The following is a 57671-nucleotide window of genomic DNA, read 5'->3' as shown; positions in this document are numbered from 1 at the left end:
TACTCATTACTCATTACTCATTACTCATTACTCATTACTCATTACTCATTACTCATTACTCATTACTCATTACTCATTACTCATTACTCATTACTTTTTGTCCCTAATCCCCAATCCCTAATCCCTAATCCCCAATCCCTAATCTCCAATCCCCAATCTCCAATCCCTAATACGCTTATATGGTTAAAATAAATACTGTATTGACGGTGCATTCATATAAATTGAGGTGAAAATGAGACACGAAAAACTTTCTCCAGGGTTGCTGTTAGCATATCAGAACTACGAAAGTGAAGGCGAGGAAGCTTTAACTAGCCACAGGCGATCGCTTGGTTTAATTCCCCCGAAAAGCGTTGTCAAACCCACAAAGAGTGTTGTTTTTATCTACTGTGATTCTGATGCCGATTTAAGTCATTTAGAACAACAAGGTATTCAAGTCAATCAGAATTCAGGAACTGTGCGGACAGCTTTTTTACCCCTTGAGGGTTTAGATGCCTTATCTGAAGATAATATCATCCAACGCATCAAGCCCTCACGTAAATTGCAGTTGCGGATGGATATTGCCGCACAAAAGGTGCAATTGCCAGATTTTCAGAACAAAACCGGATTAACTGGTCAAGGAGTCGTCATCGGCATTGTAGACAGTGGAATTGATGCCAAACACCCCGCCTTTGAAGGACGTATTCGCCATATTTGGGATCAAACTCTCCCAGGTCCGGGAGTTAAAGAAGGTAACTATGGGGCAGAATTTACGGGGGCGCAACTGACAGTTTCCCAAGATACTCATGGTCATGGTACCCATGTTGCGGGAATTGCTGCTGGTGCAGATGCAACCTATGGCGGTGTCGCACCAGAGGCGGAATTAGTCATCGTTAAGTCTGATATGCAGGATGCTCATATTGCGGATGGCGTCCGCTACATTTTCCGCATCGCCAGTGAGTTGGGACGCCCAGCAGTCGTCAATCTCAGCTTGGGTGGACACGCTGACGCCCATGACGGTACTGACTCCCTCTCCAGAATCATTGACGCCCAATCAGGTCCAGGACGGATTGTTTGCTGTGCCGCAGGTAATGAGGGGAACGACAACATTCATGGTCAAGCGAACATAGTCGCCAACGGCACCGGTAGTATGCGTTTTAATGTGCCATTGAATCAAGTTGATATAGTCTGGTTAAATGGTTGGTATTCTAGTGACAGTGAGTTAGAAGTCTCGCTGCGAACTCCCAACAATTTCGTTACGCCCTACCAAAAAATTATTGCTGGCGGTAATCCCACCCTAAATTATCAATTGCCAGATGCACGGGTGCAAATAGTCACCCCAGGACATGATAAAGGTAATGGCGACCATAATTTCTTTGTGCAAATTCGTGGTAATGGTCTGTCGCCAGTTATGGGAGGTATTTGGCAACTGCGGGTACGTAATGTTTCCCGGACTGACACCCGTCTGGATGTTTGGGCTCTTGAAGATAGGTCATCCGTGCTTTTTACTGGTACTAGCATCCAAGACTCGGTAAAAATTGGCTCACCTGGAGCAGCCAGCAGTGCAGTTACAGTTGCAGCTTATACTACAAGAGCGAAGTACACAGATATTGATGGCCAGGAGAGAGATATGGGCATGGACTTGGATACTATTTCTGAGTTCAGCAGTGAAGGACCGCTGCGGAATGATGCCCAAAAGCCAGATATAGCCGCACCGGGAGCAATGATTATTTCTACACTGTCCGCCAATGCAGGTTTTGGTCGTTCAAGTATGATTAATTCTAAGTTTGTCGCTGACGCTGGTACGAGTATGGCAACACCATTTGTTACTGGTTTAGTAGCACTACTTTTACAGCGTGATCCCAAACTTGACCCAGCGGCGGTGAAAGATTTACTCCGCAAAAATAGTTCTATTCCCGGAAAACCCCCAGGAACGTTTGATAATAAATGGGGTTATGGCGTGATTAACACTGCTAATCTGTAGAAGCAATAGAGAATAGTCAACCAATGCCCGGATTTTAGATTTGCGTGCTTCGCAGCGTAAAGCCTACGGCATAGCGTAGCGTAAAGCGACGTAGTACTCTGTCAAGATAAAAATGATGGACTGTAGTGCGGGCATCTTGCCCGCGTGAGCGAGACGCTCACACTACCAAAAATCCCTCAAAACAAAATTGACAGACTAGTAGGAGCGTCTTTTAGATTTTTACAGACACATGGGGTCTGCAAGGTACCCCAAAAATCTAAAATCCAAAACTTGTACTGAGCGTACCACTACGTGGAAGCAAGCTACGCGCAGCGTCCCGCTCTTAAGTCGTTGGCGTAGCCTCTGTCTACGACACGCACTCGCGTTCGTAGAGAAGTATCCAAAATCTAAAATTCGGAGGGTCAACCTTCAAGACTGAGAAATTTGTTAAGTTGGTTATAGGGCTGGCTCAAAATTGCCTGCCCTTTTTACCCAACAATTACTTATGAATTATCAGAAGCTAGACGCCGCCCTTGCTATGGCGCTGAATGATGTTTCAGACCCTGAAGATTCTAGTTTGGTGGTATTCATCCATACGGAACCCCTTGCTGACCCTGGCGCAGCTGCTGTTTTGGCAAATTTAGGCGTCAGTGCTGTCAACAGTGGACAGGATGTGTTCACCGCTACACTTTCGCCAAATGCCATTTCCCAGTTGTCAGAGGAACCTTGGGTACAGTATTTGAACCTGTCGCAACAATTGCGTTTGACTAGAGTCAAAAGACCAGGATATAGGTAGTCGAGTGTACTGGAAAATTGGCAGATCCATCGTATTATTTAAGGCAATCTATATGAAATAACACAGTGAAAGAAGTATTTTTATTGACAGTAGATACAGCGGTAAGATGGTATACCCGTGGCTGGATTACTGCTAGTGGGCTAATTGCTGTCTATATCAACTGCGGAGGCGATCGCAAATGGTCAGAGGCGAAAAAATATCTGCCAGTTACGGAAGGCACTTACAAGCGGGTAATCGCAGATGTAGAGTCTGGCATCTCTCAGGATACCCCTTATCAAGCTAACAGCGAGGAACTTGTAAGAGCTTACGACAATTATTTACAAGCATTTTTTTCTAGGGATACTACTAAAGTCGAAGAAGCGATTAACATTTTGTCTGATGTCCTACAAGGCTTAAGACCTTTCCCTTAATTCCCCTCCCAATTAATACAAATGTTCTATAAATTAACTGACGAGATTCTGTGATCCCCCCTTACCAGCTGTGGCAGACAGTCATAAACTGAAGGTGAGAGTTGAAAGCCAGCTGGGAGACATCTTGTGAAAAAAGTTTTAGCAATCATTCTTGGCGGTGGCGCGGGTACTCGACTTTATCCGCTAACTAAACTACGTGCCAAACCCGCAGTACCAGTAGCAGGGAAATACCGCTTAATCGATATCCCTGTCAGTAACTGCATCAATTCTGAGATATTTAAAATCTACGTTCTGACACAATTTAACTCAGCTTCTCTGAATCGTCACATTGCCCGTGCCTATAACTTTAGTGGTTTCAGCGATGGTTTTGTGGAAGTGCTAGCTGCACAGCAAACCCCAGAAAACCCCAACTGGTTCCAAGGTACAGCTGATGCTGTGCGTCAGTATCTGTGGATGCTGGAAGAATGGGACGCCAACGAATTTTTGATCCTCTCAGGGGATCATCTCTATCGCATGGACTACCGCCAGTTTGTCCAGCGCCATAGGGACACTAACGCTGATATTACTCTCTCGGTCATCCCTATGGACGATCGCCGGGCATCGGATTTTGGTTTAATGAAAATTGATGACTCGGGTAGGGTAATTGACTTTAGCGAAAAACCCAAAGGTCAGGCTTTGGCTAACATGCGGGTTGATACTACCATCCTGGGATTGACCCAAGAACAAGCCCAACTCCAGCCTTACATCGCCTCGATGGGGATTTACGTCTTTAAAAAAGAAGTTTTGATCAAGTTGTTGCGGGAATCTCTAGAACGGACTGATTTTGGCAAAGAAATTATTCCTGATGCTGCAAAAGATTACAACGTTCAAGCGTTCCTATTTGACGACTACTGGGAAGATATTGGAACAATAGAATCCTTTTATGAAGCCAATTTAGCCCTAACTCAACAACCTCTGCCCCCCTTTAGTTTCTACGATGAAAAAGCACCAATTTATACCCGCGCTCGTTATTTACCCCCCAGCAAATTACTAGATTGCCAAATTAAACAATCCATGATAGGCGAAGGTTGCATGTTGAAAAACTGCCGGATTGAACATTCAGTTTTAGGAGTGCGATCGCGGGTTGAATCTGGTAGCATTATCGAAGATACTCTAATTATGGGTGCCGACTTTTACCAAGCTTCCGTGGAACGCCAATGTAGCTTAGAAAAAGGTGAAATCCCTGTAGGCATTGGTACAGATAGCATCATTCGCCGTGCCATCATCGATAAAAATGCCCGGATAGGTCACGATGTCAAAATCATCAATAAAGATAACGTGCAAGAAGCAGAACGGGAAAATCAAGGCTTCTTTATCCGCAGCGGCATTGTCGTTGTGCTAAAAAATGCAGTAATTCCTGATGGGACTGTGATTTAGTCATTAGTCATTGGTCATTGGTCATTGGTCATTGGTCATTGGTCATTGGACTTTCAACAAAGGACAAAGGACAAAGAACAAAGGACAAAGGACAAAGGACAAAGGACAAAGGACAAATGACTAAACTGTTGTTGCTAATTGGTCTTCCTGGTAGTGGTAAGTCTACTTTGGCAAAACAATTGGTGGCAGAATGCCCCCAAATGCAGCTGATTTCTACAGATGCCATTAGGGGGCAATTGTTTGGTAATGAGGCTATTCAAGGTCCGTGGCTACTGATTTGGCAGGAAATTCAGCGGCAATGGCAGCAAGCTCTGGCGGCGAGGCAGACAGCAATTTATGATGCTACTAACGCCCGGCGAGGCGATCGCCGTGAGGTTATTGCCATAGTGCGCGATTTAGGCTTTACTCACATTACGGGGATTTGGATCGATACCCCAGTTTGGCTGTGTTTGGCTCGCAATAAAAAACGCCTGCGTCAGGTTCCCGAAGAAATCATTTTGCGAATGCATCGCCAACTGCGGGAAGCGCCGCCAACCTTGTCGGAAGGACTAGACCGCCTCATCCGCTGGGACGAATGGCGAAAGTACGGAAATTTCCCTGGTGTGGTGAGCGAGAACCCTACTTGATTTTCTGTAATATTTGTTAATTTAAAACCAGACTCTTGTTGCTTGCTATTATACCTGGCTAAGAGCAAATCTCACATTTATAAAAGAACATAACAGGAATTTCTAGAGGAGGCTAGTTGATGGCTACAACCGACTTTAAAGACTATTATGCAATTTTGGGGGTAACTAAAACTGCCAGTCCGGAGGAGATTAAACAAGCTTTTCGGAAACTAGCCCGCAAATATCACCCTGATGTCAATCCTGGGAATAAACAGGCTGAGGCGAGTTTTAAAGAAGTTAATGAAGCTTATGAGGTTTTGTCAGACCCAGAAAAGCGCAAAAAATATGACCAATTCGGTCAATATTGGAAACAGGCTGGTCAAGGCTTCCCCTCTGGTGGTGGGGATATGGGCGGCTTTGACTTCAGTCAGTATGGTAGTTTCGATGATTTTGTTAATGAATTACTAGGGCGTTTTGGTGGTGGTAGCCCTCGCGGTGCGCGTCAATCTTACTCTTATAGCACTTCTACGGGTAGACCTAGTGGTTTTGGTGGTGTTAATGATTTTGGCGTTCAAGATATAGGTGCTGGTAGTGGACAGGATACTGAAGCAGCGATCGCCCTGAGTTTTGCGGAAGCTTTTGCTGGTGTCCAAAAGCGTTTTAGTTTGGGGAATGAAACAATTGATGTCCGCATCCCTGCTGGTGCTAAATCTGGTACTCGTTTGCGTATCCGGGGTAAAGGTCAATTGAACTCCACGACCCAACAGCGGGGGGATTTATACTTAAAGGTGGAACTTCAACCCCACTCTTTTTTCCAGCTTGAAGGCGATAATCTTGTCTGTGAACTGCCAATTACCCCTGATGAGGCTACTTTAGGCGCTTCTATTGATGTCCCTACTCCCGATGGTTTGGTTAATGTTAAGCTACCAGCCGGGGTGCGTTCTGGTCAATCCCTGCGGTTACGTGGCAAAGGTTGGCCTGTCGCCAAGGGTGGACGTGGTGATCAGTTGGTCAAGGTGGCGATCGTTCCACCTAAAGACCTCAGCCCACAAGAGCGGGAATATTATGAAAAAATCCGGGCTATACGTACTTATAATCCCCGCAGTCATTTGCAACAAGTTAAATTGTAAAATCATGTTTCGCGCATAGACAAATTGGCGTCTGATGCGCGAACTTATCTTAGAGCTTTTGGCTCTTCCGTACTTAGCGTGCTGAATTTGTGAAAAAATAAGTTTAAAACCCTTGACTGGCTCAGATAAAAGCAATTATTTTTTGTATTTGAGCTAGTGTTACTAAAAATTAAATTATAAACGCCCGTAAGCCTTATTGTTAAAGCAATTTAATCGACTTTAATTAATAATTAAGCACGCTACGCACGCAAGAGCCAATTTTACAAGATTAGGTTATACCAATTCAAAAAATCTTTGCAACACATCAATAATCTGTAGGGGCGCAAGGCCTTGCGCCCCTACGCTATCTGTCCCATTCTTTTTTAAAATTGGTATTAGATATTTCTGTCTGTATTCTAACTTTAATTGCCTTCGCTTGTCTTGTCCTAGCAACTGGCGTGCGATTTCTAATCGCCAGGGCTGGTATTAATTTAGACTTTTCAAACAGCCTCTAAGAGGATGTTAAATTGTTCTAACAATGTCTCGACGCTAGCATTATGATCCAAAAAAGAAAATAAATGCCGATAACGCAGTTTGCCATCTTTATCTAATACAAACTGTGCTGGTAAAGGCGCTCCTAATGCTTGTCCCACCCGATATCTACGAAAAACATAACAACCAGGATCACTCAACAGCGGCATTTGTAAGCCCAAATCTTTTACAACAATTTGACTTTGTTTTTGGTCGGTACTAGTAATCATTAAAACTTCTATGCCGCGACTTTTGAATTGCTCATAGTTTTCATGCAAGGCTTTGATATGAGGAAAGCAAAAGGGACAATATTGCTTTTCAGTAAATATCCGAGTGAAAGCAAGTAATACTGGCTGCTTACCTCGATAAGTTGATAATTTTACTAAAGTTCCGTTGGTAATATCTGGGAGTTGAAAATCTGGTGTGCCTATTTCTAAGCGAAAGTAACTTGTGGCTGGAATAGGTAAAAAATTACGGAAAAATCGCTGATTAAATAAGCCAGTGAAATCTGTTGAAGTTAGCATATTTTTATCCTTAATTATTTAATTAACTAAGTCGGCGCGAAAAAACCAAACTATTATTAATGTACCCCCAGAGTAGCTTCTAAATTACCACGATAATGAAAAAACCACAGATACACACTGAAGTTGACACTGATTCATATCTATCTGTGTTCATCTGTGTTGATCTGTGGTTATTATTTATTTTCCTTGAACGCACCCCAACAATAAAGGCAATATAGTTGGGGATTCTTTCGCTAAAAATAGCGTTACCAGAAAAACTGGCGTTCTCAGTGTGTCGTTGGAACTTTTGCCTACGTTGGCGAAGCCTGCGCTCCGCGCATACACTCTAGCAAAAATGTTAGTAATATTAGGAACAAAACTAATAATTACTAATATAAAAATGGTCGTGTCTCCAGGTTTTGCCTTTTACCGTACCAACTGTATTGTACCACGTACCCTGGGTTTCGCTAACCCTACCTAAACTTCGTTATAGGTAGGGACTGCGCTCAACATTTTCCTTCAAATCGAATAAACGGTATTGAAGTTTTCCAGCTAGCCAAATCTAGACAGCAGAGAAGTAAACTTTGGATTTCACTGGGTCAGGATTCATTGTCTTATCTCCGGGCTGCCAACCTGCGGGGCAAACTTCGTCGGGGTTGGACTGAACATGCTGAATTGCTTGCAATGTTCGCAGGGTTTCATCGACGCTGCGACCAAAAGCTAGGTTGTTGATGGTGGCGTGCTGGATGATACCATCTTTATCAATGATAAACAGACCGCGTAAGGCAATACCGGCGGCTGGGTCAAGGACGTTGTAAGCCGCGCTAATTTCTTTTTTGATGTCGGCAACTAGGGGATAATTTAGGTCGCCTACGCCACCAGCTTTGCGATCGCTTTGAATCCAAGCGAGGTGCGAGAACTCGCTATCAACGGAAGCACCGAGGATTTCCGTGTTAAGTTTTTTGAATTCTTCGTAGCGATCGCTAAATGCTGTGATTTCAGTGGGGCAAACAAAGGTAAAGTCTAGGGGATAGAAAAATAGGACAACATACTTACCCCGATAGTCGGAAAGTTTGATTGTCTTAAATTCTTGATCCGCAACGGCTGTTGCTGTAAAGTCTGGAGCCTGTTGACCAACGCGGAGGCATCCTTCTGTTCCGTAAGTGAGGGACATGAACCATTATCTCCTTGATATCCGTCTATATAGCGTTGGAATTTGGGTCAAGTAAAACTCACCCATCCACGCTGTCACAGTTTAATTACGATCTGTTACGACTATATCATACTCATAACGATTTTGAGTAGTAGGCAATGACTGATTTAGATAGAAGAGAATGGTTATTAACCAATGGCTTGGGGAGTTTTGCCAGTGGTACGGTTTCTGATGTACGCACGCGCACTTATCACGGTTGGCTATTTGCGGCTACCAACCCACCGGCTGAACGTACGCTGCTAGTTTCACACCTAGAAGCTAGTTTAGAAGTCCTAGGGACAGTTGTAGCACTGGGAACGAATATTTGGGGCAATGGTCAGATTGATCCGACCGGCTACAAACTGCTGCGCTCTTTTGATATTAACCCAGTTCCCCAATGGGTTTGGAGTGAAGATAACTGGCAGTTAAGTAGGCAACTGGTGATGCCTTATGGTTTAGTAGGGAGAGGGACAGAGGGAGAGGAAGGATTTTTTCCCTCATCACCCGATCCGAAATTCTGCCATCGGCTTTTGATCCAATATCGCTATGAAGGCAGGGATGTAGGTATTTTAAGACTGCGACTGCTAATTGGCGATCGCAATTTTCACCACCAACAAACAGCAACTCCAGAATTACATTTTTCACAATTATTGCTGCCGCAACAAGTTTGTCTACAAGCAATAATGTCTGGGCGGTTTGGCACCCCTTGGCATTTGCGCTGGACAAAAGGAAACTATCAACCAGATGCGGTGTGGTACTGGAATTATGGCTTACCAGAGGAGATGCGCCGGGGACTAGGCGATCGCGAGGACCTCTACAGCCCTGGTTACTTAACAGTTATGCTGCAACCAGGAGATACAGTGACTTTAGAAGCACGAGTGGGATTTCCCGACGCCTTGCAAGATACCCTTAGCCCTGACTGCTTTGCAGAAGCGGTGGAAGCAGAACAAGAAAGGCTCTCGCAGATTTTTGGCTGGGGTCAAGGAGGGACAGGGGACAGGGGACTATTTTCCTCATCGCCTATCCCCAAGACCGAAGCGCCAATTTGGCAAAAACTACTACGAGCCAGCGATCAGTTTATTGTTTACCGCGCCTCGATTGCTGGCCCGACTGTGATTGCTGGTTATCACTGGTTCAATGACTGGGGACGGGATACTTTAATTGCTTTACCGGGGTTGACACTAGTTCCCCAACGCTTCGACTTAGCAAAAGGGCTATTGCAAACCTTTGGGCGTTATTGTCGCTACGGTTTGATTCCGAATGCCTTTCCTGATGAGGGTGGCGAACCTTTTTATAACAGCATAGATGCAGCATTGTGGTGGATTGAAACTTTAGGATTGTATTTGGAAGCGACCAAAGATTGGCAGTTTTTGGCAGAGCAATTTCCCGTGGTGCAGCAAATCTATAAAGCATTTATCACTGGGACGCGGTATAATATCCAGGTTGATGCTACCGATGGGCTAGTTAGTTGGGATGCTCGTGGTGTTGCCCTGACTTGGATGGATGTTGTGGTTGAAGGCCAGCCTGTGACGCCCCGTTGCGGTAAGCCAGTGGAAATCAATGCTCTGTGGTATTCTGCCTTATGTTGGGTGAGTCAATGGGCAGACCGCTTGAGTCAGCTTGAGTTTGGTGATCCGGCGCGTCTAGCGAAACAGGCGCAGCGTTATGCCCAGCAAGCAGAACAGGTAAAAATCTCCCTACAAAAATTCTGGAATTTCCAGATTGGTTACTTGTACGACACCATCGAACCGGATGATCGCCGCAATTCCCAGATTCGCCCCAATGCAGTTTTGGCACTGTCGCTGCACCATTGTGGGTTTTCTGGTCAGCAGGGGCGACAAATACTTGAGGTAGCAACTTCTAACTTGCTGACTCCCTATGGTCTTCGCAGTCTTGATCCTGGCGATCCGCAATACATAGGCAAATATTTCGGCAACCCACAGGAGCGCGATCGCTCATACCATCAGGGAACAGTTTGGAGTTGGCTGATTGGCCCGTTTATCCGCGCTTGGCAGCGTTTTTACCCACAACAACCCTTGCCTTTTGATTGGCAACCCTTGTTAAATCATTTCCTCGCTGATGCTTGTCTAGGCTCGATTTCTGAGATATTTGACGGTGATGCACCCCATACACCCAGAGGAGCGATCGCCCAAGCTTGGTCAATTGCTGAAGTCATCCGCCATTTGCCCTAATTCTCTTTCAGGACTTACGCACTAGGCTATTCGTGGAGATCGGGCATAGGGCATGGGGCATAGGGCATAGGGCATAGGGCATAGGGCATAGGGCATAGGGCATAGGGCATAGGGCATAGGGCATAGGGCATAGGGCATAGGGCATTGGTGAATTTTTCGGTCTGGGCGTCTGTCGCCCGATGCCCAACCCCTTGATTTTTCGTTACTCATGCGTAAGTCCTATCTTTGTTTGAACAAAAATGTTTCGCGCAGTCCCCACCTAAAAATACTATAAAAATATCTACATTTTAGGTGGGGTAAGCGAAACCAGTATAAAACGCGCAGCAACAATTATTCTTTCATGCTATAATTATAATAATTAGTGTTTGCGGTACTGTAAAAGCTTTACAGCCGGAGACATAGACCAATTTCACTAATTGTTTATAACGAGTAAAAAGTCATTATATTAATAATACTTTTTACTAGGGTGTATGCGCGGAGCGCAGGCTTCGCCAACGTCAGCGAAAGTTCTAACGACACACTGAGAACGCCAGTAACCCTGGTAACGCTCAAGAAGTATTACAGCTTCTTAGCGCACGAATCCCCATCTATAATCTTTGATTTAGATGGGGTGCGTTCAAATTCCCCAGTCAAGCTAAAAGGACGAACTTCGGTAATTTTCACCTTAACCAACTGGCCTTTGAGTTCCTGAATATCACCAGTGAAGAAAGTCAGACGATTACCGCCTGTGCGTCCCATTACCTGGGTGGGATCTTTGGGGTTTTGGTCTTCTACCAGTACGAATTCCATGCGGCCAAAATAACGCTGCGATCGCTCGGCGACTTTGATGTTGCCTAAATGGTTTAATCTTTGTAGGCGATCGCTTTTGACTTCTTCACTTAACTGATTGTCCCACAAAGCAGCTGGTGTCCCTGGACGCGGGGAATATGCGGCTGTATTTAACATGTCAAAGCCAATATCTTCCACCAACTTCAGGGTATTTTCAAACTGTGCTTCTGTTTCTCCAGGAAAACCGACAATTGCATCGGCACTAATTGACGCATCTGGCATATATTGGCGAATTGTATCAATAATCCGGCGATATTTTTCGTGGGTATAACCCCGCGCCATCGCTTTCAAAAGTTCATTATCCCCAGATTGAAAAGGTATATGGAAGTGTTTGCACACCTTGGGCAATTCGGCACAAGCTTTAATTAAACGCTCCGTAAAATAACGGGGGTGACTTGTGGCAAACCTCAGCCTTTCAATCCCTGGGACATCATGCACGTAATATAGTAAATCTGTGAATGTGTGCAAATGGCGACCTTCGCTGGTCGTCCCCGGCAAATCTCTACCGTAAGCGTCAATATTTTGACCAAGTAGGGTGATTTCTTTGTAACCTTGTCGCCCCAATTCCTCCATTTCGGCGCGAATTGCTGCCGGTGTCCGGGATTGTTCCACCCCACGCACATTGGGAACGACGCAGTAAGTGCAGCGTTCGTTACAACCATAAATTACATTCACCCAAGCCGTCACTTTGCTATCCCGGCGCGGCTGGGTGATATCTTCCATAATGTGAACCGGCTCAGTGGCGACAATTTGATTACCAGCCAAAACCGATTCCAGCAAATTTTTTAGCTGGTTAGCGTATTGTGGCCCCATCACCAAATCCAATTCTGGCACGCGCCGCAACAGACTTTCCCCTTCTTGCTGGGCAACACAACCAGCGACAATCAATGTTAAATCAGGCTGCTCGTGTTTACGCTTTGCCTGTCTGCCCAGGTAGGAATATACCTTTTGCTCGGCATTATCCCTAATTGTACAAGTATTGTAGAGAATTAAATCAGCATGATTGGGATCTTCAGCAAATTCAAAACCCATGTCTTCTAAAATGCCAGCCATGCGCTCTGAGTCGGCTTTATTCATTTGGCATCCAAAAGTAGTGATGTGATAGCGGCGTTGAGAAGTGGTCATGGGAAATGAAGTTTAATGAGTGTAATGTATATTAGCTTTATCTCAATTCTATTGAAGTATAGAAAAAGCAGCCCAATTTACAAGGCGATCTGGCGCCCAAAGAGTCCAACAAGCTGAACAACGCGCCCAACAATTAGCAGCGCAATTATAGCAGTTTTCAGGTCAATAGACCACGCGGTACGGGTTTAGCAATGCTAAACCCCTACAAAGAATGTGGTTCAAATCGATGAAAATTGCTGTAAGGGACTTCCAAATAAAAAAATATACAATTGTAGGGTGCGTCAGCAGCGATAAACTCAAAACGTAGCTCGAAATTCTTGGTACTGACGCACCTACCCTGGATAATTTAATTTCTGGAAGTCCCTAAGATATTTGGGAATTGATCCAGAACAGTATTTGGGTATACTTAAAGTCGCCTGTGCGGGCTTTGTTTGGCTCTGCAATTTTTTCAAAGCAGTTGTTGAAGGCAATTGCCATTTCTCGTACCTTTAGAGGTTGTTTTCAAAGTGATTAGCTGTCATTTTAAGCACTGCTCGATCCCCCCAGCCCCCCTTAAAAAGGGGGGAAAACTTCTCAAAGTCCCCCTTTTTAAGGGGGATTTAGGGGGATCTAAAACGTTTTGCTACCAACGACAGGACTTTTAAAACAACCTCTAAAGAACGCCAAATCAGATAATCAAATTCATCCTGGATCTGTTTTGCCAGCTTGGTTGCTAAACTTGTCTTACCAACCCCACCCATGCCGAATATTGTCACTAAGCGACAGCTATATTCCAATATCCATGACTCTAACTGTGCCATTTCTTGGGTGCGATCGTAAAACACTGAGACATCAACCGCAGTTCCCCAGTCTTGGTATTTTTTGCTTAATGATTCCTGAGTATGTATAGTTTTTTGAAGAGAAGTAGACTCAAAATCTGGAGTGGAGATTTCTTTCCAATCCAGGTTTAATTTCCGACATATTTCTTCAAAGGTTCCATACAGAACAGGTTTAGCATTGAGGAATCTATTAATTGTGTCTAGGGATAATCCTATGTCATGAGCCAAGGATTTTTGGTTGGGATATCCATTCTCAGACAGTGTAATTCTGACATGGTTAATCCTGGGAATCCTGAAAAAGACAAAACATCTTTAATTCAAGTATGTCTTCAGCCTGGTAGTTCAGTTGGTCAACGAAGCTCAAATTGGTGGCAGAATGGTCTTATCCATGCACCTAATCTAAGTTTAGAGGAAGTTGTGGTTAGAATAACACGTGCTTTGGAATCGAGTTGGGGACGAAAAGGTTCTATTACTTTTGTTGGATGGAAAGCATGTGATAAAATTTCACAACAAGAACGCAATAACTCAATTAATTTTTGGATAAGTCCGGATGCTGATAATAAATCTTTTATTGGTATAAATGTCCGAGGAAGAGATAAAGGTACTCAGATAAAACCTTGGGGTAGTGGGGGTAGTCCAACACGATGATTTCAAACAGTAATTCGCGGAAAAATCCGAGATAAATCTAGAGATAAATCGGAAAAACAAGGCAGAATAACTGACTGATTAGGCAAGAAAATTCGCTTGAGACCATAAGCGAAATTAAGAGTTAATTCTTGATAAGGTTCGCTATAGCATTCTAAATGTTGAGCAACTAAATTAAATATCCAGTAATCGGAAATTCCGGCTTCTGCATAAAGGGGTATTTTCACCTCTTGGTCATAATTCAAAGAAGAATCAGCAATTTCAATTACTAGTAAAACATCCTTTGGGCTGGGATGAGCAGATAAATAATGATCATCTGTAGCACGAGCAATCACAAAATCCGGTTCTGGTTCGCTACCAGAAGGCAAAGTAATGGGATCTTGGCACGGAAGTACAATTAGATGTTTATTATGGTGATGGTGAACAATGTATCCTGACGGCTGATGACCAAAAACTCGATTTAACTGCGTCTTTCTGGCTGTTCCTACACTGAATATGGTACTTTAAAAGCTCAAGTGCGAGACATTTCGCCAGATACCATCTCTCCTGAAAATCAGAGTTCAAACACAGCTACTTACCAAATCACCATCCAGCCAGAAAAACAGGTGTTAATTTCTGGCGATCGCAAATGTGTGATTCAATCTGGTATGGAAGGTAGATCTGATATTATTTCTTCCCAAGAAACATTACTTGATTTTATTCGGCGAAAAGCACGACTATTAACAGATATATAGCGAACAATTGGTAGATATTTGTGAACAATGCCAAAATTTCTATTATCATTCCCACACTGAATGAAGCGGGAAATATTAAACAAGCGATCGCGTCTACTCAACCCAGTACAAATATAGAAGTAATTGTGGTAGATGGTGGCTCCCAAGATGACACTAGAGAAATAGCTCAGTCATTAGGTGCTAAAGTTATCTCATCATCTCCTGGGCGTGCTGTACAAATGAACACAGGTGCTTTGGCTGCTAGTGGCGATATTCTGCTGTTTCTCCATGCAGATACCCGTTTACCAACTGAGTTTGATATCATGATTCGCACAGCGCTACAACAGCCAGGGATTGTAGCAGGTGCCTTTACCTTGCAGATTGATACATCGGGGTGGGGTATCCGGTGGGTAGAATGGGGAGTGAATTGGCGATCGCGCCTTTGGCAAATGCCCTATGGTGATCAAGCAATTTTTATCACTAAAGAAATATTCCAGCAAATTGGCTACTTTCGTGAATTGCCAATTATGGAAGACTTTGAACTTATACGACGTTTAAAACCTATCGGCAGAATTGCTATCATAAAAGTACCAGTTATCACCTCAGCCCGTCGGTGGTTGCAAACGGGAATTTTGAAAACTACGCTGATTAATCAAATAGTAATTATTGCTTATTTACTCGGTGTGTCACCAGCGCGAATTCGTAGCTGGTATCGTCGGGAAAAATTAAGAAAATTTTAAGCTGCTTTTCATTGAATGAGCATATCTTAGATTGAGATAGTAGTTTGCAGGGTGCGTCACACAGGTTAATTTTAGGAGAAGATTACTAATTTTCCAGTTCTGACGCACCCTACTTCTTACCAATGACAAATGACGACCAACGCCAGTACGGTTTATTTGCGCCCACCTACTTATACATGCCGATAACTGAAAATGCACAAACGCAGATTATATACTATACTAAAATTTGCTCTCCTAAGTTGTCTGCTTGCTACCCTGATAATTGTGACCAAACACTTTAATGTTCAGGAATTTTTGCAGACTTCAATAATTTGGATCAACAGTCTTGGTGCATTAGGACCTATTGCTTTCATAGTCGTCTACAACTTGGCTACCTTGCTATTTATACCAGGCTCGATTCTGACTTTAAAAGGTGGTTGTCTCTTTGGTCTATTTTGGGGGTCTATATATGTATTAATTGCTGCAATTATCGGCGCCACTTTGGCTTTCTTGATTGGACGCTATCTTTCACGGGATTGGGTTTCTCAACAAATAGAAAAACATCCTAAATTTAAAGCCCTTGATTTAGCAGTAGCCACAGAGGGATGGAAAATTGTGCTATTAACTCGCCTTTCACCCCTATTTCCGTTCAATTTATTAAATTATGCTTTTGGAGTGACACAAGTTTCGCTGAGAGATTATATCTTAGGTTCAATAGGGATTGTTCCAGGTACGGTGATGTACGTTTACATTGGTTCTCTTGCAGGTAATCTCGCTATGATTAACATCCATCATCAGCCAAGTAATCCACAAAGTCAAATCGCGGAATGGGTGCTACAAATAGTTGGATTAATTGCTACCGTTGCTGTCACTGTTTATGTGACAAAAATTGCTCAAAAAGCTCTCAAACAAACTGTAGCAACAGCAGAAATTACCCATGATACAAATAATCATAACTAATATCATGTCCCAGAAAAACACTAAATATTCTACCTACATCACAATAGGATTTGTATTCATATTTTTGTCACTAATTTGTGCCATTTTTTGGAACACAAACCAGGATTTAGCTCAAGCCTCTACGTTGTTTATCAGCGTCCCAGTTCCCAGCCCCCAGTTCAACCCCCAAGCAATTTTACGAGACGCTTTACAATCGATTAATAGCCTTGGTGCTGTAGGAGCAATCGCTTTTATAGTACTTTATATTATTGCTACAGTCGCTTTTTTACCCGGCTCGATTCTCACCTTGGGATCTGGTGTGATATTTGGTGTAGTTTGGGGTTCTATTTACGTATTCATTGGTGCAACTTTAGGCGCTACCGCTGCTTTTATTGTCGGACGTTATTTAGCCAGAGGTTGGGTAGCAAGTAAAATCACAGGTAACAAAAAATTTGCCGCTATTGACCAAGCTGTTGCTAAAGAAGGATTAAAAATTGTCCTGTTAACGCGACTTTCTCCCATATTTCCTTTCAATTTATTAAACTACGCCTTTGGAATTACAGGAGTGTCTCTCAAAGATTACTTTATTGGTTCTGTGGGGATGATTCCGGGAACTATCATGTACGTTTATATTGGTTCCTTAGCTGGTAATCTTGCCAGAATTGGGACTGAGGCTCAACCTACTAACCCCACTCTACAATGGTTAATTCGCATCCTTGGTTTGATCGCTACCATCGCTGTGACAGTTTTTGTCACCCGTGTAGCCCGCAAAGCCTTAGATCAGGCTGTGAGTAACTAGGGACGTGGGGAGATGGGGGGATCGGGAATTACAGCAATTGTTTAAAATCCGGTAACAGATTAATACCTTTGTAGGGGCGCAAGGCCTTGCGCCCTTACCCCATCTATTATCGCATCACCCTCAAAGCCTCAACTGTCAGCCTCAAAGCTTCAACCTTCAGCCTTCAAAGGAGTGTCAACAATGTCGAATGCGGAATTTGAGAAAATCACAGTTCGCCCAATGGACGAGTATAACCAAAAATTGGTATCTTATGTCCATCCACCAAATTGGATTAATCCCGAACCTGCTGATATTTACGACTTAGTAGTAATTGGTGCCGGTACTGCGGGATTAGTGGTAGCTGCAGGTGCTGCGGGTTTGGATTTAGGATTAAAAGTGGCGTTGATTGAAAAGCATCTCATGGGTGGAGATTGCTTAAACGTCGGTTGTGTTCCCTCGAAAACCATTATCCGCTCATCTCGTGTGGTAGGCGAACTTTGGAAAGCCAAGGATCTAGGAATTAATATCCCCCAACATTTCGATGTGGATTTTCCCACAGTTATGAAACGGATGCGCCAAATTAGAGCAGGTATCAGCCATCATGACTCAGCGGAACGCTTTTCAACCCTGGGGGTTGATGTCTTTTTAGGTAGCGGTCGCTTTGCGAGTTACAATACAGTCGAAGTTGAAGGCAAAATCCTCAAATTTAAAAAAGCAGTCATCGCTACTGGCGCAAGAGCAGTCCGTCCAGCGATTGAGGGAATTGAGAAAGCAGGATATCTCACCAATGAATCTGTATTTTCCCTCATCCAACGACCCCAAAAGTTAGCGGTGATTGGTGGTGGACCGATTGGTTGCGAATTGGCGCAAGCTTTTAGGCGTTTGGGTTCTGAAGTGGTACTGTTCCATCGCGGTTCCCATATCCTCAATAAAGAAGAGAAAGACGCAGCCCAAATTTTGCAAAAAGTCTTGATCAAAGAAGGAATTCGCTTAGTCCTCAATGCCAAATTAGAAGAAGTGGTAACTGTCACCGAGGGTAAACGACTTTACTTTTCTGTCAATGGTCATCGCGATTCTGTGACTGTTGATGAAATTTTAGCAGGTGCCGGACGCGCTCCGAATGTTGAAGGTTTGAATTTAGAACTTGTCGGGGTGGAATATGACCAACAAAAAGGCGTCAAGGTAAATGATTATCTACAGACAACAAATCCCCAGATTTATGCAGCTGGTGACATCTGCATGGATTGGAAATTTACCCACGCCGCCGATGCAGCTGCTAGAATAGTCATTAAGAATACTTTGTTTTCTCCCTTTGGCTGGGGACGTTCAAAACTGAGTAATTTAATTATGCCTTGGGTGACATATACTGATCCAGAAATTGCCCATGTAGGGTTATATGAACATGAGGCACAGGAACAGGGTATTGATATAGCGACAATTACCATACCTTTTAGTAGTGTAGACCGAGCGATCGCCGATGCTGAAGAGTCAGGATTTCTCAAAATTCACCACAAAAAGGGTTCTGATGAAATTGTCGGTGCAACCATTGTCGCTACTCATGCAGGAGATATGATTTCTGAAATTACCACAGCCATTGTTAATAAGATAGGTTTGAGCAAGTTAAGTAGTGTAATTCATCCTTATCCCACACAGGCCGAAGCTATTAAAAAAGCAGCCGATGCTTATCGTCGAACCCTACTCACAGCCAACACTAAAAAACTCTTAAAATTGCTGACCAAATTTTCTTGAATCATTAAATAATAAGTAGGCTGGGCATTGCCCACGCTACAAATACCGTCAATTTTGAGGACAAATGTAACGATTACCCATTATGGCTTAACCGTTCTGAAGACAGAAATATTCAACAACACAGTCTGTCTATAGTTCAAATTCATTTTTTAGTTTAGTTGTAGTTAGGTATTATACAAAATAATTATGCTATATTCAGCGAATTAATTATTAATCAGTTTGGCACGAGAAAACTAAGTCAGTACAAACAATCATAATTAGTTGGTAGTCGCGCTTTAGCGCGACTACCAACTAATTATGATTGTTTAAATAGAGAGAATTCAAAAATATTACAATTCTGATGCTGTCTCTGGGGCAATGATTTCGCCTGTACGCAATTCCAATATCATATCCTGGTCAGTAATCAGTTCGCTGAGTTCTTTAACTTGTAAATTCATTTGCTCACAAGCTTGTCTGAGTTCTCCCGCAAATGTCTTGATATCATCACTATAGCCACATTGATAAGCCGCAGTTTCAATTCCCTGCTTGGCATTTGCTCTAGCACAATCTACTAACTCTGTGCCATACAATGGTGTTGGAGATGCCATAGTTATAGTTATTATTTGTGAGGTGTGTAGGCTGTTTTACCCCGGATATAAGCTCTGCCTTTAAGTTAACTGTTATGTTGATGAAGTTTATCGTTCTCTAGATGTAAACAAATTTCCAGCTGGCTCAATCTTAAGACATAAAATAAATTAATAAGTGTTTCCTCTTTGTCCCTCAGTTGGAGCAAGTAGAGGTGAGTTCAGCGATATCCTAATTAATACATTTAACAATATCGCGTAATTCCCCGTCCCTCTACAGGATACCAATGGCGAATAGGGGGTAACACCTATTTTATCAGCTATGTGAGGACGATTGTTGTTCGGGGCGCAAGGCCTTGCGCCCCTACAAAGTTAAACAGGACGCCAGCGACCGATTGAATTAGTACCTAAATTGACGTAATATAGATTCCCATCAGGTCCAGTTTCCATATAGACAATACCGGGAATACCAGAGGCAAACCGACGGACTGCGGTAACACGATTCTCGCTATTGAGCGTTAGTGCATCTACTGTACCTTCATTCACATCGGCAACAAAGACAGTATCATTGTAAGCACTGGGAAATGTATTGCCGTCGTAGAAGTCGCCCAGAACAATCGCCTTTGCCCCTGCTGAGTGATTCCGCGCATAGATGGGTGCAGTGACAACCTGATCAGGGTTGTACAAAGCTTCGATTGCTGGGATATTAGCCGCATCATATAACGGCTGGCGCAAATTGACAAGATTGACTGCATTGGTGCCACCTTCGTAAGCAGGCCAGCCAAAGTTAGCGCCACTGGTGCCGACATTCACTTCTTCCCATGTGCTCCAACCGACATCGCCAATAAAGGGGGTGCTGGTTCCCGGTTTGATGGTAAATCGGAAGGGATTGCGTAGCCCCAGGTTCCATACTTTAGAGCGGTTGCTATTTGGATCGCCATTGAAGAACGGATTGTCTGCTAGCCCTTGTCCCGTTAGGGGATCTACGCGCAGGATTTTACCAGATAGGCTGTCTAAGTTTAACACAGAAGCAGAGCGGGCATCCCTACCATTATAGGAGGTGCCATCACCGACACTCACGTATAGGGCACCGTCTGCCCCAAAGGCGAGTTGTCCGATAGTATGGGATTCACTATCGGTTTTGATGTAGTCTTGCACGTATCCCCCATCTGTAGTTCTACCTGATTCGGGGATGGAAAAATCAGTGGTGCTGTTGCCATCAGGACGGCTGGTATTCGCCCAGGTACTGTTCTTGCCGACAATCACCACTTGACTGTTAGCTACTGCGGTGCGATATCCATTGGTAGCATCTGCTGTGATTCGCACAACCCGAGCCGGACGGTTGCCAGCCCTATCTGGGTCATCCAGGGTGGTGGTGGGATTGGTATTGAGATAGGCTTCTGGTGGATCGTAGGTGTAGGAAACGTAGATGTAAGGACTGCCATTGAAGAAGTCAGGGTGAATGGCCAGCCCTAGTGCCCCGCGATCGCGCACATTGTTGACATCCTGTCTGAGGTCAATAAAGCGCGTTGCGAGGACGGTGTTACCCTGTGCAACTTTGATGATGCCGGATTTTTCCAGAATATACATCAGGGAGTTATCTGGTGTGCGAACAAACGCCGTTGGTTGGTTTAGCCCGGAGATGAAAGTTTCTCGAATAAAACTTCCCGGATCGTCATCGATGATGGTCACGGTGTTCAGGCTAGTGTCTTGTAAAGTCACTCCTACCAGATTAGTAAACTGAATCGTGAAGGTTTCGTCCGGCTCCCCAATCGTATCGTTAATCAGACCAATTGTAATTGTTTTGGAGGTTTCGCCGTCGGCAAAGGTGAGTTGACCAGAGGTAGCCTGATAATCACTGCCGGCGATCGCAGTTCCATCAACGGTGGTAAAGTCTACAGTCCCGGTGCCGACGCCATTACCCCGTGTTACGGTAATGATTGCGTTGCCTGCATTCTCATTAACCTCCGGTTCGCTGATCGTCAGTACTGTACTTTCATCATCAATGAGGGTGACGCTTGCTGTCCGAATCGTGCCTAAATCTGCCCCTGTGGGAGATTCGATCACGAGGGTGAAGGTTTCGTTCCCTTCTATCAGGGTGTCATTGATGATAGGAATAGTAAAGGTTTTAGACGTTTCTCCAACACCAAATGTCAATGTACCACTGGTTGCCGTAAAGTCTGAATCTGCCACGGCTGTGCCACTATCTACCCGATACTGAACCGTTGCCTTATCAGTGCTATCGTTACTGCGAACAACTCCAATGACTAAACTCCCTGCAGTTTCATTGATAGAATAAGTGTTTTTCTCCAGGGCGAGCGAAGCTGGTGCAACCTCAATAAGGCCGCGACGGACAACTGTTGAGGGCAGATCATTCCACTTCCCAGTACTCCCCCAATTCATCACAGCATAGTTTTCGTTACCACCCCGGTTATTTGGTTCACCTGGTGCCCAGTTGGTGTAGGTGGTGGCTTCTCCATTCACCCACTTAAATTGCCCTTCTACATCTTTATCTGTGAAGCCTATCCAGAACTGCTGATTACTACCAAAGGTCGATTTCAGCCAAGTTTCCTCTGCTGCATCATTAATCGTGACTAAGTTACCGCCTAAACTCTGGGCTTCGGCTTGAGCGTTTTCCCAGGTTTTTGACCCGTTGGTTAATATGTAGTTCTTGCCGTTGTAAATTGGCAAAATACTTTGATACTGTGCGATCGCCTGACTATCCAAAACACTACTTGATTCAATTGTTCCAGTGTTAACTTCTAACTCCCAGTCACCACCAAGGGCAGCATTTCCTGTTAAGTCATTAGAAGCTGCAATATCTGCACCTGTGATTTGGCTCAGTTGCTGGATGAAACTTTGTCCGTCCCCTCCTGCTCCCACGTTACAGCCATATAACAGTACATCTGCATCAGTAGTCAAGGCATGACTCCAACTTTGCAAATCACTGCTATAACTACTGATATTTGCCAAATTTAAATGGCTGTTGCCTAACAACACATCCCCTGCGTTACCGTGAGAGACAATATGTACACTCGCAACATTTTGGTACTGGGCGAGAACATTCGTGATTTGTGCTATACCATCAATGTTTGGATTTAGCAAAAACACTTCTGCATTCTCAAAGCTGCTACTCAAAATGGAGGTTTCGGCAAGGTTACTATCAATAAAAACCAGATTCTGATTACTAGATCCTCCTAGCTGTGTCACTGGTAATGTCAGGTCTCTCTGTATAGATGTGTTGCCAAAAATATCTGATGAGGTATTTGTTCCCAAGGGGAGAGAATTTGTTTCTGCACTCATTGCTCTAGCTGTCTTGTTCTTTAACTTCCGTCTCTTCTAAAAATACTATGTCTTGTTGTTTATAGTTCCAAATCACATAGTCAAACATAGTCAGACTTATGCAATTGGTTCTTGCGTACTTAGCGTGCTAAATATGTTGAAAAATAAGCTTGAACTCCTTGCTGGGATAAGATGACAGCCATTATTTACTGCCTTTTAGGTCTGATGATTAAAATTTTGGCTATAAGCGCCTGTAAGCCTTGATTTTAAAACAAAGTTATCGACTGTAATTAAAAATTTAGCACGTTAAGTACGCAAGAACCAGTCCTCACGACAAACTAGCGGAACCTAAATCGTTTTGCTACTACTAGTATATACTTAATGTATATGAAAAAGTATACATTTTTTTTCTGGCAGTGGGAAATAATATTGGACAATCTTTACACAAACTATATAGTGTTTATTTTAATTGCATCAACCTCAAACCCAGTAACTGCAAGATAACCGTAGTACTAACCCACAATTTTTGCAGCAACAGAACTTTATGGATTTTTCATAAAAAGCCTATTTGATTACCCTGGTAACTCGGACAGTAAGGTGTTGCGCCTACAAGTTGCACTTTGATTTATGGGTCGGACACTGTATGAGTCAAAGAAGTGTTGCACACCACCAACATCTGACTCATTCTTACGATATACCTAAGACATAAGGTTGTCTGGGAATCAAGACAGGGCGGGGATTATGGTAACATTGAATATTTCTGAATTGGAGAAAATTGATCAGTTTCGCCATCTTCAATTAACTTTGCGCGATCGCTGGAAAACTATCGAAATTTTCGATAACAGTGAGGCAGATATTTTAATTATTCCTTCGTTGAGTATCGACCAGCACGAACTCCAAAAGATAGAAGGCTGCGAACATTATGAAGAAAGATTACTTTTTTCCTTGATGCGCTTGCGAAATCCCCGCACTCGGCTGATTTATGTGACATCAATGCCACTGCATCCCAGTATTATCGATTACTATTTACAATTGTTACCAGGTATTCCTTTTTCCCATGCGCGTAATCGCTTACTGTTACTTTCTACCTACGATTCTTCCCTCAAGCCCCTCAGTCAAAAAATTGTAGAACGCCCGCGTTTGCTACAGCGAATTCGCCAATCCTTGAATTTGGACAGAGCCTTCATGGTGTGCTATAATTCTACGGTTTGGGAAGCAGAATTGTCAGTAAAATTGGGTGTACCACTGTACGCCGCAGCGCCAGATTTACAAATTTGGGGGACAAAAAGTGGGAGTCGGCAAATCTTTGCCCAAAGCAGTGTACCGCATCCAGATGGCAGCGCGAGTGTTGGGAATGGCACAGATTTAGCAAAGGCTGCTGCTGATTTATGGGAACGCCAACCGACATTACAAAGGATGGTGGTGAAACTTAATGAGGGCTTTTCGGGAGAAGGCAATGCACTGCTGGATCTTAGACCAATTCTGAGTATAGCACCAGGGCAAGCTTCTCATCACCAACGGGTAGAGGCAATTAGCGATCGCCTCCCAAATATGCACTTTCAATCAACCCTGGAAACCTGGGCAAATTTTTCGGGACGCATCCAGGAATTAGGGGCGATTGTTGAGGCTTTTGTGGAAGGAGAAATTAAGCGATCGCCCAGTGTCCAAGGACGGATTACACCCTCAGGTGAAGTCGAAATCCTCTCCACCCACGACCAAATTTTGGGAGGGAGAGACGGTCAAATTTATCTTGGTTGTCGATTTCCTGCTGAGGAACACTATCGGTTAGAGTTGCAGCAATTGGGATTACAGGTTGGCAAAAAACTAGCCGAAAAAGGCGTATTAGAACGATTTGGCGTAGATTTTATCACCGTTGACCAAGGAAATAAACAGTGGGATATTCAAGCGATTGAAATTAATCTCCGCAAAGGTGGGACTACACATCCATTTATGACCCTGAAATTATTAACCAACGGTCGCTATGACCTTTCCACAGGGTTATTTTACAGTCAACAAGGGCGTCCCAAATACTATATAGCCACTGACAACTTGCAAAAAGACTGCTATCGGGGATTGTTACCCAACGATTTAATGGATATCATCGCCCACCACAGGCTGCATTTTGACAGCTGTACGGAGACAGGTACAGTGTTTCATTTGATGGGTTGTCTTTCCCAATTTGGCAAATTAGGCTTAACCTGCATCGGTGATTCCCCTCAACAAGCAGACGATATTTATAACAAAGTTGTCAAGGTTTTAGATCAAGAAACCCGCAGCGACAATCAAGAGTTTTCCTCGTTCTCAGATTATGCTTTCCACTGCGCGTAATTCGTCATGGGCTACGCCCTGTACTAACTTGAAAAACTCCTGAGTATTGCTAAAATCAAGGCAGCCTTTGTATTAAAGAGGTTGTGTCCCCAATCACACAGACAGCGATTCACTGCATAAATCCTGATTGTCAACGTCCCTACCCCCAACCTTGGGGAAACAAATTTTGCAACAGCTGTGGCGCACCGCTACATCTGTTAAATCGCTATGTCCCACTCCAGCCCCTGGGTTCGGGAGGATTTGCCCAAATTTACACGGTTTGGGATGAAAAAATTCAGACAGAAAAGGTGCTAAAAGTGCTAGTGGAAAATTCACCCAAGGCGCTGGAATTGTTTACACAAGAAGCAGGGGTTTTAAGTAGTCTCATAAATCCGGGTGTTCCCCGCGTCGATGTTGATGGGTATTTTCAACTAAATTTGTCTAATCCCAAATCGCGCCAACTACCTTGTTTGGTGATGGAAAAAATCAACGGGGAGACTTTAGAGGAGATACTCAATAAGTATCCTCAAGGCTGTCCAGAGGATTTGGTGTTGAATTGGTGTAACCAAGTGGTGCAAATTTTAAAGGAATTGCACAAACGCCAGATTATTCACCGTGACATCAAGCCTTCTAATTTGATGCTGCGTACCACCCCATCTGTGGGAGTAACTGGGGGAAATCGGCTGGTGCTGATTGATTTTGGCGGCGCAAAACAATTTGACGCCAAACTGGCTCCGCAATCAAGTTCAACTAGGTTATTTTCTTCTGGTTACAGTCCACCAGAACAAATTATTGGCCGTAATGTCGGACCGGGTGCGGATTTTTATGCCCTTGGTCGAACGATGATAGAATTACTTACGGGTAAGTATCCGCCACAGTTGGAAGATCCCCAAACTGGAACATTGCGCTGGCGTCAACGAGTGAGTGTCAACCCTAAATTTGCGGATTTACTCGATGAGATGGTACAGGAAGATGTGCGATCGCGTCCAGCAAATGCAAGTATTATTCACAAACGGTTGGCGAAAATTTCTCCAGGATCATCACAACAGGGGTTATTAGTCCCAATTCAGGACGCTGTGCGTCAAGGTTTAGCCAATATTCAGCAAGCCTTAGTCCCAGTTACACCGCTAATCCAAGCTGTGAAACAAGCTAATGGTGAATTTAACAAAGCTGTTGGCAAAATTGCGCTTTCGATAGTCAAGGCGATCGCCAAATTCTTACTGGCTTGTTTGACAACAATTTGGACGATGATACTGACGGGAATCGGCGCTTGTTTAGGTACTAGTACTGGTTGGATTTTCGGCTATGAGACAGGCTTGGGCGATCGCATTACCAAATTCATCTTACCTTATCTACCAGACTTAAGTGTAAATACTCAATCTAGCTTGGGCGCAGAAGTTTTGGTATTTGTCGGCGCAGGTCTAGGAACTGCATGGGGACTCACAGCAGCAGGGAGTTTCGGTCAACGACGGCGCTTTTTGCTAGCCTCAATGATGGGCATAATCAGCTATGGATTAGCCTGGTTAGTTTGGCAATTAACCACACCCACAAATAGCAATGACGGCTTGGCGGTCTCAATTGTCTTTGCAGTTTTTCTGTTCACCGTGAGTTTAGATCTTCGTAGCCATCATATAGTTTACGCTGTGATTGCTTCCTTTGCCACCGCGCTCGTCTTTGCGGGTTTAATTCATCTAGGGTTTCTAGATCCAGTTTTACAATTTTCTATTCAACCCGACTCGCAACATTTATCGTCGATGATTGCTTTTTTTGCTTTTGTCGCCATCTTCCAGAGTTTCTGCATGGGGGTGTGTTATTACCTAATCGTCCCTGGGTTGCGCTTTTTAGGATGGCGTTAAGGTTGGGGACACTTCGGCAAGCTCAGTGCATCGCTGGGGACACTTCGGCAAGCTCAGTGCATCGCTGGGGACACTTCGGCAAGCTCAGTGCATCGCTGGGGACACTTCGACAAGCTCAGTGCATCGCTGGGGACACTTCGACAAGCTCAGTGCATCGCTGGGGACACTTCGGCAAGCTCAGTGCATCGCTGGGGACTGGGAAAGATTGACAAATGACAAATGACAAATGACAAATGACAAATGACCAATGACAAATGACCAATGACAAATGACGTTGATACTCCCCACGGCTATAAGCCGGGGGATTCTTGAAGAGTCCACAAACGGATCTTCAAAGGCGATATCAAAGCGCCGCTACTGATTCCACTGAGATTAAATCCCAGCTTTACCGCTACTTTTCTTAAAATATTTGCAGCCCCATTAGCATCGGCATTAATTTTTAAGCCGCTAGAAGCCTGATACAAACCACGACAAACTCTTTTACCGGACTCTTTCCACCCTTCTGGTTTGTCACCAAATACAGGCAGAAAATCGCCATCAATAAAAGAAGCCGAGTAAGTATTTTAAATGCAATCCGTCCACAATAAAGCTAGTATTTGCGTTGCTTACACAAGTTAGCCAATTGTTTAGTCCTGGGTCTATGCCTAGCACTTTTTGAAAGTCTAATTCTACTTTTATTTCTGCAACTGAATAAACAAACTCAGCAGAAAAACATCCGTTGCGAGGTAGAATGTGAATCTCCCTTAATAGTGAATATCTTAAATTTGAGGGCATCGGTAAATAGAATGCATCTATGCCAAACCACGCCTTAACTTTACTGCCTAGAGGCAAGCGCAATTGCCCGTTTTTTAACTTGACATCTGCACGAGAGAAAGTAACTAACTTGAGAGCATTTTTCTTGTAAGTATAGCGTTTCTCGCCCTAGTGAGGTACATCGGTAAGGGCACGGCAGTGCCGTGCCCCTACATCGCGTGATACAATTTTGTACCTCATCTGAATAGGAAGTGCTATAGGTAGCTTTGGGCGTTGTTCGACAGTTCCATTTTTAAAGCCTTTAAGCAATGCAATAAACGACCGAAACGACTCAAACACAGTTGTTAAAGTTTGTTGTGCAACATGGGAATAAAGAGCTTGAAAATGCACGTTAGACTTCAATAGACGATGTAACTCAGATTGGCTCGGTATCTTGCCAGTTTTAAAGAATAACTGGCGAGAATAATATAGTCCGCAATTAGCAAGTTTGTTTGATTGTTCGCAGATAAACTCTAAGATGGCTCTCAATTCTTTGTCTGGACTAATTAAAACTTGTTGGCAACCATAATTAGACATTCTTTGTTATTTGATTTATATTTTTGGTTCATTGTGTAATTATACCGATTCGGGCCAAATAACAAAGTAAAGATTATATAAAGTCATCCTACTATATATCTTTTCAATGCGGCTAAAGCCGCACCCGACTTATCCCCATGTCTAAAGCCAGGGGCTTGCGTCTCGCTTTTTGGTCAAAAATTATGATCCCCCTAGATGGGTTGTGGATCTAGGGGGATCAAATATATGGTAGTCTATAAGTGGTTCTGTATAGTTCGTAACGATTCAATTCTATACCTTAGATTTTTATTTGGGTAGTAGAATTACTACAATTAACAAAATTTTTATATCTTCTTCATCACCTCTTCATTCCTGTTATTTACGGAAAAATTCGTATATGTTTAAGTATGGGACTAAGCATTGAGTTAGTGCATCTGGGTCGAATTACTCATAATCAAACTCACCTACCGCTCCTTTCTCCGCTTGTGCGGATTGATTGGGCATGGGATGATGCAGTGATTATGGGTCTTTAAGGCCACATGATATTATTGTCAACTTTGTAATTATCTCTAAAAAATATGAAACTCAAGATTGTTGCTACCGCCGTTGTGTTAGGTTGTTTTGGTTTTGCAGCCCAAGCGAATGCATTGAATCAGCAAGACTTAGATCAGTTGAAGAAGACAGGTAGCTGTCCGCGATGCGATTTGAGTGGTGCTGACCTAACTCTACTGAACCTGGCTAACGCAAATTTGCGAGAAACTAACTTGAAAGGAGCTACTTTAACTCAAGTCAATCTTACACAGGCAGATCTGACTGGTGCAAATCTGGAAGCTGCGGTTTTAAATTCTGCCAATCTCCGTTACGCTAGCTTAACCGGTGCAAATTTAAAATCAGCATCCCTAGAAAATGCCGATCTGTCTTTTGCGGGTTTCATCAGTGCCTATTTGGAAGGTGCTAACTTCAAAGATGCCAAATTGAAGTTCACTAATTTTCGGGGGGCACATTACCGACTGACAACTTTGCCAATTGGTACAGTAACTTCTGATAAACCTTATGGCTGGTCGTTAGAACGTTCAACCGCTAGAGAGTGTAATAAGTTTAAACCGGAAAATACCCCAGGCTCAACCTGCTATTCACAATAATGGGGTATGGGGTATGGGAACTGGGGGAAATTTTGAATTTTGAATTGTCCATCCCGCCATCTTCCCCTCTGCCCATCCTTTCTTTATGATGAGAACAAAGGCTGTAAACTTGATTTATCGATGCTTACCCAGATTAAAGATTTAGCCACAAAACTAGCGCCCCGCTTAATTGAAATTCGTCGCCACATCCACGCGCACCCAGAACTCAGCGGCCAGGAGTATCAGACAGCTGCTTTCATTGCTGGTGTTTTGTCTTCTAGTGGTCTTCATGTCCAGGAAGGAATTGGCAAAACCGGCGTCATCGGAGAACTACAAGGTGCTGGTCAAGATGACCGATTATTGGCAATTCGCACTGATATGGATGCATTACCAATTCAAGAATGCACGGGGTTGGAATACGCCTCCCACGCTGAAGGGGTAATGCACGCTTGCGGTCACGATGTCCACACTACAGTGGGCTTAGGAACAGCAATGGTGCTGTCTCAATTGACAGAAGAGTTAGGCGGTAAGGTGCGGTTTTTATTTCAGCCAGCAGAGGAAATTGCCCAAGGCGCAAGCTGGATGGTGAAAGATGGGGCGATGGTAAACGTCTGTGGAGTATTAGGGGTGCATGTTTTTCCTTCTATTCCCGCTGGTTGCATTGGTGTGCGTTACGGCGCATTGACTGCAGCAGCTGATGATTTAGAGATTATTATTATCGGAGAATCTGGACATGGGGCACGTCCTCATGAAGCAATTGATGCAATTTGGATTGCAGCCCAAGTAATTACTGCACTACAACAAGCGATTAGCCGCACACAAAATCCCTTGCGTCCTGTAGTGTTAAGCATCGGTAAGATTAATGGTGGCAGAGCTAAGAATATCATTGCTGATAAAGTAGAATTGTTAGGAACGGTGCGATCGCTTCATCCCGAAACCCGCGCCCATCTCCCCAAGTGGATTGAAAAAATCGTCGCCCATGTTTGTCATTCTTTTGGTGCAAGTTATCAAGTCAATTATCGCCAGGGTGTACCCAGTGTGCAAAATGATTATGCCCTGACACAATTATTGCAATCAGCAGCGGAAGAAGCTTGGAGTAGCGATCGCGTCCAAGTCTTAAGTGAACCATCCCTAGGTGCGGAAGATTTTTCGGTTTTTTTAGAACACGCTCCCGGTTCCATGTTTCGCTTGGGTGTAGGCTACACAAATCGCATCACTAATCATCCATTACACCATCCTGAATTTGAAGTCGATGAATCTGCTATTATCACTGGGGTTGTGACAATGGCTTACGCTGCTTATAAATATTGGCGGTAGTTCCGAAGGGCTTTCTTCGGCACTCCCCCCTGATTACAGAAGCCGACACTGTACTTGGTACTCCAAGTCAGTGTGGGTATTTTATCAGGTTTTCCCAGAAGGCGTGCTAAATTGCGTATACAGGAAAACTTTTTGCTTTACTGTTAAAGCCGCAAGAACCTTTTGTGCTATATTCATACTTAAGTAGTACTGTATATCTAACTGAATATTCTTATGTTAGGTTTTTTTGTCTCGAATATCCCCCCAATCACCTGATGATAGCCTTGGTTTGACAATCTCCGGGCTGAAGCCTTCCTCGATCCTACCACCTAGAAACACCACTGATTCTTACAATCAGTGGGAGACTGTACTAGGAATTACTTAGAGGACGTTTTAAAAGTCTGTTCTGATGTGCCCAGTCTCAGAGAATTCTATTCGCCGAGAACTTTTAAAACATCATCTTAATTGAAAATTAATTTTCTTACTAATTTTGAATTTTGAATTTAAAAAAAGGTCAACAACCCACTACTAATTTGACTACCAATACATAGTGGGGGTCTCGTGGGAGGTTTAGATGAAGCTGACAAAGCACAAGCGTAAACGTGGTGTTATTCTTACTCCAGAAGGATTACAAAAACTTCAATCTGCTAAACTTACTGCCGAATTCAACGAAAATTATGGAAACAGGTATACCCTTGAAGATTTAAGTGACCGGATTGGAATCAACACTGCTACGATTTCCAAGGTGCTGTCTTGTGAAGACGGAGTTGATAAACGAACAATTGAGCTTTTCTTCCAAGCTTTTAATCTGAAATTGGATAAAGATTGTTACACCAGTTCTGATCAATCTCAGCACCAAGATTGGGGAGAAGCGACTAGTGTTTCAATTTTTTATGGTAGAACAGAAGAAATAGCTACATTAGAAAAGTTTATCGTTGCAGATCGTTGCAGGTTAGTGGCAATTTTGGGAATGGGAGGAATTGGTAAATCGACTTTAGCTATCAAGGCGATAGAGTGTATTAAAGATAATTTTGAGTACATCATATGGCGATCGCTGCGGGAAGCTCCACCCATCAAAAATATTTTAGCTAGTCTGATTCAGTTTTTATCCGATGAGCAAGAAACAGAAGCTTCTTTACCAGAAGATGTAGGCGAAAGAATATCCCGACTGATTGATTATCTGCGCCACTATCGAAGTCTGCTGATATTAGATAATATAGAGTCAATTCTGCAAAGTGGTAGTCGAGCCGGACTTTACCGCGAAGGATATGAGCAATATGGGGATTTGCTCAGACGAGTAGGAGAAGTAACTCACCAAAGCTGCTTGCTTTTAACAGGTAGAGAAAAACCTAAAGAAGTAGCAGCATCAGAAGGAGAAACATTATCTGTACGTTCATTTCTTCTTGGTGGTTTGCAGGCGGCGGATGGGCAAGAAATTTTGAAAATCAAGGGAGTCTGTGCTGCTGAGTCTGAAGCTAGCAATTTGGTAGGGCGTTATGCAGGTAATCCCCTAGCTTTGAAGGTGGTTGCTACCACTATTCAAGATGTATTTTGTGGTGACATATCTAAATTTTTACAACAAGAAACAACTGTTTTTGGTGATATTCATGAGCTTTTAGAAGAGCAGTTTTTGCGGTTGTCAAATTTAGAAAAGAATGCAATGTACTGGCTAGCCATCAATCGTGAACCAGTTTCGCTATCAGAACTAAGGGAGGATATTGTCTCACGAATTCCGTCACAAAGATTGTTGGAGTCTTTAGAATCTCTAGTGAGGCGATCGCTCATCGAGAAAAGCGAAGGACTATTCACTCTACAACCTGTAGTCATGGAGTATGTGACTCAGCGATTGATAGATCAAGTTTGTCAAGAAATTGCCAGTCAGAATATTGAGTTATTCAGGTGTCATGCTTTGATGAAAGCAACGGCGAAAGACTACGTGAGGGATATTCAAATTCGCCTAATTGTACAATCAGTTATAGATGGGTTGCTGGGTATTTTTAGAAGCAAAAAAAACCTAGAAAATCAGCTAACCCAAATTCTGGCAAATCTCCGAGAAACATCACCTCTAGAACAAAGTTATACAGCTGGCAATGCCCTGAATTTGCTCTGTCATTTGGGGACTGACCTCACTGGCCATGATTTCTCTTCTCTGAGTATTTGGCAAGTAGACCTGCGTTGCATGAAATTGCACGATGTAAATTTTCAAAATGCGAATTTTGATAGGTCTGTTTTTGCTGAAACCTTTGGCGGTGTTCTGTCGGTGGCTTTTAGCGCTGATGGCAAGCTTTTGGCTTTGGGTGATACTAATGGTGACATTCGCTTTTATCAAGTTTCCGATTGGCAACAAATTTTTACTTGTAAAGGTCATACCAACTGGGTTGTGTCCCTTGCTTTTAGCCCTGATGACAGAATCCTTGCAAGCGGAAGTGCTGACTCTACTGTGAAAGTGTGGGATATCAGTACAGGTCAATGCATCCAAACTTTTCGGGAATATAACAATACTGAGGTTTGGTCGGTTGCCTTTAGTCCTGATGGTAAGGTATTAGCAAGTGGCAGTGATGACCACACAATCAAGTTATGGAATATCTGCACTGGTGAATGCTTTAAAACCTTTTACGGACACACAAGTTGGGTATGCTCTGTTGCCTTCAGTAAAAATGGGCAAACCTTACTAAGTGGCAGTGATGACCATACAATTAGGGTGTGGAATATCAACACCAGTGAATGCCTCAAAACTTTCCACGCACATGATGATGGAATACGGTCAATTGCCCTCAGTCCTGATGAGCAAATGGTGGCGAGTGGTAGTGAAGACCACACGGTGAGGTTATGGAGTATTAGTACTGGTGAATGCTTGAAAACTTTCCACGGACATTCTAGTGAAGTCTATTCAGTCGCTTTTAGTTCACAGGGCGATCTCCTAGCTAGTGGTAACCATGACCAGACGGTGAAGCTATGGAATGTTGATACTGGTGAGTGCCTGAAAACTTTCCACGGACATTCCGGTTTAGTATTTTCGGTTGCCTTTAGTTCACAGGGTGATTTTCTAGTAAGTGGTAGTGAAGATCAGACGTTGAGGCTATGGAATGTTGACACTGGTGAATGCCTGAAAATGTTCCAAGGATATACTAATCAGGTACTCTCAGTCGCTTTCAGTCCAGATGGGCAAATGCTAGCAAGTGGCAGTCGTGACTCTTTGGTAAGGTTGTGGGATGTCACTGGAGATCAAGTCTTGCAAACGTTCCCAGGACATTGTGCTGCAGTCCAGTCAGTCGCTTTCAGTCCAGATGGGCAAATGCTAGCAAGTGGCAGTCAAGATTCTTCGGTAAGGTTATGGGATGTTACTGGGGGTCAAGCCTTACAAATATTCCAGAGACATCGTGCTGTGGTCTGGTCGGTTGTCTTTAGTCCCGATGGGAAAACTCTGGCAAGTAGCAGTAACGATCAAACAGTAAAGTTATGGGATATAAGTAGTGGTCAAGTCTTGCAAACATTCCAAGGACATTGTGCTGCAGTCTGGTCAGTTGTCTTTAGTCCTGACGGCAAAACTCTGGCAAGTGCGGCTTTAGAGGAGATAATTAAATTGTGGAATGTCAGCACGGGTGAATGTGAAAGAAGCCTAGAGGGGCATACGAATTGGGTTTTGTCCGTTGCCTTTAGTCCCGATGGTAAACTGCTCGCAAGTAGCAGTTATGATGGAACAATCAAGTTATGGCTTGTCGGCACTGATGAATGCAAAAGAATTTTGCAGGCAGGTACAGGTTGGTTAAAGTCAGTTGCCTTTAGTCCAAATAGCCACATACTAGCTAGTTGCAGTCAAGATAACACAGTAAAGTTGTGGGATCTTAGTAAAGGTGAATGTCTCAGGACTTTGGAAGGACATACAGGCAGAGTTTGGTCTGTTGTATTTAGTCCCGATCATCAGATTCTAGCTAGTAGTGGTGATGATGAAACAATTCGGCTGTGGAATATAGCAACAGGTGAGTGCTTAAAAATTCTCAAAGCTGAGAAACCTTATGAACGCATGAACATCATGGGAGTTACAGGTTTAACTACAGCGACTATTGCTACATTGACATTACTGGGGGCAGATGAATCTACCAACCACTAAATTCGGTATCGCTTGGCAATCCTTGCGCGAATTCATTAGTCATGATACTTTCCAAATCATCAAGTTTGATGTTATTAAACTTCAAGAGATCGAAATCCGCTTCAAAACAGCTACTGGTGAGATCCTCCTCAATAGTTGTAGTATTAATTCGATAGGAAAATTTCCGTGAAAAAATAGTTTCATTGGCAAGATATGATACTACGTTCTCAAGTTCCTCGTCTGAGATGTAGCCCTCTTTGGGTGGGGTAAAGCGTAACAAGGCGGTTTCATAACAAGCTTTGACTACGCGGATATACTCTTGGGGAGCAAGCTGTGCAACAACCTCAACTATCTCCTCTACATGCTTTGCTTCTGCACCAACGCCAGTATGTATACGTAGCCAGCGTGTGGCATGAATACCAGGTGGTAGCAAAGCTTCTACACTCTCAATGTACTCTTCCCCTTTAAATGTTCCTAAGCGTTCACTTGCATAGGAAAGACCAACGCAACTAATTGGATCGATCGCCATTCTACTTTGAGTGAAGTAATCTACCACAGTCATTGCAGCAGATGGAACCAGCACTTTTACGACAGCCTCAGCGTCATATCCCATTGATTGAATATCGAGCAGGGCCAGTTGGTCGTGACTAGCTTCTTCTTTGGCTTTTTGTGCAGCCCACTCTGCTAAATTCTGACGACCAGATGCAGCAAAGCCTCTAGCCGCTTCTTCCATGAGTACTGTAGTATGACGGCTGGAATAGTAAGCACCTGCCATTCGCCATACCCAACGTATAGGGGTCAGCTTTGGTGGTCTGCGATCAGTCTTGACTGTATGCCAAGCATATGCGATCGCCCGATCTAAAAGCTTCTGGGTTTGAGCTATCCTATCTGCATGACTCATCTTTGATGCGGTGCGATGGCGAAGCCCGCCGCAGGCATCGCCACTTACCACAGAAACAGGTTGAGACATTCTATTGCCGTTGCTACGTTTTACCGCTAGATCGAATGGCACAATAGAGCCAAATTCAGTATTAATTACAAAGTCATTACGCATGATTAGTTTCCTCTGTTGTGGTTCATACAGATAGGATGAAACAAAGCCATTACAGTTGCTTAGGCTTGTTATTTTAGGGTTAAAATAACCCGTATAAATTACTCAGGTAAACTTAATAGTTTTACGCAATTGCTTCTAAAAACTTTACAAAAATACATAATAATAAAAATTGTGATACTCAAAAAAATTCTTCTTGAAGAAAATTTGTGATCAGCAGAAAAAAGGGAAAAAAGCTGCTAGCGGCTTTTTTCCCTCACCGGATTTTTTTAATTATCATTTTTATTGACTTACAGCCATTTTCAGGTAAATAGACCACGCTTTTGGGGCGCAAGGCCTTGCGCCCCTACGAAGATCTTTTGACTCTTGACCTCGAAGACAGAAGATATATGTGCCCAGAGAATAGGTATTGAATAATACTTCGACCAATCCAATATCGATGTAGAACACAGATGCCCCATGCCCATTTTCATGCGTCCTAGTGTACACCGCGAATGACAAATGACAGTCTTGCAGCCTTACAAGATTTTGTGAAATGAAGATCGATAACTTAAGGACTAACTTAACAGGATTATGGGTCAATACGGTTCAGGAGATCCAAAACTTTTGAAAAGTTACGAAATCATCAGGGTTTCAGGCGAAATTATGTGAGCTTTCCATGATGACCACCAAGTGTAAGCTGCTTGAAAGAAAATTTTTCGGACTACTGAATCTGTTTTGTCAGCTGGATGTTGCCTAGCAGAGTCCATATGCAAAAGAAATTTGCTAGGGACTTGTGAAATTCCCTACTAAGTTTTTCCCTAAAATCAATATCTTATATGGTAAAAAATGTCTGAAAAGTGAAAACTATATTCAAACGTGATGTGAATTAAAAACATTTCTTATTCTGTAACAGGGCAACCGCATCTAAAAAAGTTAAACGTACTCTGAAAATAAGACAAAGCCAAATTAATAGAAAAGCTAAAGGTAGCAACAATCGTAAAAAATCTGCCAAGAAAGTTGGGGTAACGCACAAAAAGATTGCTGATAAGCGTCAAGCCTATCAGATGTAACTCATATATCAAAAGTACCGATGTTAACCAGAAGACAGTTTATCTTTGCAAGTGCAGGCACTGGAACAGCATTCCTTGCTACTGCCCTACTTAAGGCAAATAGAACTTATGCGAACCTCGCTGGGGAGATAACGAAGTTTACCGAACCTCTACCCATCCCATTTGCAGCTTCGCCACCCAGCACTTTGACGATCGCAAAGAGTTCACACTCATTCCACACCAACTTAGGGGCAGGCCCCACATTGGCTTATGGTGGTTTCTCTATACTTGGACCAAGTATCGAAGTTACAAGAGGCACAGCCGTCAGCATTAACGTGTTTAACAATATTGTGGGAAATCATCCCCTTTTAGAAGCAGTTGACACGGGGTTGCATGGTACCCTAGAGTCTGACAAAACTAGCCCGCGAGTATCCTTGCACCTGCATGGTAGCAACAGCGAAGCAAAAAGTGACGGATACCCAGAGGATACCTTTACGCCAGGACAGACTTACCTGTACAACTTCAACAACAATCAGGAAGCGGCGACCCTGTGGTATCACGACCATGCATTGGGAATGACAGGTCTGAATGTCTTAGCAGGTCTTGCAGGGTTATACCTAATCAGAGACATTGACGATCCTGTGGGTGGCAATGGGCCACTGGGTCTGCCATCTGGAGCGCCCTATGAAATACCCCTGGTAATACAAGACCGTTCTTTTAACGCTGATGGCTCCACCTCTCACCCCAAGCAGCCACCCTGGTTAGTGGAGTATGTTGTTGATGTTGCTACTGTAAATGGTAAGGCTTGGCCGAATCTCAATGTAGACCGTACCCTATACCGATTCCGAATTGTTAATGGCTCAAGCGCAAGGACTTACAATCTCAAGCTGTCCTCAAAGCAGTCCATCATTCAAATCGGCACTGACCAGGGTATGCTCAACGCTCCCGTCTATTTATCCCGTCTGCTGCTCTCTCCTGGCGAACGGGCTGATGTGTTGATTGACTTCTCTAAAAGTCTGCCGGGAGACAAAATTGTCTTAGAAAATGATGCCATTTCACCATATCCATTTGGTAGGGCTAACTCATTCATATTTAATCCCGAATTGCCCGAAATTATGCAATTCACAGTCAATGCGGGTGCTGCTGCCCCCAAGGCAGTTCCTAATATACTGCGACTGTATAAACCACCCATAAAACCAATTGCTGTTAAGCCGATACGGCAAAGGTTCCTGACACTGGTAGAGATTGCTGGACCAGCTGGGCCGATTGTGTTGTTGCTGAACTATCTCTACTGGGATGAGCCACTCAAAAACCCAGAACTGATGGAGCGGCCGAAAGTGGACACCGTGGAGCAGTGGAACATCATCAATCTTCAGCCTGTTGCCCACCCAATGCACTTGCATCTAGTCCCATTCCAGATATTGAATCGACAAAAGATTAATCCAACCAAGTATCTGAAAGCATACTATGCTACAGGTCTACGTACAGTCATATCACATCATGCAACAGGTGGCTCTACTGTGCCAGGTGGGTATCCACCACCTGATCCTACCCCGTTTGCGATCGGCCCGGCAAGACCGCCAGCGGCAAATGAGGCTGGATGGAAAGATACAGTACTAGTCAACCCGTATGAGGTCACTCGTCTGATTGTTCCGTTTGGATCTCAAGCAGCAGAAAACCTACCCTTCGGCAATTCCTTTGTTGGAACCTATGTCTGGCACTGTCATATGCTTGGACATGAAGACAATGAAATGATGTTGCCTTATGAGGTAATAGCCTAGTTAAGAATTTGCTGGATTTCCACGGACATTTATTGACAAACCGCACCAAAAACCTTGCTCGCGTATGGTGCAGACCCTACGCGCTCACAGGGCTTCTGTCACCACATGTTTCAAGAAAATTTACATAAACCTTCTAGACCCACCTGCACTATTTATGTGATGATTTGAAAAGCTTGCCTTACAATTAAATTTGTGTTACTGACTTCTATCAAAACCAAGTTAAAATTGACTGCTGACCAGAAAATTCTGATGTCAAAACATGCCGGCATATCGCGATTTACATACAATTGGGGACTCGCCACATGGCAAGCATTATATCAATCTGGATATCAACCCAATCACTTGATTTTGAAAAAGTTATTTAATAATCAAGTCAAGCCAGTTTTGACATGGATTAAAGAACCAGGCATTTGTCAAAAAATCACAGAATTTGCTTTTGATAATTTAGGAAAAGCTTTTAAGAACTTCTTTTCTAAACGTGCAGAATATCCCAAGTTTAAAAGAAAAGGGAGAAATGAGAGTTTTACAATTAATGCCGGTGGTAAACCAATAAATATCGGTGGTAAACGCATTAAATTACCAACGATTGGCTGGGTTTCAACTTATGAATCTTTGCCTCATACCACAACCACAAAGGTTACTATATCTCAATCAGCGGCAGATTGGTACATTTCTTGTTCTTATGAAATAGAACCAGACATCACTCCTAAAGAACATGATTATGTTGGGGTTGATTTAGGAATAAAAACCTTAGCTACCTTATCAACAGGAGTGATTTTTGTTAATCCGAAAGCTTTAAAAAGTGCCAGGAGGAAGTTAACAAGATTACAACGTCAACTTACAAGGAAAATAAAGGGGAGTAATCGTTATAAAAAACAAAAATTGAGAATATCTAAACTGCATCGACGTATTACTAATATACGTATTGATGCGACTCATAAAGCAACTACATTTATCTGCAAAAACCACGCAGTTGTTGCTTTGGAGGATTTGAATACTTCGGGGATGTTGAAAAATCATAAGTTAGCCGGTGCTGTCAGCGATGCCAATTTTTATGAATTCCGCAGACAAATAGAATATAAAGTAATTAGATATGGTGGAACTGTCGTATTTGTAGATAGATTTTACCCATCTAGTAAAACTTGTGCAAATTGTGGAGAAATTCAAGAAATTAGTCTATCAGAGCGGGTTTACGAATGTAAAAAATGTCAGCATACTGAAGATCGAGATTTAAATGCGTCTAAAAATCTCGAAAAATATGCACGGTTGGCTCAACCGTGTCTGGACGTTAAGGGATAGCCGCTCCCATGCTCCCGTTGAAACGTCAAGTAATGTCTGGATTTGTCCAGCTTTTATGTAGCAGGTAATAGCCTAATACCGCAAGGCGAAAGTCAAAAGTCAGCTTATAGGGCAGACTTTTTGGCTATTTGGAATGGGTGGTTTATTTACGCCATACTGTACTAGCTTCTAGAATACTGATTCAGTAATACTAAAAACCAGACTTTTGAATACTGAATAAGTGTTCTAGCAAAAACAGTTTTCACTGTGTACATTTCATATATAGCAGGATCTAGTTTGCAGGTAAGTTTGATGAAATTACTCCCTACGCTAGCTATTAGTAGCTATTCAATTTCTCTCTATTTTATTACTATTAGTTCACCTGTTTATGCAGGAGCAATAGGCAAAAATAATCAGGATAATAATGATTATCCCACCAAAAACATTCTGTCATCTGCTATCAGTAGTGTAGCGGGACAACTAGAGAATCAAAAAGTTGATTTTTACAAATTTTCAAATTTGGATACTGGAAATTTATTTACTGCAGAGGTAAATTCACAGTCATTCGATCCACTTCTAGGACAGTTGGATGATTTTGGTAAGATCATCGCAATTAACGATGACCAATCTGATAACAATGTTCTACCCATATTAACCGGAGAAATTCCCACTAGTGGTAGCCTGAACTTTGCGGTTTCTGGCTTAAGAGACATTGACCTTAGAGGAGATCACTTTGAATCTGGTTCATATAAATTATCATTAAAAACATTTCCTTTTCCCAGTAGTTCAACTAATGCAACACTGGTCAACGGTGGTTTTGAAAGTGGCAATTTTACTGGATGGACAACACTAGGATCTACTACTATTGAAACCAAAAAATTTGGCAGTAATCCAACACAGGGAAATTCGCAAGCTTTATTGTCAACTGGTGGTGCTACATTTGATGCTCCAATTATAGAAAAATTACTAGTATTAAAAGATACATCTCTGAATAATTTTGGCAAAGGAGGAGTTACTAAAGGCTCCGCTATTCAACAAAAATTCACAGCAAAAGCTGGAGATAGTTTGAGTTTTGATTGGAATTTTTTGACCAATGAGGTATTACCGCCAGTTATTTTTTCAGATTTCTCCTTTGTTTCAATCACTTCCTCAGACAACTCCGTCAATTCATTATTAGAACTAGCAGATGTAACTAAAGCTACATTAGAATTCCCTCAGACAGAATTTTTTAAAGAGACTGGCTTTCGCACTTTTTCCTTCAAGTTACCAACTACAGGAACATACACCTTAGGAGTTGGAGTTATAGATGTGGGAGATAGCAATATTGATTCTGGACTGTTAGTGGACAATTTTAAATCTACCTCTGTTCCCGAACCCACTAATCAGTTAAGTTTATTGGGATTTAGTACTTTATTACTATTAAAATTCTGGAGAAAAATCTATCCCCGGATTTCTCACAAGTAAAAAACTCCATCTCCTTGTGGGTGGAGTTTTAGGGTATGGGGCATAGCTGACATCTTGCACCTTCTCATTAAGGGTAGGGTGGGCAGTGCCCACCCTACGAAAAAATAAGGGTTTCCGGCTACATTTTTCGCAATAAGACGGTGGTGCAAGATATGAGATAGGGCATAGGGCAATACAGTTCAGTTAAGGAAAATTGTCGTAGGGGCACGGCACGAATAAAATTGTCATTAGAAGAAAAAATTTTGGATGTTCCCGTAAGTGTATATCATTCGAGCCTAACATCCCTGTATTGGGGCATAGGGGATGGAGAAAAGCCTTTAGGCTGGGGAGTATGTCAAATGGTTTAAGCTGATACGCAGATAGATTTAATATTCTGGCGAACGGGCGGTATTGAGTAAAAAGTCCAAAGTCCAAGCTAGTCTTTGACTCTGGACTCTGGACTATTGACAACCTTGGCGCGAAATATACAATTTACAGCCATTTTCAGGTAAATAGACCACAGGGTAGGGGCGCAAGGCCTTGCGCCCCTACGAAGATCTGTGGTTCAAATGAGTGAAAATTGCTGTAAATGCGTAACAGCTTAGTAAAGCTTCAGCAATATGTTTGCTAAATTTTTACCTAGCTTCTCAACAGATTCCTGCTGTTGGGGAGCTTTTAAGCTGCCATCGGCGTTGAAGGCTTCGTAAGCTTTGGGTACGGCTACCTGATTGGGAAGTACCAAAACTCCTATGTTGCCCAGGATAGACCGCAGGGGAGACAACCCCCGCAAACCACCAAGAGGGCCAGGTGAAGCACTCATAATTGCGGCAACCTTATCTGTAAAAGCAGCCAATGGAGCTTCATTTGCAGATGGACGGGATGCCCAGTCAATGGCATTCTTCAAAACTGCTGTGAGTGAACTGTTATATTCAGGCGAAGCAATCAGCAATCCTTGATGAGAAATCAGCAAGTCCTTGAAAGTGCGGGCGTTGGCAGGTAAACCTTCTTGAGCTTCCAAATCTTCATCAAAAAGAGGTAGGGGTAAATCGCGTAGGTCTAAATAAGTCACTTCTACTTCTGCTGCTTGAGCGCCAGCTGCCGCAATTTTGACCAATTTTTTATTGTACGAATCAATGCGGGTGCTACCAGCAAAGGCCAGGATTTTAGGTTTAGATGCCATAGGTATTGGTTTTAACAAATTTTCGTGGACTATGGGGGTGTTGATATGGTATTAGGCAGTCGTAATCAACTTCAATAGTTGACTGGGAGCAAAAACATCGCGGTAGAAGGTCAATTGTTCTGTTTTGAGATAGCATCCGCCTCTATGTCCACGTCGAATCCAAGTAACATTTCCCTTAGCGAGTGTTTCGTTGGTTTCATCATCCACACACTTCCATTCAAAGAAGGTAACTTCACCATGAAACATGACAATTGGCCAGCACATCGTCACACCTGGTTGAGCAATTAATGCCCACCAATGCTGTTCGCGCTCTTTTTGTTGTTCCAAGCCTTGATAGGGACCATCCTGACAAAAATAGACCAAATCATCTCGATATTCACCAGTTAATATATCGCCTCGTCCCTGCCTCAATGCCTCACAATGGGTAGGCCACCATTCTTTGTTTTCTTGTTCAATTTGTTCTAGAGTGTAATTAGTGCCAATTTGTGGCAAAGTCCTTTCTTTCATTGCCACAATCTTCTGGGCGTCCTCTATCAGTTTTTGGGCTACATAAGCACTCACGAGTCCTGGGCGAGAATAATCTGCAGCTAAATCTTTGTAGTAGTTAGTGCGTTTATTAATCAATGTGTTGGTTGTATTATTGGTTTGAGAACCATTCGAGTGACCATTTGAGTAAGAAATGAGTTTCTGTTCTAACATAAGACTAACTACGTCCTCCTTGAGTTGATTAGTTGCGCCAATGTTTACAATCAGTTCTGCCACTGTAGAACTCCGCTGACCTGCCAGAGTCATTTTGTTGTCATAAACAAAGGTGTAAGCAGTTCGTTCGGGAAATGGTAAAAGCCGCTGGACATATCTAGCTTGGTCTTTAACAGCGATCGCATATTCTTTGGAAGCAAAAAATGTTTCCATTTCCAAAGGATTAGCAAAGGCAATTTCCAACGCAGCTTGATACTGTTTTTCTGGGGATTCGTAATGAGAAACTCCTGCAGCATCTGGGCGAGAGTTATCTACTTGCTCAAACAAATGTAGGCGGAATTTGAGAACAGAATTACTTTCGATAACAGCTGGTGCAAAGCTATTTGTGAGATATCGGCGAAAATCTTCCACACTCACGGCATCAGATTTTTTTACCATGACGTGAAACTTAATTGCACCTAGTTTACCGTTGGGATCTCCTGTGGGGATACTATCAAAATAAGTTTGAGAATTACCCAAACTAGTGTTGTAACCGATGGCTTTCCTGAAGACGTTATGTTCGTCATCCATGAGGATAGCAGCAGATTTAAACCACAGATCCCGTTCGGTTGCTGTTTCAAAAGTTAATTCGGCAATGCCATTAAATTGATCTTCTTCGGGACAAGTGTATTCAATACCGTTAATGGTTGGCCATAGACCACCTTCATTTGGAGCTAAATGAAACTGCCAGTATTGGTGTTGATTTGGTAGTCTAGCACAAACAGGTCCGTGAACGTCTCTCCAATAGTCATCAAAAAGTTCTAAAGAAATTCCTTGACGTTTCCATAAAAGAACGTAGAAGGATACTTTGCCCTTTTGATCGCGGATTGAATAATCGAAGTTTCTAATTTTTGTTGCGAGCATTACTGCTTTCCTTTGCTACATATGAAAAGACGCTAATTATTATGAGAGTTTTTGGTTTGTTGTTGGATAACTGCAAACGCAATGATCGCACCAAGTGCAACTAAACCAGCACCGAGGTAGAAGACAGACTGAAAGCCTTGGGTTAATGCGCTTGCCAATACCGCTGGCGAGTTACCTTGCGCCGTGACAATCTCTTGAGTGTGAGCGCTGGAAATTGCCACTAGCAACGCCAGAACTATGGCAGCACCTACCTGTTGACTAGTAGCTAGTAAGCCGGAGGCTAGTCCAGCATCTTCATTTTTGACGGACATGAAAGCAGCAATGTTTTCGACATTCATCGATTCTCCCGCTTGAAACATCCGCCGCACAATTTCAGATTTTGTACCAACAAATGTCTGTGAATGTGCTAGTGTCATTGTATTTACTCCCTGGTTATTTTTGCTTTCAATAATATTTTTGAGATGTTGAGCAGCTTGAGCGATCGCTTCTGGTTGAGCAGCTTTAATAAACCACTGCGCCTCTTCTTGTTGGAGAGATGTTTCGCTAATAGGCTGCAAATCTATTGTGTAAGTTAAGATTGGACAAGACCCAGAATTACCATTACTAGGTAGCGTCACTTGATTACTTAGCTCACCTGTAAAAAGTGGATGATCCACTACAGTAAATGTTACCTTCCCGGCTTGCTTATCTACAGTGACTTTTTCTTTCATGTGCATTACCGGCGTTCTAATTTCGCGGAGAATGCCATTTTCGTATCTCTCCAAAATTTTCAATTCTTCAACCACATAAGGAATATAAGGTTGAGGATTTTGCATTTTGTCGAGTAAAATATCCCAAACAATTTCGTAGCTGGCATTAACAGAAGTACTGTATCTAGCGTACAGTTTTTTAGGATTTGATTTTTGTTTTTGGGAATTTAAAAACCAATAATTTGTCCCGTTAGCTTGGTTATATTCTGCTTCGGCTCTTGTGAAATTTTCTTTAGCTTTACGAGTTACTTGATTAAATTCTAGTTGTTCACCGTTCGGACCTTTACAGTAGAATAATGCCCACCCCTCAAAATCACCAGTAAAATCTGTCTTAGCAAATTTGGGGGCAAGTTTTCTCATTTCTTCTGCTGAGTTAGCCTGAATGATGTGGTTAACAACTACTTCAGTCATTCCTCGTTTTTGACATTCTTCTTCTAATTTTTTAGCAAAATCATCAATATCCACATCATCTTTCACATAGAAAGAAAGGTGTGGTGCATTGGTATAACCAACAGAAGAAGGTATTTTTTCAAAGAAATTCGGTGCAGCCAGTGTTAACTTAGCATCTCGGAAATGAATTAACTCAACAACTGTATTACCAAAAGAAATGAATCTAACATCTAAAGACATATCTGAACCATCTCTAATGTTAGCAACACCCAATTTTTTTGGATTAATACCTTTTTCCAGCGCCTCAATTTCCTCTTTCTGAAAGAGGAGATTATGCAATGCTTCACCGTAAAATACATCTCCACCAATAGCAACTTTACCTCCTAACACGTCTAGGTAAAATTCTAGAGATTTTGGCATATCGTAAACTGTTATTCCAAAGTGTTGCACTCCTTGGATGTAATGTCCTAGCCCAGATTTAATATTGTTATTACCATTCATCAGAGAAACTATATTCTCCTGCAATTGATTGGTTGCTCCTGCTTTTACAATTAACTCTGCTACCTTTGAACTCCTTTGTCCTGCTAAGGTCATATTGCTATCATAGACAAAAGTGTAAACACTCCGTTCGGGAAATGAATTGATTTGTTTAACATATTTCGCCTGTTCTTTTACTGCTGTTGCATACTCTTTTGAGTCAAAAAATGTTCCCATTTCTAGGGAATTGGAAAATGCTATTTCAAAAGCTGCCTGATACTGTTGCTGTGGTGGTTCATAATGCACTACTCCTGCTGCATCAGGACGCGAATTATCTACTTCCTCAAATAAATGCAGTCTAAACTTGAGGACTAAATCATTCTTGACAATAGCTGAGGCAAAGCTATCTGTCATATATTTGCGGAACTCCTCAACACTCACGTCATCAGATTTTTTTACCATGACGTGGAACTTCAGAATACCCAGTTCTCCGTTAGGGTCTCCTGTGGGAATGGTATCAACATAAGTTTTGGAATTACCAAAACTAGTGTTGTATCCAATTGCTTTGCGAAATAAGTTATGTTCGTCATCCATCAACACAGCCGCAGCTTGAAACCATGTCTGACGGTCTGCTTCTGTCTCAAAAGTTAATTCGGCAATGCCATCAAATTGATCTTCTGGCTGGGAGTTGTACTCTATACCATCAATCACTGGCCAGAAATCACCCTGATTATGAGCTAGATGGAACTGCCAGTATTGATGCTGACCTGGTAGTCTCGCACAGAGTGGCCCATGAACATTTCTCCAGTAATCATCAAAAAGCTGTAAGTTAATCCCATTTTTTTTCCACAAAAGAACGTAGAATGCTAATTTACCTTTTTGATCACGGATTGCATAATCGGCCTTTGTGATTGCTGAGATCATTTGTCTAACTCTACTTTGTTCAAGAATTTGATTAAGAGTACCAAAGCAACCGGCAACCTTATTGAATCCTGCATAAACACACATGAATAAAAACAGTTCTTCAATCTCCGCGTGAGTCACTCCTTGCTTCAGAGCCATATTCACATGTGCTGAAAAGGGATTTCCTGAACCTACATGGTCTTGATTAACCACATCAACTGCAAGAGTGATTAAAGCCTTAGTCTTTTGGTTAATTAACGGTAAACCCCACGCTTCTCCTGCTACGCGAGTAACAAAATTACCAAATTTGGGATTGATAGCTTCTAAAGCCTCTTGAAGTTCTTTATCATCCAGAACTGAATTTTCATACACTTTTTCATGTGTCATTTTAGGCTGCAAACATTAGCTTTAGTAATTAGTTATGGTCAAAAGTATTAAAATATTAGGTGCTTTTTCATACCAAGAATTTACGTGTGACATTCAAAATGTCTTTATTTATTACACCTAGTCTATTGAACGGTTTCAATATGAACCTATTGTTTACTTTTTTTCAATATTTGAGTAGACAAGATCGATAAATTAAGGATCAATTTAAGAGGATGACTGGGGAGCCTTGTCCAATTTTGGTGCGAGAGCGGAATGGGGCTAAGTACCGCTTTGCGTAAAATCGTGGCGAATTGAGGCTGGAAATTTAAACGCAGAGGAGCGCAAAGGTAAACGCAGAGGGGAGCAGAGAATTCGCTACGAATTAATGAAAGTTTGGGTTAGGTATGGGGCACTTGTACTGAGCGTTCGCGCAGCGTCCCGCAGGGAAGTTGAAGTATGGCTACTGAGTGAGGTCGAAGTATGGCGCATAGGGTAGGAAAAATTAACCAATGCTCTATGCCTACTTCTCCGATCTCCACGAATAGCCTCGCCGCGTAAGTCCTGAAAAGGAAAGTCTGTGCTTAACTGATGAATAAATTATTTTATTTTATGGATGGTGCTTTGAGCAAGAGTATTTTTCCAAAATTATCACTATATATAGTATAAAAGCTTAAAATTAGCCTTAACTTAAAGATGTTAGCTGGTTGATATTATCTGAAATTGTTAAATATGAATCAACAAGCAGGTTTCCTTAATTATTTAGAATGCAGTCCCTCTTGCCTATTGCCTTCTTATGTAAGTAATTTCCAAAATCAAATTAGATTCCAATATTAGGCTAATTATTAGCTTAAATTACTGCCATTACTGCATTCTGAATTTCGTGCTGATTATTTTTTGTTCACGACATATCCGGGATTGCTGTATTAAATAAGCAAAGCACTTAGTGGATGTTTGCATTTCGCAAAAAAATTGCCGTAGAACAGCAAAATTTGTGTAATAGATGGAGAAAAACTATGAGTCAGACAAATCATACAGCATTGGAGCAAAATGGCAAGGCAACACCGTATACAAATGCTGTTTTAGATGATAGAAAACTTCAAGATGCTTTAAATAGTATCAATCCGAAGTTTGGGGATTTTTGTAGTCGTGTCGCCGGTGAAGCATGGGGACTTCCGTTAATCGACCAAAAAACCAAGGCTTTGATAACAATTGCTGTTGATGTTGTCAATCAAGATCAAGTCGGGAGTGGTAGTCCTTTTGCAGCACACGTCAATATGGCTCTTCAACAAGGTGCCACACGTGCAGAAATAGAAGAGCTTCTTTTGTTTCTCTGCGTTTATGCAGGATTTAATAAGGCTGCGGGCTGTTTTGGTACTCTGAATGATATTTTGAATTCAAATGAATAGCAGACTGATGCAGAGCCAAACGAGAAGTTTAGAACAAATTAAACTCCATTTCTGGTATTGAGTTTTTCATTTATTCAGTAAATCTGTTGAAAAAAATGTCGTAAATATTGACAAAGGAGAGATAAAATCATGGTAAATACTAGTACTAAACTTCCAGGGAAAATAGGTGTACTGATTGAAGAACATTTTGATGAAATTGAGTTTCGAGCGTTTAATAAGTTTTTTCCGTTTCATGGATACGAGATAGAGTATATTTCTCATCTTTGGAATCAAGAGCAACTAACCTTTAAAGGAGTTGACTTAACAGAAGAAGTCACTGTTACAGTAGAAGTAAATAATATTGAGCCTACTGATTATCAAGGCATTATTCTCATCGGTGCATATGCAATGGATCGTCTTCGCTATGAAGAGTATCCTCAACAGGGGCAATCCAATCAATCTCCTGCTGTCAGATTTCTCCGCAAAGCTGTAAAAGCTATGGATGCTGGAAAATTAAATATTGGAACTATTTGTCATAGTCTTTGGTTGTTTTGTGCTGATCCAGAACTCTTGAGAAATCGTGAAGTAACTTGTGCCCACAACATTATTTGTGATGTCAAAAATGCTGGAGGTATCATTATCTTCGATGGCGATGGAACTAAGGATATACATATTGATGGCAATCTGATTACAGCAAAACATCCTAATGTAGTCGTCGAGTTCATGGAAGTTTTCTTAAAAGCAATTAATGAGCAGAGATTGCAGGTAGCTACCAAGTAAGCAAGTAAGATGAAAAATTCGAGTCTCTCATGTGGGAAAGAAAAACGCTGGTAATTTCTGACGAGTCTGATTGGATTGTCTGCAATTACGTTAACACTACTAGCCAGATTCAGGTACTTCGGATCGCAAATATTCCTAATTGGTACTTTGAGCGAGTTATTTTCCCAAAACAACTTTTTCATTTTGAAGCACCAGCCGATGCTGAACTAGAAATCCACACGGGCGTTATAGCTAGTGCAATTCTCTCTGATAAGATTCATTGCAATCGCTTACGTATTAGCTAGAACATTGATTCATTATTCAAATACGGCAAAGGAACTGTGTTTATCTCTGCAGCCACACTAAAGCTTAGTTACTCCTATTCTAAAAAACTAGGTTTCTATGATTAATGAATTTATGTTCTAAAAAATATACTACTGACAAAATATTACGGAATTCATCAATCAATTATCAATTAACTTTCCAGGTGAAAAAATAAAAAATGATTGCAACAACATTTAATCAAGCAGAAACTACAACAAAATACCCAGTAGAATTGGGACGTACATATCCTTTGGGTGCAAAACCTGACCAATATGGAGTGAATTTTTCAATCTTTTCAGAACATGCTACATCTGTGGAATTGTTATTATTTGAGATACCTGATGACCCAGAACCGATACAAATTATTCAGTTAGACTCAAAGCTCAATAAAACCTTCTTTTTGTGGCATATTTATGTCAGAGGTTTAAAACCTGGTGCTGCTTATGCTTATCGCGTTGATGGGCCTGAGGATTTACATGGAAAAGGACACCGTTTTAACAAAAACAAAGTACTGATTGATCCTTACTCAAAAGGAAATAGTACTACGCTGTGGAAGCGCACTGATGCTTTAGGGTCAATAGATAACTTGACTACTTCAATGCGTAGTCTAGTCATAGATATATCAGATTATGACTGGGAAGGAGATCGCCCTCTGAACCGACCCATGAATGAAACCATCATTTATGAATTACACGTTGGCGGGTTTACTAAATCACCTTCCTCTGGCTGCAAATATCCTGGTACTTTTTCTGGAGTGATCGAAAAGATTCCTTACCTGCAAGAATTGGGAATTACAGCCGTTGAATTATTACCAGTATTTGAGTTTGATGAAACAGAAGTTCTGCGAGAAGTCAATGGGAACCAACTCAAAGATTACTGGGGATATAACCCACACAGCTTTTTTGCTCCAGAAACTTCATATTGTGCTTCTCCCAACGATAAAAACCCAATCACAGAGTTTCGGGATATGGTCAAGGCCTTACATAAGGCAGGAATTGAGGTCATATTAGATGTAGTCTTTAACCACACTGGTGAAGGAAACCATCAAGGACCAACTATTAACTTCAAGGGATTTTTCAATAGTATATTCTATCATCTTGTACCATTCGATAAACAATACTACATGGATTACTCAGGGTGTGGAAATACGATTAATTGCAATCATCCTTTAATCCAGAAATTAATTGTTGATTGTCTAGAATTTTGGGTGCAAGAGATGCATGTTGATGGCTTCCGTTTTGATGAAGCCTCCATCTTATCTCGTGACCAAAATGGAGATCCAATGGTTCATCCACCCGTAGTTTGGCAAATTGAAACATCCGAAATCCTGGCGGAGACAAAAATTATTGCAGAAGCTTGGGATGCTGCTGGATTGTATCAGATTGGCTACTTTCCAGGCTATCGTTGGGCAGAATGGAACGGACGCTTCCGAGATGACGTTCGACGCTTTATTAAGGGAGATTCAGGACACGTAGGCGCAGTGGCTTGGCGCATGTCTGGAAGTGCTGACCTTTACCAATCAAGCGGACATTTACCAATTAATAGCGTTAACTTTATTACTTGCCACGATGGATTTACTCTCAATGATTTAGTTTCTTACAACAACAAGCATAATGAAGCTAATGGCGAGAACAATCAAGATGGAATCAATGACAATTTGAGTTGGAATTGTGGTGTTGAAGGAGAGACTGATAACTCGCATATTGATGCATTGCGGCGGCGACAAATTAAGAATTTTACAACTATTCTTTTGCTATCGCAGGGCGTGCCGATGATTACATATGGTGATGAAGTCAGACGCACTCAAAAGGGTAACAACAATGCTTACTGCCAAGATAACGAAATCAGTTGGTTTGATTGGAATCTGGTAGAGAAGAATGCAGATATTCACAGGTTCTTCAAACTGTTAATTAGTTTTCGTAAATGCTATTGTCATGAATCATTACACCGTCGCCACTTCTTCAATGGTGAAGTTAATGAGCGAGGTTTGGCTGACATCTCTTGGCATAGCTTACATCTGCATAGACCAGCTTGGGAAGACTCTCACGCCAGAGTTCTCGCTTTTACATTAGCAGGCTTTAAAGGAGCAGCAGATATCCATGTTATGCTCAATATGTACTGGGATACTCTCAAATTTGAAATTCCTCCTGTTCTAGGTAGAAAATGGTATAAAGTCATCGATACTGCTCAATCTTCCCCTATGGATATTATGGAACCTGGGCAAGAAACTTTAATTCCAGAGGATTTCTGTTTAGTTCAAGGTCGTAGCATTATTGTTCTCATTTCCAAATAGTTTGCTAACTATAGGACTAATATTTGATTTTTGAAATATACGTAGGTATGGCTATGCCTTACACATCCAGGGTTTTGCTAGGCATTGCCTAGCCTACAGATCCTGAATTTTTTTCAGAAATCAAATATGATTCGATTCCTATTCTCACCGCAAATGTGAGTAGTAAATTGGACTTTTCAAACAACCTCTTAGTCAATCCTTGTTGCACTAGGCTGACAAGAATTTGACAACTAAGGTTAATGACATCCTTTCTTGGCGTGTAAGGCTTTGGTCATCGACATTAAATTTTGGGAGATAATTTCATGAATCAAGTGACTTTCCCATTTTCAGATTTAATTGCTGGGTATGTTACTAACTTTAATTCTAAAAATGGAGCTTTTGGAACTTTTAACCTGAAAACCACCGATGGTAGAGAGTTTGAGGTGGCACTGTCTGCAAACACCTATGCAGAATTAGTGCGGAACCTGGGTGAGCCTTATTATGATTGCACGCTGCAAATGAGAGAAATGTTGGTTGCAGATCGCTACCTTTTTGTGTATGGCACTTTTTATCCAGAGGATGGTGAACACAAATTTGAAGGTAAACATATTGTGTTCCTTGGCAAAACTGAAAGTGACTATGCATTTGAAAAGCAAGACTGGTGGGTCAATCAAATAATAAATCTAGCCAATTTTTACTTAAAAGTCCAGTTTGAAGATGGGGAGATTGACTACAGAAAATATCGCACTAATTTAGGGTTGGTTGGTACAAAAGAAATCAGTACTCGACAAGAAACTGACACGATTTCGCGTCTGGTTTATGGTTTTGCTACAGCCTACCTGATGACTGGGGATGATCGTTACATAGAAGCTGCTGAAAAAGGCACTGAATACTTGCGCGACCACTTGCGTTTTCTGGATGAAGGTGAAGGAATTTGTTATTGGTATCACGCCATTGAGGTTCAACCAGATGGTAGAGAGCAAAAAATATTTGCCTCAGAATTTGGGGATGACTATGATGCGATACCAGCTTATGAACAGATTTATGCACTAGCTGGCCCGACCCAGACTTATCGAGTCACAGGCGATCCTAGTATCTTGAATGATATTGAATTGACTTTAAATCTGTTCAAACGCTATTTTTTAGACAAAACAGACAAAGGCGGATTTTACTCACATATTGATCCGATTACTCTTAGCCCCTATAGTAGTACCTTGGGTCATAATCGGGCGAAAAAGAATTGGAACTCAGTAGGTGATCATGCCCCAGCATACTTAATCAATCTTTGGCTAGCGAGTGGTAAGCAGGAGTATGCTGATTTGCTTGAATATACCTTTGACACAATTGAAAAGCATTTTCCAGACTACGACTCTAGTCCATTTGTGCAAGAGCGTTTTCATGATGATTGGAGTCATGATACAACATGGGGATGGCAACAGAACCGAGCAGTTGTAGGTCACAACCTGAAAATTGCTTGGAATCTGATGCGGATGCACCATCTTCAACCAAAAGAGAAGTATGTTACCTTAGCTGAAAAGATTGCAAATATCATGCCTGCTGTTGGCAGTGATCAACAGCGTGGAGGCTGGTACGATGTTGTAGAACGCATCCTAAAACCAGGCCAGAAAACACACCGCTTTGTTTGGCACGACCGAAAAGCTTGGTGGCAACAGGAACAAGCCATACTAGCCTACCTGATCCTGGCTGGTTCACTTAACAACTCTGAGTATCAAAAACTAGCGCGTGAATCAGCCGCTTTCTATAACGCTTGGTTCCTCGATTACGCAGATGGCGGTATCTACTTCAATGTTTTGGCTAATGGACTTCCCTACTTGCTAGGAACTGAAAGGGGCAAGGGTAGTCACTCCATGAGTGGTTATCACTCCTTTGAACTGGCGTATTTAGCTTGTGTGTATACTAATTTATTGCTGACTAAGAAGCCAATGGATTTGTATTTCAAGCCAAAACCAGGAGCTTTTAAAGATAATATTCTCCGGGTTCAGCCAGACATTTTACCACCAGGCAGTGTCCAAATTGGCGAAGTTTGGATTAATGGCCAGCCTTATTCCAATTTTGATGCCGAAAACCTGACAGTCAAATTGCCATCGACTCAGGATGAAATCAAAGTTAGAGTTAGACTTCTGCCCACGCAAGTATTTTTCAATGCAACTTTGTTAGAAGTAAGCGGAGGTACTGCCAAACTATCTTTAAGTGGTTTACTTGATGCCAATGCTGTCGGACTATTTGAGGAAGAATTGCAGAAAGCAACAGTCCACTCAATCAAACGCCTAGTCTTGCAACTAGAGGATTTGAAATGTATAAGTGCGACTGGTTTACGATATCTCGTTTTCACCAAGCAAAAACTGGGTAGCAAGGTTGATATCTATTTAGTTGGCGCAAATGAGAATGTATTGAGTTTCTTGAATAAGGGTGCGTTCTGTGAGGGTGTCACTGTTTTAGACCAGTATGACACTGTTGAATTGTCCACCGTATAGGTCAGAGAAAAAACTTTTTGATTTTGCCACTAGTGGACTATGTTTAACAATTAGTGTGATAGTTCACTAGCTGATACCTTTCATTTGCATGAGTAGGTTTGAGCGAAAAAAAATCTATATTACGAAACGTAAATATGCCCCAAATGCTTACCAATGAGCAATGACAAATGACGACCGTAGCCAGTATGGTTCAATAGCAGACCTACTTATTGTATTTCCACAAAAGTTTTGTAGATTGGTTTCTAAAGCTTGTCTATCCTATGCAACTTAAAAATTTATTCCGTCTACTGACAATTTTTTATGTGAGTAGACGGAATAAACACTAAATATAAACTTGGATGTTTCTAGAAGCAGCATTTTTGAAGAACTTATGACTAAACCTGTAATAGTGGCATTGGATGATGATTTGGAAGTTTTGCAAGCTATCGAGCTTGACTTACGTAAAGAGTATGGTGAGCGCTTCCGGGTGGTGCGATCAAACTCGCCTCAGACGGCTTTAGAAGTGCTGCAAAAGTTAAAGTTGCGTAACGAGTCAGCAGCCCTGTTTCTTGTAGACCAACGAATGCCACAAATGAGTGGTGTGGAATTTCTCGAACAGGCGATGGAAATCTTTCCTTTGACCAAACGTGTCTTACTCACAGCATATGCAGACACTAATGCAGCTATTCATGCTATTAACAAAGCCAAGATTGATTATTATTTGTTGAAGCCTTGGAATCCTCCTCAAGAGCGTTTATATCCCATACTTAATGATTTGCTCGAAGTTTGGCAAGCTTCTTTCCGTCCACCTTTTGAGGGTGTGCGCGTTGTTGGTTCTCGTTGGTCGCCTAGATTGCATCAAATCAAAGATTTTTTAGCCCGCAATCATGTTCCTTATCAGTGGCTAAATATTGAGTCAGATGAGGGACATCGCCTTGTTAGTTACACTATTAGTTCTGATAGTAAATGCCAGGCGTTAGTTATTTTCCCTGACGGTTCACATCTTCTAGAGCCAACAAATATCCAAATTGCCGAAAAAATAGGGCTAAAAACACGCCCCAAGATGCCGTTTTATGACTTAACTATTGTCGGTGCTGGTCCTGCTGGTTTAGCAGCAGCTGTTTATGGGGCTTCTGAAGGCCTTCGTACAGTGATGATTGAACGAGAAGCACCTGGAGGACAAGCAGGTACTAGTTCCCGGATCGAAAATTATCTCGGTTTTCCCGGTGGTGTGCATGGGGGGGATTTAGCCCAACGTGCTGTCACACAAGCTCAAAAGTTCGGAACAGAAATTCTTTCACCTCAAGAAGTCACTAATATTCGTCTGAATGGTCAATATCGATTGATCACTTTAGCAGACGGTTCCGAACTTAGCACCCACACCTTGATTATTGCAACAGGGGTATCTTATCGCAAGTTCAACATACCTGGAAGTGAAAAATTGACAGGTGCAGGTGTGTACTATGGAGCGGCTATGACTGAAGCAATTACTTGCAAAGGCGAAAATGTGTTTATTGTGGGTGCGGGTAATTCAGCTGGACAAGCGGCTGTACATCTTTCTAAATACGCAGGCTCGGTTAACCTTGTAGTTCGGGGGGACTCACTGAAAAAAAGTATGTCTCAATATTTGATTGACCAGATTGAAGAGATTGATAATATTAACGTCAAGGTATTGACTGAGGTGAAAGAATTTATCGGAGAAGACAAGTTGGAGGCGATAACCCTTTTTAACTCAATCACAGGTGCAGTTGAAACTATTCCCACCAATGCTTTGTTTAGCTTTATTGGTGCAAAGCCACGTACAGATTGGTTGCAAGATATTGTAGAGCGTGATGAACACGGCTTTATTCTCACCGGATCTGACACAATGCGAAATGGGATGTCACCGAAAGGATGGAAAATGGAGCGCGATCCTTTCTTTCTGGAGACTAACGTGCCGGGTATTTTCGCTATCGGTGATGTGCGTTGTAACTCCGTAAAACGAGTCGCTTCCGCAGTGGGTGAGGGAGCGATCGCAGTTCAATTAGTTCATCAATATTTAGCATCTGTATAGCGATATTTCGGGTAATTACTATGCTTAATAAATTACGTAAAATATCATCGGTTTTTGAACACTTGGCTGAAAATGAACTTAAGTGCTTTCTCAATGGTACTGAATTATGGCTGGATTCAGGAGACACCCTGTTTTACCAAGGAGATCCTGTAGACTACTTCTATGTGGTATTTGAAGGAGCAATCCAGCTTTCACGAGAGATTGGCAACCAAAACATCGTATTAGCTACATACGATACTGGTACATTCTTCGGTGAGGTTCCTATTCTTGCAGGCACAGTTCACCTTGCAAGTGGGAAAGCAGTGCGTAGAAGTCACATGTATTGTCTACACGAGAATGATTTTTGGCAAATGTTCACCATTTGCCCAACGGTGAGAAAAATTGTTCTTGGTAATATGGCTTGTCGAATGCAAGAATTGCAATTGTTATCTCAGCAACACGAAAAGCTCGTCGCCTTGGGTACCTTGTCTGCAGGTCTGGCCCATGAACTAAATAATCCCGTATCCGCAGCACATAGAGCTGCAAGTCAATTGCAGGACTCAGTTAAGTCGTTGGATGCTGTTACTTTCAAATTTATTGGGCAACATCTCACAGAAAGTCAACTCCAACAACTCTTAAGTTTTAGGCAAGATGCTATTGAACACTTTGTACATACTGGTACACAAAATTCTTCTGACACATTGGTTCAGATTGATCAAGAAGATGAATTAACCCAATGGTTGGAGTTACATAATGTGACTGACGGCTGGAAACTTGTTCCTACACTTGTTGCTGCGGGAATCAACAATCAGAAGTTAGAAGCGATTAGCGAGCATTTAACAACTAACACCTTTAGTGATGTGCTGGTTTGGCTGGAAGCAACGCTGTCAACAATCGGGCAGTTAAATGTACTGGAACATGGTACTACTCGTGTATCCGAAATAGTCAAGGCGATTAAAGAATACTCGTACATGGATCGGGCTTCACTATTGAAGATAGATGTACATGAAGGTCTGGAAAATACCCTGACAATTCTCCGCTACAAACTGCGAAAGCATAATATTGTCGTGATACGCGAGTATGAAAAAAATCTACCACAAATTGAAGCTCACGGCAGTGCATTGAATCAAGTGTGGACTAATCTGATTGATAATGCGATTGATGCCTTAGGTGAACAAGGTGAGATTTTAATACGTACTTGCAAAGATAAAGACTATATTGTTGTCGAGATTATAGATAACGGTCCTGGAATTCCGATTGCAATTCAATCTCGAATTTTTGAGCCATTTTTTACAACGAAGGAGGTCGGTTCAGGTATGGGGTTAGGTTTGGAGATTTCATATC

42 protein-coding genes and 1 pseudogene (2 of these 43 only partly in view) are annotated in these 57671 nt (G+C 42.3%); 30 read left to right on the top strand and 13 right to left on the bottom strand.

Annotation, left to right across the window (positions count from 1 at the left end):
- The 7 genes from HEQ19_17410 to HEQ19_17380 form a co-directional block, all read left to right on the top strand.
- A protein-coding gene (locus tag HEQ19_17410) for a hypothetical protein (protein ID WYM01005.1) crosses the window boundary here: on the top strand, positions 1-192 show its 3' portion. It extends 540 nt beyond the left edge of the window; the window shows 192 of its 732 coding nt (coding positions 541-732); its start codon lies off the left edge, out of view; its stop codon occupies positions 190-192.
- 40 nt (positions 193-232) lie between these two features.
- Positions 233-1960, top strand: a complete 1728-nt coding sequence (locus HEQ19_17405) for a S8 family serine peptidase (GenBank protein WYM01004.1) — start codon at positions 233-235, stop codon at positions 1958-1960.
- A 484-nt stretch (positions 1961-2444) separates the two neighbouring features.
- Positions 2445-2735 carry a hypothetical protein gene (locus HEQ19_17400; GenBank protein WYM01003.1) on the top strand — a complete coding sequence of 97 codons (291 nt, stop codon included), beginning with the start codon at positions 2445-2447 and terminating at the stop codon, positions 2733-2735.
- A gap of 65 nt (positions 2736-2800) precedes the next feature.
- Positions 2801-3145 (top strand): hypothetical protein, encoded by a 345-nt coding sequence (locus HEQ19_17395; protein WYM01002.1) that lies wholly within the window; start codon positions 2801-2803, stop codon positions 3143-3145.
- Positions 3146-3271: 126 nt separating this feature from the next.
- Positions 3272-4561, top strand: a complete 1290-nt coding sequence (locus tag HEQ19_17390; protein WYM01001.1) for a glucose-1-phosphate adenylyltransferase — start codon at positions 3272-3274, stop codon at positions 4559-4561.
- Positions 4562-4677: 116 nt separating this feature from the next.
- Positions 4678-5187 carry an AAA family ATPase gene (locus HEQ19_17385; GenBank protein WYM03473.1) on the top strand — a complete coding sequence of 170 codons (510 nt, stop codon included), beginning with the start codon at positions 4678-4680 and terminating at the stop codon, positions 5185-5187.
- A gap of 119 nt (positions 5188-5306) precedes the next feature.
- Positions 5307-6296 (top strand): J domain-containing protein, encoded by a 990-nt coding sequence (locus HEQ19_17380; GenBank protein WYM01000.1) that lies wholly within the window; start codon positions 5307-5309, stop codon positions 6294-6296.
- Between the two features lie 479 nt (positions 6297-6775).
- Here the strand turns inward: HEQ19_17380 and HEQ19_17375 are convergent, their stop codons facing one another.
- Both HEQ19_17375 and HEQ19_17370 read right to left on the bottom strand, forming a co-directional pair.
- Entirely contained in the window at positions 6776-7330 is a 555-nt protein-coding gene (locus HEQ19_17375) for a redoxin domain-containing protein (protein WYM00999.1), read from the bottom strand.
- A 541-nt stretch (positions 7331-7871) separates the two neighbouring features.
- Positions 7872-8483 (bottom strand): peroxiredoxin, encoded by a 612-nt coding sequence (locus tag HEQ19_17370; GenBank protein WYM00998.1) that lies wholly within the window; start codon positions 8481-8483, stop codon positions 7872-7874.
- A gap of 137 nt (positions 8484-8620) precedes the next feature.
- Here HEQ19_17370 and HEQ19_17365 point away from each other — a divergent pair, with 137 nt between their 5' ends.
- Positions 8621-10693, top strand: a complete 2073-nt coding sequence (locus HEQ19_17365; protein ID WYM00997.1) for an amylo-alpha-1,6-glucosidase — start codon at positions 8621-8623, stop codon at positions 10691-10693.
- A 558-nt stretch (positions 10694-11251) separates the two neighbouring features.
- Here the strand turns inward: HEQ19_17365 and miaB are convergent.
- Positions 11252-12646, bottom strand: a complete 1395-nt coding sequence (miaB, locus tag HEQ19_17360) for a tRNA (N6-isopentenyl adenosine(37)-C2)-methylthiotransferase MiaB (protein WZI66948.1) — start codon at positions 12644-12646, stop codon at positions 11252-11254.
- Between the two features lie 599 nt (positions 12647-13245).
- Positions 13246-13692 carry an NB-ARC domain-containing protein gene (locus HEQ19_17355; protein ID WYM00996.1) on the bottom strand — a complete coding sequence of 149 codons (447 nt, stop codon included), beginning with the start codon at positions 13690-13692 and terminating at the stop codon, positions 13246-13248.
- On the opposite strand from HEQ19_17355, the gene HEQ19_17350 reads away from it, so the two are divergent.
- A complete protein-coding gene (locus tag HEQ19_17350; GenBank protein ID WYM00995.1) occupies positions 13684-14112 on the top strand; it encodes a hypothetical protein in 429 nt (142 codons plus the stop codon). The genes HEQ19_17355 and HEQ19_17350 overlap by 9 nt on opposite strands.
- A 2-nt stretch (positions 14113-14114) precedes the next feature.
- On the opposite strand, the gene HEQ19_17345 is transcribed toward HEQ19_17350, so the two are convergent.
- Entirely contained in the window at positions 14115-14606 is a 492-nt protein-coding gene (locus tag HEQ19_17345; protein ID WYM03472.1) for a Uma2 family endonuclease, read from the bottom strand.
- Positions 14607-14624: 18 nt separating this feature from the next.
- Here HEQ19_17345 and HEQ19_17340 point away from each other — a divergent pair, with 18 nt between their 5' ends.
- From HEQ19_17340 to HEQ19_17320, 5 genes are all read left to right on the top strand, one after another.
- Complete coding sequence (locus HEQ19_17340) at positions 14625-14843, top strand: hypothetical protein (protein ID WYM00994.1); 219 nt, start codon at positions 14625-14627, stop codon at positions 14841-14843.
- A 20-nt stretch (positions 14844-14863) separates the two neighbouring features.
- Positions 14864-15562, top strand: coding sequence for a TIGR04283 family arsenosugar biosynthesis glycosyltransferase (locus tag HEQ19_17335; protein ID WYM00993.1), 699 nt, complete (start codon positions 14864-14866; stop codon positions 15560-15562).
- 192 nt (positions 15563-15754) lie between these two features.
- Entirely contained in the window at positions 15755-16501 is a 747-nt protein-coding gene (locus tag HEQ19_17330; GenBank protein ID WYM00992.1) for a TVP38/TMEM64 family protein, read from the top strand.
- A 4-nt stretch (positions 16502-16505) separates the two neighbouring features.
- A complete protein-coding gene (locus tag HEQ19_17325; GenBank protein ID WYM00991.1) occupies positions 16506-17279 on the top strand; it encodes a TVP38/TMEM64 family protein in 774 nt (257 codons plus the stop codon).
- 180 nt (positions 17280-17459) lie between these two features.
- Positions 17460-19007 carry a mercuric reductase gene (locus HEQ19_17320; protein ID WYM00990.1) on the top strand — a complete coding sequence of 516 codons (1548 nt, stop codon included), beginning with the start codon at positions 17460-17462 and terminating at the stop codon, positions 19005-19007.
- Between the two features lie 329 nt (positions 19008-19336).
- On the opposite strand, the gene HEQ19_17315 is transcribed toward HEQ19_17320, so the two are convergent.
- Together HEQ19_17315 and HEQ19_17310 are read right to left on the bottom strand one after the other, a co-directional pair.
- Positions 19337-19594, bottom strand: coding sequence for a hypothetical protein (locus HEQ19_17315; GenBank protein ID WYM00989.1), 258 nt, complete (start codon positions 19592-19594; stop codon positions 19337-19339).
- A 348-nt stretch (positions 19595-19942) separates the two neighbouring features.
- Positions 19943-22873 (bottom strand): DUF4347 domain-containing protein, encoded by a 2931-nt coding sequence (locus HEQ19_17310; GenBank protein WYM00988.1) that lies wholly within the window; start codon positions 22871-22873, stop codon positions 19943-19945.
- Between the two features lie 720 nt (positions 22874-23593).
- On the opposite strand from HEQ19_17310, the gene HEQ19_17305 reads away from it, so the two are divergent.
- From HEQ19_17305 to HEQ19_17295, 3 genes are all read left to right on the top strand, one after another.
- Positions 23594-25180, top strand: coding sequence for a peptide ligase PGM1-related protein (locus HEQ19_17305; protein ID WYM00987.1), 1587 nt, complete (start codon positions 23594-23596; stop codon positions 25178-25180).
- A gap of 83 nt (positions 25181-25263) precedes the next feature.
- Positions 25264-27015 carry a serine/threonine-protein kinase gene (locus tag HEQ19_17300; GenBank protein ID WYM00986.1) on the top strand — a complete coding sequence of 584 codons (1752 nt, stop codon included), beginning with the start codon at positions 25264-25266 and terminating at the stop codon, positions 27013-27015.
- Positions 27006-27224, top strand: a complete 219-nt coding sequence (locus HEQ19_17295) for a hypothetical protein (protein WYM00985.1) — start codon at positions 27006-27008, stop codon at positions 27222-27224. Before HEQ19_17300 ends, HEQ19_17295 begins: the two co-directional genes overlap by 10 nt.
- Positions 27225-27305: 81 nt before the next feature.
- On the opposite strand, the gene HEQ19_31145 is transcribed toward HEQ19_17295, so the two are convergent.
- Positions 27306-27479: a hypothetical protein gene (locus tag HEQ19_31145; protein ID WZI66947.1), complete on the bottom strand. Its 174-nt coding sequence runs from the start codon at positions 27477-27479 to the stop codon at positions 27306-27308.
- 457 nt (positions 27480-27936) lie between these two features.
- Positions 27937-28344, bottom strand: coding sequence for a hypothetical protein (locus tag HEQ19_31140; protein ID WZI66946.1), 408 nt, complete (start codon positions 28342-28344; stop codon positions 27937-27939).
- 557 nt (positions 28345-28901) lie between these two features.
- Here HEQ19_31140 and HEQ19_17285 point away from each other — a divergent pair.
- The 3 genes from HEQ19_17285 (at position 28902) to HEQ19_17275 (ending at position 34851) form a co-directional block, all read left to right on the top strand.
- On the top strand, positions 28902-29465 hold the full coding sequence (locus HEQ19_17285) for a pentapeptide repeat-containing protein (GenBank protein WYM00984.1): 564 nt from the start codon (positions 28902-28904) through the stop codon (positions 29463-29465).
- Positions 29466-29585: 120 nt separating this feature from the next.
- Positions 29586-30761 carry a M20 family metallopeptidase gene (locus HEQ19_17280; GenBank protein ID WYM03471.1) on the top strand — a complete coding sequence of 392 codons (1176 nt, stop codon included), beginning with the start codon at positions 29586-29588 and terminating at the stop codon, positions 30759-30761.
- 553 nt (positions 30762-31314) lie between these two features.
- The gene (locus HEQ19_17275) at positions 31315-34851 is read left to right on the top strand and encodes an NB-ARC domain-containing protein (GenBank protein ID WYM00983.1); all 3537 of its coding nucleotides are present in this window, start codon (positions 31315-31317) and stop codon (positions 34849-34851) included.
- On the opposite strand, the gene HEQ19_17270 is transcribed toward HEQ19_17275, so the two are convergent.
- Positions 34838-35884 carry a hypothetical protein gene (locus HEQ19_17270; protein ID WZI66945.1) on the bottom strand — a complete coding sequence of 349 codons (1047 nt, stop codon included), beginning with the start codon at positions 35882-35884 and terminating at the stop codon, positions 34838-34840. The two genes, HEQ19_17275 and HEQ19_17270, sit on opposite strands and share 14 nt — an antisense overlap.
- Positions 35885-36953: 1069 nt before the next feature.
- Here HEQ19_17270 and HEQ19_17265 point away from each other — a divergent pair.
- The 3 genes from HEQ19_17265 to HEQ19_17255 all read left to right on the top strand — a co-directional run bounded on the left by HEQ19_17265 (position 36954) and on the right by HEQ19_17255 (position 41435).
- Positions 36954-38693 (top strand): multicopper oxidase domain-containing protein, encoded by a 1740-nt coding sequence (locus HEQ19_17265; protein WYM00982.1) that lies wholly within the window; start codon positions 36954-36956, stop codon positions 38691-38693.
- A gap of 192 nt (positions 38694-38885) precedes the next feature.
- Positions 38886-39992 (top strand): RNA-guided endonuclease TnpB family protein, encoded by a 1107-nt coding sequence (locus tag HEQ19_17260; GenBank protein ID WYM00981.1) that lies wholly within the window; start codon positions 38886-38888, stop codon positions 39990-39992.
- Positions 39993-40283: 291 nt separating this feature from the next.
- A complete protein-coding gene (locus HEQ19_17255; protein WZI66944.1) occupies positions 40284-41435 on the top strand; it encodes a hypothetical protein in 1152 nt (383 codons plus the stop codon).
- Positions 41436-42015: 580 nt separating this feature from the next.
- On the opposite strand, the gene HEQ19_17250 is transcribed toward HEQ19_17255, so the two are convergent.
- From HEQ19_17250 to HEQ19_17240, 3 genes are read right to left on the bottom strand one after another with little or no spacing between them, the layout of a single operon-like run.
- The gene (locus tag HEQ19_17250) at positions 42016-42594 is read right to left on the bottom strand and encodes an NAD(P)H-dependent oxidoreductase (GenBank protein WYM00980.1); all 579 of its coding nucleotides are present in this window, start codon (positions 42592-42594) and stop codon (positions 42016-42018) included.
- Between the two features lie 51 nt (positions 42595-42645).
- Entirely contained in the window at positions 42646-44196 is a 1551-nt protein-coding gene (locus tag HEQ19_17245) for an EthD domain-containing protein (protein WYM00979.1), read from the bottom strand.
- Positions 44197-44228: 32 nt separating this feature from the next.
- Positions 44229-47102: an AtaL-like protein gene (locus HEQ19_17240; protein WYM03470.2), complete on the bottom strand. Its 2874-nt coding sequence runs from the start codon at positions 47100-47102 to the stop codon at positions 44229-44231.
- Positions 47103-48094: 992 nt separating this feature from the next.
- Here HEQ19_17240 and HEQ19_17235 point away from each other — a divergent pair.
- The 7 genes and pseudogenes from HEQ19_17235 to HEQ19_17205 all read left to right on the top strand — a co-directional run.
- The gene (locus tag HEQ19_17235; protein ID WYM00978.1) at positions 48095-48487 is read left to right on the top strand and encodes a carboxymuconolactone decarboxylase family protein; all 393 of its coding nucleotides are present in this window, start codon (positions 48095-48097) and stop codon (positions 48485-48487) included.
- Between the two features lie 129 nt (positions 48488-48616).
- Positions 48617-49246 carry a DJ-1/PfpI family protein gene (locus HEQ19_17230; GenBank protein ID WYM00977.1) on the top strand — a complete coding sequence of 210 codons (630 nt, stop codon included), beginning with the start codon at positions 48617-48619 and terminating at the stop codon, positions 49244-49246.
- 29 nt (positions 49247-49275) lie between these two features.
- Positions 49276-49524: pseudogene (locus HEQ19_17225) on the top strand (DUF1830 domain-containing protein).
- A 203-nt stretch (positions 49525-49727) separates the two neighbouring features.
- A complete protein-coding gene (gene glgX / locus HEQ19_17220; protein WYM00975.1) occupies positions 49728-51842 on the top strand; it encodes a glycogen debranching protein GlgX in 2115 nt (704 codons plus the stop codon).
- Between the two features lie 302 nt (positions 51843-52144).
- Complete coding sequence (locus HEQ19_17215; protein WYM00974.1) at positions 52145-54316, top strand: AGE family epimerase/isomerase; 2172 nt, start codon at positions 52145-52147, stop codon at positions 54314-54316.
- A gap of 370 nt (positions 54317-54686) precedes the next feature.
- Positions 54687-56348 (top strand): FAD-dependent oxidoreductase, encoded by a 1662-nt coding sequence (locus HEQ19_17210; GenBank protein ID WYM00973.1) that lies wholly within the window; start codon positions 54687-54689, stop codon positions 56346-56348.
- Between the two features lie 20 nt (positions 56349-56368).
- Positions 56369-57671, top strand: partial view of an ATP-binding protein gene (locus tag HEQ19_17205; GenBank protein WYM00972.1) — the 5' portion only. Its footprint extends 95 nt past the window's final position; only the first 1303 of its 1398 coding nucleotides appear in the window; the start codon lies at positions 56369-56371; its stop codon lies off the right edge, out of view.

It is taken from the genome of Gloeotrichia echinulata CP02, from assembly GCA_038087035.1.
Classification (GTDB): domain Bacteria; phylum Cyanobacteriota; class Cyanobacteriia; order Cyanobacteriales; family Nostocaceae; genus Gloeotrichia; species Gloeotrichia echinulata.
The sequence above is the reverse complement of the archived record's forward strand: the minus strand, read 5'-3'. Positions and strand labels throughout refer to the sequence as shown.

Excerpts from the sequence above, each read along its gene's own strand:
- HEQ19_17405 (WYM01004.1), top strand. The coding sequence starts at position 233 with ATGAGACACGAAAAACTTTCTCCAGGGTTGCTGTTAGCATATCAGAAC.
- HEQ19_17400 (WYM01003.1), top strand. The coding sequence starts at position 2,445 with ATGAATTATCAGAAGCTAGACGCCGCCCTTGCTATGGCGCTGAATGAT.
- HEQ19_17385 (WYM03473.1), top strand. The coding sequence starts at position 4,678 with ATGACTAAACTGTTGTTGCTAATTGGTCTTCCTGGTAGTGGTAAGTCT.
- HEQ19_17380 (WYM01000.1), top strand. The coding sequence starts at position 5,307 with ATGGCTACAACCGACTTTAAAGACTATTATGCAATTTTGGGGGTAACT.
- HEQ19_17375 (WYM00999.1), bottom strand. The coding sequence starts at position 7,330 with ATGCTAACTTCAACAGATTTCACTGGCTTATTTAATCAGCGATTTTTC.
- HEQ19_17370 (WYM00998.1), bottom strand. The coding sequence starts at position 8,483 with ATGTCCCTCACTTACGGAACAGAAGGATGCCTCCGCGTTGGTCAACAG.
- HEQ19_17365 (WYM00997.1), top strand. The coding sequence starts at position 8,621 with ATGACTGATTTAGATAGAAGAGAATGGTTATTAACCAATGGCTTGGGG.
- miaB (WZI66948.1), bottom strand. The coding sequence starts at position 12,646 with ATGACCACTTCTCAACGCCGCTATCACATCACTACTTTTGGATGCCAA.
- HEQ19_17350 (WYM00995.1), top strand. The coding sequence starts at position 13,684 with ATGAGCCAAGGATTTTTGGTTGGGATATCCATTCTCAGACAGTGTAAT.
- HEQ19_17330 (WYM00992.1), top strand. The coding sequence starts at position 15,755 with ATGCACAAACGCAGATTATATACTATACTAAAATTTGCTCTCCTAAGT.
- HEQ19_17325 (WYM00991.1), top strand. The coding sequence starts at position 16,506 with ATGTCCCAGAAAAACACTAAATATTCTACCTACATCACAATAGGATTT.
- HEQ19_17320 (WYM00990.1), top strand. The coding sequence starts at position 17,460 with ATGTCGAATGCGGAATTTGAGAAAATCACAGTTCGCCCAATGGACGAG.
- HEQ19_17315 (WYM00989.1), bottom strand. The coding sequence starts at position 19,594 with ATGGCATCTCCAACACCATTGTATGGCACAGAGTTAGTAGATTGTGCT.
- HEQ19_17310 (WYM00988.1), bottom strand. The coding sequence starts at position 22,873 with ATGAGTGCAGAAACAAATTCTCTCCCCTTGGGAACAAATACCTCATCA.
- HEQ19_17305 (WYM00987.1), top strand. The coding sequence starts at position 23,594 with ATGGTAACATTGAATATTTCTGAATTGGAGAAAATTGATCAGTTTCGC.
- HEQ19_17295 (WYM00985.1), top strand. The coding sequence starts at position 27,006 with ATGGCGTTAAGGTTGGGGACACTTCGGCAAGCTCAGTGCATCGCTGGG.
- HEQ19_31140 (WZI66946.1), bottom strand. The coding sequence starts at position 28,344 with ATGTCTAATTATGGTTGCCAACAAGTTTTAATTAGTCCAGACAAAGAA.
- HEQ19_17285 (WYM00984.1), top strand. The coding sequence starts at position 28,902 with ATGAAACTCAAGATTGTTGCTACCGCCGTTGTGTTAGGTTGTTTTGGT.
- HEQ19_17280 (WYM03471.1), top strand. The coding sequence starts at position 29,586 with ATGCTTACCCAGATTAAAGATTTAGCCACAAAACTAGCGCCCCGCTTA.
- HEQ19_17275 (WYM00983.1), top strand. The coding sequence starts at position 31,315 with ATGAAGCTGACAAAGCACAAGCGTAAACGTGGTGTTATTCTTACTCCA.
- HEQ19_17270 (WZI66945.1), bottom strand. The coding sequence starts at position 35,884 with ATGCGTAATGACTTTGTAATTAATACTGAATTTGGCTCTATTGTGCCA.
- HEQ19_17265 (WYM00982.1), top strand. The coding sequence starts at position 36,954 with ATGTTAACCAGAAGACAGTTTATCTTTGCAAGTGCAGGCACTGGAACA.
- HEQ19_17255 (WZI66944.1), top strand. The coding sequence starts at position 40,284 with ATGAAATTACTCCCTACGCTAGCTATTAGTAGCTATTCAATTTCTCTC.
- HEQ19_17250 (WYM00980.1), bottom strand. The coding sequence starts at position 42,594 with ATGGCATCTAAACCTAAAATCCTGGCCTTTGCTGGTAGCACCCGCATT.
- HEQ19_17245 (WYM00979.1), bottom strand. The coding sequence starts at position 44,196 with ATGCTCGCAACAAAAATTAGAAACTTCGATTATTCAATCCGCGATCAA.
- HEQ19_17240 (WYM03470.2), bottom strand. The coding sequence starts at position 47,102 with ATGACACATGAAAAAGTGTATGAAAATTCAGTTCTGGATGATAAAGAA.
- HEQ19_17235 (WYM00978.1), top strand. The coding sequence starts at position 48,095 with ATGAGTCAGACAAATCATACAGCATTGGAGCAAAATGGCAAGGCAACA.
- HEQ19_17230 (WYM00977.1), top strand. The coding sequence starts at position 48,617 with ATGGTAAATACTAGTACTAAACTTCCAGGGAAAATAGGTGTACTGATT.
- glgX (WYM00975.1), top strand. The coding sequence starts at position 49,728 with ATGATTGCAACAACATTTAATCAAGCAGAAACTACAACAAAATACCCA.
- HEQ19_17215 (WYM00974.1), top strand. The coding sequence starts at position 52,145 with ATGAATCAAGTGACTTTCCCATTTTCAGATTTAATTGCTGGGTATGTT.
- HEQ19_17210 (WYM00973.1), top strand. The coding sequence starts at position 54,687 with ATGACTAAACCTGTAATAGTGGCATTGGATGATGATTTGGAAGTTTTG.